This is a genomic window from Kitasatospora sp. NBC_00315 (genome assembly GCF_041435095.1).
Lineage (GTDB): Bacteria > Actinomycetota > Actinomycetes > Streptomycetales > Streptomycetaceae > Kitasatospora.
Genome location: NZ_CP108025.1, coordinates 7,399,089 through 7,456,759 on the forward strand (window position 1 = coordinate 7,399,089; position 57,671 = coordinate 7,456,759).

At 74.2% G+C, this 57,671-nt stretch carries 37 protein-coding genes and 2 pseudogenes (2 of these 39 cut by a window edge); 27 read left to right on the forward strand and 12 right to left on the reverse strand.

The genetic code is table 11. The annotated features are described in order from the left end of the window. Window positions 1–256 carry the start of a 2,3-dihydro-2,3-dihydroxybenzoate dehydrogenase gene (locus tag OG823_RS31025; RefSeq protein WP_371483479.1) on the reverse strand. Its footprint begins 494 nt before the window's first position, so the window shows 256 of its 750 coding nt (coding positions 1–256); it begins with the start codon at window positions 254–256; the stop codon falls past the left edge of the window. Between the two features lie 331 nt (window positions 257–587). On the opposite strand from OG823_RS31025, the gene OG823_RS31030 reads away from it, so the two are divergent. The 7 genes from OG823_RS31030 to OG823_RS31060 all read left to right on the forward strand — a co-directional run bounded on the left by OG823_RS31030 (window position 588) and on the right by OG823_RS31060 (window position 9,530). Next, a complete protein-coding gene (locus tag OG823_RS31030) occupies window positions 588–1,586 on the forward strand; it encodes a formylglycine-generating enzyme family protein (RefSeq protein ID WP_371483480.1) in 999 nt (332 codons plus the stop codon). 109 nt (window positions 1,587–1,695) lie between these two features. After that, window positions 1,696–3,009 (forward strand): ROK family protein, encoded by a 1,314-nt coding sequence (locus tag OG823_RS31035; protein WP_371483482.1) that lies wholly within the window; start codon window positions 1,696–1,698, stop codon window positions 3,007–3,009. Beyond that, complete coding sequence (locus OG823_RS31040) at window positions 3,006–3,836, forward strand: ABC transporter permease (RefSeq protein WP_371483483.1); 831 nt, start codon at window positions 3,006–3,008, stop codon at window positions 3,834–3,836. The genes OG823_RS31035 and OG823_RS31040 overlap by 4 nt, the downstream gene beginning before the upstream one ends. Beyond that, window positions 3,833–4,612, forward strand: coding sequence for an ABC transporter ATP-binding protein (locus OG823_RS31045; protein WP_371483485.1), 780 nt, complete (start codon window positions 3,833–3,835; stop codon window positions 4,610–4,612). Before OG823_RS31040 ends, OG823_RS31045 begins: the two co-directional genes overlap by 4 nt. A gap of 93 nt (window positions 4,613–4,705) precedes the next feature. Then, window positions 4,706–5,686, forward strand: coding sequence for an aliphatic sulfonate ABC transporter substrate-binding protein (locus tag OG823_RS31050; RefSeq protein WP_371483486.1), 981 nt, complete (start codon window positions 4,706–4,708; stop codon window positions 5,684–5,686). Next, the gene (locus OG823_RS31055) at window positions 5,683–7,173 is read left to right on the forward strand and encodes a sulfatase-like hydrolase/transferase (protein ID WP_371483487.1); all 1,491 of its coding nucleotides are present in this window, start codon (window positions 5,683–5,685) and stop codon (window positions 7,171–7,173) included. The genes OG823_RS31050 and OG823_RS31055 overlap by 4 nt, the downstream gene beginning before the upstream one ends. Further along, the gene (locus OG823_RS31060) at window positions 7,170–9,530 is read left to right on the forward strand and encodes a family 43 glycosylhydrolase (RefSeq protein WP_371483489.1); all 2,361 of its coding nucleotides are present in this window, start codon (window positions 7,170–7,172) and stop codon (window positions 9,528–9,530) included. The genes OG823_RS31055 and OG823_RS31060 overlap by 4 nt, the downstream gene beginning before the upstream one ends. A gap of 77 nt (window positions 9,531–9,607) precedes the next feature. On the opposite strand, the gene OG823_RS31065 is transcribed toward OG823_RS31060, so the two are convergent. Both OG823_RS31065 and OG823_RS31070 read right to left on the reverse strand, forming a co-directional pair. Then, window positions 9,608–10,759: a serine hydrolase domain-containing protein gene (locus tag OG823_RS31065; RefSeq protein WP_371484721.1), complete on the reverse strand. Its 1,152-nt coding sequence runs from the start codon at window positions 10,757–10,759 to the stop codon at window positions 9,608–9,610. Window positions 10,760–11,097: 338 nt separating this feature from the next. Then, entirely contained in the window at window positions 11,098–11,829 is a 732-nt protein-coding gene (locus OG823_RS31070) for an SDR family oxidoreductase (protein ID WP_371483490.1), read from the reverse strand. Window positions 11,830–11,923: 94 nt separating this feature from the next. Here OG823_RS31070 and OG823_RS31075 point away from each other — a divergent pair, with 94 nt between their 5' ends. The 9 genes from OG823_RS31075 (at window position 11,924) to galK (ending at window position 24,438) form a co-directional block, all read left to right on the forward strand. Further along, window positions 11,924–12,772 (forward strand): LysR family transcriptional regulator, encoded by an 849-nt coding sequence (locus tag OG823_RS31075; protein ID WP_371483491.1) that lies wholly within the window; start codon window positions 11,924–11,926, stop codon window positions 12,770–12,772. Window positions 12,773–12,995: 223 nt separating this feature from the next. Next, window positions 12,996–14,684: an acyclic terpene utilization AtuA family protein gene (locus OG823_RS31080; protein WP_371484723.1), complete on the forward strand. Its 1,689-nt coding sequence runs from the start codon at window positions 12,996–12,998 to the stop codon at window positions 14,682–14,684. Next, a complete protein-coding gene (locus OG823_RS31085) occupies window positions 14,681–16,279 on the forward strand; it encodes an acyl-CoA carboxylase subunit beta (RefSeq protein WP_371483492.1) in 1,599 nt (532 codons plus the stop codon). Before OG823_RS31080 ends, OG823_RS31085 begins: the two co-directional genes overlap by 4 nt. A 13-nt stretch (window positions 16,280–16,292) precedes the next feature. Continuing rightward, entirely contained in the window at window positions 16,293–18,227 is a 1,935-nt protein-coding gene (locus OG823_RS31090; RefSeq protein ID WP_371483494.1) for a biotin carboxylase N-terminal domain-containing protein, read from the forward strand. 28 nt (window positions 18,228–18,255) lie between these two features. After that, a complete protein-coding gene (locus OG823_RS31095; protein ID WP_371483495.1) occupies window positions 18,256–19,446 on the forward strand; it encodes an acyl-CoA dehydrogenase family protein in 1,191 nt (396 codons plus the stop codon). An 87-nt stretch (window positions 19,447–19,533) separates the two neighbouring features. Continuing rightward, window positions 19,534–21,126 (forward strand): AMP-binding protein, encoded by a 1,593-nt coding sequence (locus OG823_RS31100; protein ID WP_371483496.1) that lies wholly within the window; start codon window positions 19,534–19,536, stop codon window positions 21,124–21,126. A 91-nt stretch (window positions 21,127–21,217) separates the two neighbouring features. Further along, window positions 21,218–21,835, forward strand: a complete 618-nt coding sequence (locus tag OG823_RS31105; protein WP_371483498.1) for a TetR/AcrR family transcriptional regulator — start codon at window positions 21,218–21,220, stop codon at window positions 21,833–21,835. A gap of 288 nt (window positions 21,836–22,123) precedes the next feature. Further along, the gene (gene galT, locus OG823_RS31110; RefSeq protein ID WP_371483499.1) at window positions 22,124–23,281 is read left to right on the forward strand and encodes a galactose-1-phosphate uridylyltransferase; all 1,158 of its coding nucleotides are present in this window, start codon (window positions 22,124–22,126) and stop codon (window positions 23,279–23,281) included. 5 nt (window positions 23,282–23,286) lie between these two features. Continuing rightward, a complete protein-coding gene (gene galK, locus OG823_RS31115; protein WP_371484724.1) occupies window positions 23,287–24,438 on the forward strand; it encodes a galactokinase in 1,152 nt (383 codons plus the stop codon). Between the two features lie 184 nt (window positions 24,439–24,622). Here the strand turns inward: galK and pgm are convergent, their stop codons facing one another. Then, a complete protein-coding gene (gene pgm / locus OG823_RS31120) occupies window positions 24,623–26,266 on the reverse strand; it encodes a phosphoglucomutase (alpha-D-glucose-1,6-bisphosphate-dependent) (protein WP_371483501.1) in 1,644 nt (547 codons plus the stop codon). A gap of 136 nt (window positions 26,267–26,402) precedes the next feature. Here pgm and OG823_RS31125 point away from each other — a divergent pair, with 136 nt between their 5' ends. Both OG823_RS31125 and OG823_RS31130 read left to right on the forward strand, forming a co-directional pair. Beyond that, a complete protein-coding gene (locus tag OG823_RS31125) occupies window positions 26,403–26,606 on the forward strand; it encodes a DUF6011 domain-containing protein (RefSeq protein ID WP_371483503.1) in 204 nt (67 codons plus the stop codon). A 189-nt stretch (window positions 26,607–26,795) separates the two neighbouring features. After that, the gene (locus OG823_RS31130; protein ID WP_371483505.1) at window positions 26,796–29,180 is read left to right on the forward strand and encodes a SpoIIE family protein phosphatase; all 2,385 of its coding nucleotides are present in this window, start codon (window positions 26,796–26,798) and stop codon (window positions 29,178–29,180) included. 90 nt (window positions 29,181–29,270) lie between these two features. On the opposite strand, the gene OG823_RS31135 is transcribed toward OG823_RS31130, so the two are convergent. The 6 genes from OG823_RS31135 to OG823_RS31160 form a co-directional block, all read right to left on the reverse strand. Further along, window positions 29,271–30,860, reverse strand: coding sequence for an MFS transporter (locus OG823_RS31135; protein ID WP_371483506.1), 1,590 nt, complete (start codon window positions 30,858–30,860; stop codon window positions 29,271–29,273). Then, on the reverse strand, window positions 30,857–31,411 hold the full coding sequence (locus OG823_RS31140) for a TetR/AcrR family transcriptional regulator (protein WP_371483507.1): 555 nt from the start codon (window positions 31,409–31,411) through the stop codon (window positions 30,857–30,859). Before OG823_RS31140 ends, OG823_RS31135 begins: the two co-directional genes overlap by 4 nt. Before the next feature lie 153 nt (window positions 31,412–31,564). Further along, window positions 31,565–31,957: a cell division protein SepF gene (locus OG823_RS31145; RefSeq protein ID WP_371483509.1), complete on the reverse strand. Its 393-nt coding sequence runs from the start codon at window positions 31,955–31,957 to the stop codon at window positions 31,565–31,567. A 270-nt stretch (window positions 31,958–32,227) separates the two neighbouring features. Further along, window positions 32,228–32,752: a DinB family protein gene (locus OG823_RS31150; protein WP_371483511.1), complete on the reverse strand. Its 525-nt coding sequence runs from the start codon at window positions 32,750–32,752 to the stop codon at window positions 32,228–32,230. Between the two features lie 240 nt (window positions 32,753–32,992). Then, entirely contained in the window at window positions 32,993–33,715 is a 723-nt protein-coding gene (locus tag OG823_RS31155) for a TVP38/TMEM64 family protein (protein ID WP_371483513.1), read from the reverse strand. Window positions 33,716–34,026: 311 nt separating this feature from the next. Next, window positions 34,027–35,229 carry an MFS transporter gene (locus tag OG823_RS31160; protein ID WP_371483514.1) on the reverse strand — a complete coding sequence of 401 codons (1,203 nt, stop codon included), beginning with the start codon at window positions 35,227–35,229 and terminating at the stop codon, window positions 34,027–34,029. A gap of 145 nt (window positions 35,230–35,374) precedes the next feature. On the opposite strand from OG823_RS31160, the gene OG823_RS31165 reads away from it, so the two are divergent. After that, complete coding sequence (locus OG823_RS31165; protein WP_371483515.1) at window positions 35,375–36,685, forward strand: ROK family transcriptional regulator; 1,311 nt, start codon at window positions 35,375–35,377, stop codon at window positions 36,683–36,685. A gap of 39 nt (window positions 36,686–36,724) precedes the next feature. Here OG823_RS31165 and OG823_RS31170 read toward each other — a convergent pair whose 3' ends face one another. Further along, a complete protein-coding gene (locus tag OG823_RS31170; RefSeq protein ID WP_371483516.1) occupies window positions 36,725–37,009 on the reverse strand; it encodes a hypothetical protein in 285 nt (94 codons plus the stop codon). Window positions 37,010–37,378: 369 nt separating this feature from the next. Between OG823_RS31170 and OG823_RS31175 the strand changes: the two genes are divergently transcribed. The 7 genes and pseudogenes from OG823_RS31175 (at window position 37,379) to OG823_RS31205 (ending at window position 44,473) form a co-directional block, all read left to right on the forward strand. Then, the gene (locus tag OG823_RS31175; protein ID WP_371483517.1) at window positions 37,379–37,789 is read left to right on the forward strand and encodes a molybdopterin-binding protein; all 411 of its coding nucleotides are present in this window, start codon (window positions 37,379–37,381) and stop codon (window positions 37,787–37,789) included. Between the two features lie 164 nt (window positions 37,790–37,953). Then, complete coding sequence (locus tag OG823_RS31180; RefSeq protein WP_371483519.1) at window positions 37,954–38,781, forward strand: glycerophosphodiester phosphodiesterase; 828 nt, start codon at window positions 37,954–37,956, stop codon at window positions 38,779–38,781. Window positions 38,782–38,954: 173 nt separating this feature from the next. Further along, window positions 38,955–40,064, forward strand: coding sequence for a winged helix DNA-binding domain-containing protein (locus tag OG823_RS31185; RefSeq protein ID WP_371483520.1), 1,110 nt, complete (start codon window positions 38,955–38,957; stop codon window positions 40,062–40,064). A gap of 173 nt (window positions 40,065–40,237) precedes the next feature. Further along, a complete protein-coding gene (locus tag OG823_RS31190) occupies window positions 40,238–41,395 on the forward strand; it encodes an AI-2E family transporter (protein WP_371483522.1) in 1,158 nt (385 codons plus the stop codon). Between the two features lie 237 nt (window positions 41,396–41,632). Continuing rightward, window positions 41,633–41,878: pseudogene (locus OG823_RS31195) on the forward strand (flavodoxin family protein); the annotation flags it as partial. A gap of 754 nt (window positions 41,879–42,632) precedes the next feature. Beyond that, entirely contained in the window at window positions 42,633–43,349 is a 717-nt protein-coding gene (locus OG823_RS31200; RefSeq protein ID WP_371483523.1) for a flavodoxin family protein, read from the forward strand. A 632-nt stretch (window positions 43,350–43,981) separates the two neighbouring features. Continuing rightward, complete coding sequence (locus tag OG823_RS31205) at window positions 43,982–44,473, forward strand: hypothetical protein (RefSeq protein ID WP_371483524.1); 492 nt, start codon at window positions 43,982–43,984, stop codon at window positions 44,471–44,473. A 174-nt stretch (window positions 44,474–44,647) separates the two neighbouring features. Here OG823_RS31205 and OG823_RS31210 read toward each other — a convergent pair. Further along, window positions 44,648–45,469 (reverse strand): annotated as a pseudogene (locus OG823_RS31210) (SDR family NAD(P)-dependent oxidoreductase); the annotation flags it as partial. A 153-nt stretch (window positions 45,470–45,622) separates the two neighbouring features. Here OG823_RS31210 and OG823_RS31215 point away from each other — a divergent pair. Beyond that, a protein-coding gene (locus OG823_RS31215; RefSeq protein ID WP_371483525.1) for a type I polyketide synthase crosses the window boundary here: on the forward strand, window positions 45,623–57,671 show its 5' portion. It continues 3,353 nt past the right edge of the window; 12,049 of the gene's 15,402 nt are visible here — the first part of the coding sequence; the start codon lies at window positions 45,623–45,625; its stop codon lies off the right edge, out of view.

A 57,671-nucleotide genomic window follows, 5' to 3' on the forward strand; every position in this document is an offset into this window, starting at 1 on the left:
TCCGCAGGATCCCGGCGACGTTGACCAGGATCCCGATCGGGCCGCGTTCCCGCTCGACCTCGGCGACCAGGGAGTCGACCGCCGCGCCGTCCGTGACGTCCAGTGCCGTGGTGGCCGGTCCGCCCGGTTCGCGGTCGGTGGCCACCACCTGGGCGCCGCGCTCGGCGAGCAGGCGGGCCACCGCGGCGCCGATGCCCCGGGCCGCGCCCGTCACCAGGGCGATCCTGCCCCCGAATTCGAGATCGGTGTCGGTCACCCTCACACCGCCGCCGACGTGGCCGGGCGTGCGGTGGAGCGGGCGGCCGGGGGACGCGCGGGAGACGGCATCGGGATCCTTCGGGAGAGAGCGGTCGAGGGCATGGCGGTACGACCGGGCGGGCCCGTCCGCAGGGTTAGGTTAGGCTAACCATAGCCTGATCGACCGCCGGGGTCCATGTCGCGCTCCCGCTGATCCGCCGCCGGGCCGACCCCTCGTCAGCCCGGCGGTCGGGCGGCCCCGCCTCCCCTCCGACCGCCGCGCCCGCCGGGCCGGACGGCCGGCTCATATGATCAAGGAACGGTCCCAAACCAACGCCGGGAGAGCCGACATGAAGGAAGCCGCGCCCAGCGCGAACAGCTGCTGCCCGCCCTCGCGCGCGAGCGGCGCCCGCCCGGCCGATCCCGGGCCGGTGGTCCCGGTGGGCGCCGCCCAGGGGTCCGGCCCCGGGCCGGAGCCCCGATCGGGCGCCGCGGCCGGGCGCGCCGGCACGGTGCTGCTGCCCGGCGGGCCGTTCCTGATGGGCACCGAGGACCCGGAGGGCTTTCCGGCCGACGGCGAGGGCCCGGTCCGGGAGGTCACGGTCCGGCCCTTCCTGATCGACGTGCACGCCGTCTCCAACCGCCGGTTCGGCGCATTCGTCGACGCCACCGACCATGTGACCGAGGCGGAGCGGTTCGGCTGGTCCTACGTGTTCGCCGGCTTCCTGCCCGGGGCGCTACGCCGGGGCGCGCCGCGACCGGCCGAGACGCCCTGGTGGTGCGGGGTGGAGGGCGCCCGGTGGCGGGAGCCGGAGGGACCGGGCAGCGGGCTCGACGGCCGCGCCGACCATCCGGTGGTGCACGTCGCCTGGAGCGACGCGGCCGCCTACTGCCGCTGGGCCGGGAAGCGACTGCCGACGGAGGCCGAGTGGGAGTACGCGGCCCGGGGCGGGTTGGAGCAGCGCCGCTACCCCTGGGGCGACGAGTTGGACCAGGACGGGCGGTACCGCTGCAACATCTGGCGCGGGAGGTTCCCGACCAGGAACACCGCCGAGGACGGCTACCGGGGCACCGCGCCGGTCGACGCCTTCGCGCCCAACGGGTACGGCCTGTACAACGTGGCGGGCAACGTCTGGGAGTGGTGCGCCGACCGGTGGGGCACCGACCACCCGGCCGGGCCGCTCACCGCGCCCACCGGCCCCGCGAGCGGCGGGGCGAGGGTGATGCGCGGCGGCTCGTACCTGTGCCACCACTCCTACTGCAACCGCTACCGGGTGGCCGCGCGGACCGGCAACACCCCGGACAGCACCTCCGGGAACGTCGGCTTCCGCTGCGCCGGGGACGTCTGAGCCCCCGTCGGTCGGCGCCGTACGGGCGGCACCGGGCGGCCCGGGAGTCCGCCATTGCAACCGCATGAACATTTTTCCGGGGTGTTGACGAAAAAATACGGGCGTCAGCATGCTGGGCGGCATGCACAATCACGGTGGCCCGCTGGCGCAGCTGAGACGCGGGCACGAGCAGCTCGTCCTCGGCCTGCTGCGCAGGCACGGCCCGCTCAGCCGGGGAGAGCTGGGCCGGCACGCCGGGCTCTCCCGGACGACCCTGTACGACATCGTCGGCGGCCTGATCGCCGCCGGAGCGGTGGTGGCCGCGGCGAAGGACCCGGGCCCGCGCCGACGCGGCCGTCCGGTCGAACTGCTGACCCTCGATCCGGCGGCCGGTCAGGCGATCGGGATCGACTTCGCCCGGCGCGCCGTGCACGTGGCGGCCGTCAACGTCGCGCACGAGCTGATCGGCTCCGCGACCGAGGCACACCCCGCCGACCTGCCGTGGGCGGACCGGATCGACCTCGCCGAGCGGCTGGTCGCCACCCTGGCCGGCGGCGCGCTGCGGCTGGGACCGGTCGGCGCGGTCGGCGCGATCGGGGTCGGAGTGGTCGGACCGGTCGGCCGCACCGGACCGCCTCCCGCGCTCCCCGCCCCGCCGCCCCCGCCGCCCGCACCGTCGTCCGCTGCCGCTGCCGCTGCCGGTGCCGGTGCCGGTGCCGGTGCAGGAGCCGGAACGGCCGGCGCCGGGGGCGGCCCGGCGCAGGGGCTTGCGGCGCTGCTCGGCGAGCGCTTCGGGGCGCCCGTGCTGCTCGACAACAACACCCGCCTGGCGGCCCTCGCCGAGGCCACCTGGGGTGCCGCGGCCGGTTGTGAGGACGTGGTCTACCTGCGGCTGTCGCACGGCGTCGGGGGTGGACTGGTGGTCGGCGGCTCGCTGCACCGCGGAGTGGACGGCCTGTCCGGCGAGTTCGGGCACATCACCGTCGACCCGGCCGGCGCCCCCTGCGAGTGCGGCGGCGCCGGCTGCCTGGAGACGGTGGCCTCGGTCGGCGCGGTGCTCGGCGCACACCGCGCGGCCGGCGGCGCCGCCGAGGACCTGCCCGCCCTGCTCGCGGCGGTCGACGCCGGCGACCCGGCGGCGCTCGCCCTGCTGGCCACGGTCGGCGACCGGGTGGGCTCGGTGCTCGCCGCCGTCTGCAACGCGCTCGGCCCGGGCGTGATCGTGCTCGGAGGCGAACTCGCCGAGGCCGGCCCGGCCCTCGTCGGCGCCGTCGAGCGGGCGCTCGACGCCCACGCGCTGCCGGTCTCCCGAGGCCGGGTGACGATCGGCCGGGCCTCCCTGGGCGAGGCCGGCGGCGCCCTCGGCGGGATCGCCCTGGTCCTGCGCGAGTCACCGCTGCTCGCCCGCTACCCGGCGCAGCCGGAACCGAAGGAGGACGTATGAGCAGGGCCGACACCGCCACGGACGTGCCGGCCGCCGCGACACGCGGGCGGCCCGCCCCGGCGGCGGAGCGCGCCCCCCGGCGCCGTCCGCGGCCACTGTGGCTCAACCTCGCCGCGCTCGGCGTCGGCCTGGCCGGCTGGGCGCTGCTGGCGGCGACCGGGGTGCAGGGCCTGCCCGGGCCGGTCGCGGTGGCCCAGCGGGCCGGCGAGCTGATCGCGGACGGCACCCTCCCGGACGACGTCCTGGCCAGCCTGCGCCGGGTGCTCATCGGCTTCGCGCTCGGCACCCTGGCCGCGGTGCCGGTCGGCTTCCTGATGGGCTGGTACCCCGTGGCACGCGGGCTGCTGGAGCCCTACGTCCAGTTCTTCCGGACCATCCCGCCCCTGGCGCTGATCCCGCTGGCGGTGGTCCTGCTGGGCATCGGCGAGGTGCCGAAGGTCTTCGTGATCTTCCTGGCTGCCTTCCTGTCCAGCGTGGTGGCGGCCTTCCAGGGGGTGATCGGCGTGGACCGGACGCTGATCGACGCCGCCCGGGTGCTCGGAGCCAGGGACGGCACCATCTTCCTCAAGGTCGTGGTGCCGGCCTCCGCGCCGTTCATCCTGGTCGGCATGCGGATCGGCCTCGGTTCGGCCTGGGGCACCCTGGTGGCAGCCGAACTGATCGCGGCCCAGGAGGGTCTGGGCTTCCGGATGCAGCAGGCCGAGCTCTACTACGACCTCCCCACGATCTTCGTGGGCCTGATCGCGATCGGCCTGCTCGGTCTGCTCATGGACCGGCTGCTGCTGCTCGCCGAACGACGCCTCACCGGCTGGCAGGAGCGACGATGAACGCCAAGATCTCCTTCCGGGACGTCTCGCGGACCTACCGGGTCAACGACGCGGACTTCACCGCGGTCGACCACGTCTCGCTGGACGTCGCCGACCGGGAGTTCGTCACCGTGGTCGGCCCGTCCGGCTGCGGCAAGAGCACGCTGCTCGGCATGGCCGCCGGCCTGGTCGCACCGACCGGGGGAGAGGTGCTCGTGGACGGCCGGGCGGTCACCGGCCCCGGGCCCGACCGGGGTGTCATCTTCCAGCAGTACGCGCTCTTTCCGTGGCTGACCGTGCGGGGCAACGTCGAGTTCGGCCTGAAGGTGGCCGCGGTGCCGGCCGCCGAACGCCGCCGGCGCGCCGACCGGGCGATCGAGCTGGTCGGCCTCGGCGACTTCGCCGACGCGCTGCCCAAGACGCTCTCCGGCGGCATGAAGCAGCGCTGCGCCATCGCCCGGGCGTACGCCGTCGACCCCGAAGTCCTGCTGATGGACGAGCCGTTCGGCGCGCTCGACGCGCTCACCCGGGTCCAGCTGCAGGACCAGCTGCTGGAGACCTGGAGCCGGCAGCGCCGGACCGTCCTGTTCATCACCCACGACGTGGACGAGGCCGTCTACCTGGCCGGCCGGGTGATCGTGATGGCCGCCAGGCCGGGCCGGATCCACAGCGTGATCGACGTGGATCTGCCCTACCCCCGGACGGAGGAGATCCGGCTCTCGCCCGGGTTCGCCCGCCTGCGCAACCAGGTCTGGCACGCCGTCTACCACCAGCCGGCGGTCGCCGCCGCACGCTGACCCGCCCACCCGCCCCGCCTCTCGCCCCGTCTCTCGTGCCGCGCCGCTGCACACGCTCCGCACACCCGCACACTCCCGAAGGACTCCCACGCCATGCGTATACTCCAGCGCGCCCTCGCGGCGGCCTCCGTGGCGACCCTGCTGTCGCTCTCCGTGACGGCCTGCTCCGACGGCGCCGCCGCCGGGGCCCAGAAGGTCCGCTTCGGCTACATCAGCGACTTCAACGGCGCGAGCCTGCTGGCCATCGCCGACAAGCAGGGCCTCTGGAAGGAGCAGGGACTCAGCCCCGAGGCCAAGGTGTTCACCAACGGGCCGCTGCAGATCACCGCGCTGGGCGCGGGCGACCTCGACTTCGGCTACATCGGCCCCGGCGCGATCTGGCTGCCCGCCTCCGGCAAGGCGAAGATCGTCGCGATCGACACCCTCACGTACGCCGACCGGGTGATCGCCCAGCCCGGCATCGCCTCGGTGAAGGATCTCAAGGGCAAGAAGGTCGGGGTGCCGGCCGGCACCTCCGGCGAGATGGTGCTCAACCTCGCGCTCCAGCAGGCCGGCATGAGCCCCAAGGACGTCCAGAAGGTGCCGATGGACGCCGCCACCATCGTCTCGGCCTTCGCCGCCGGCCAGATCGACGCGGCGGGCATCTGGTACCCCCTGATCGACACCATCAAGGCCAGGAAGCCCGGTCTGACCGAGGTCGCCAGCACCCGCGACCTCGACGGACGGGCCTTCCCGACCGCCTTCGTCTCGGGGACGAAGACCGACCCGAAGCTCACCGAGAAGGTCGTCAAGGTGCTGCAGAAGGCCAACGACTGGCGCGCCGCGCACCCCGACGAGGCGATCACCGAGGCCGCCGCCCTGCTGAGACTGGACCCGGCCAAGGTGAAGGCCGACGCCGCCAACGTGCAGACCATGACCACCGCCGAGCTGGTCGCCAGGACCGAGGACGGCACGGTGGGGACCTGGCTCAAGGGCCTCGGCGACTTCTTCGTCGCCACCGGCCAGTTGCCCTCCTCGCCGGACCCGTCGGCCTACTACTCCGGCGACCTCTACACGAAGGCGTACGGGAAGTGAACCTGCTCTTCCTGATGACCGACCAGCACCGGGTCGACACCCTCGGCTGCTACGGCAACCCGCACGTCGCCACCCCCCACCTGGACCGGCTGGCGGCCACCGGCACCCGCTTCGAACGGTTCTACACCCCCACCGCCATCTGCACCCCGGCCCGCGCCAGTCTGCTGACCGGCCAGGCGCCCTTCCGGCACCGGCTGCTGGCCAACCAGGAGCGCAACGTCGGGTACCTGGAGGACCTGCGCGCGGACGTCTTCACCTTCGCCGGAGCGCTGCGCGAGCACGGGTACCGGCTCGGCCTGATCGGCAAGTGGCACGGCGGCACCGAGCGCAACGCGGCCTCGTACGGCTTCGAGGGGCCGGACCTGCCGGGCTGGCACAACCCGGTCGACCATCCCGACTACCTGGCCCACCTCGCCGAGCGGGGCCTGCCGCCCTACCGGATCTCCGAGCCGATCCGCGGCACCACACCCAACGGCAACCCCAGCAACCTGCTCGCGGCCCGGCTGCACCAGCCGGTGGAGGCGACCTTCGAGTACTACCTCGCCACCCGGGCCATCGAGCAGTTGGAGCGGTACGCCGCCGATCCGGACGGCCGTCCGTTCTACCTGGCCACCCACTTCTTCGGACCGCACCTGCCCTACCTGCTGCCCGACGAGTACTTCGACCTGTACGACCCGGAGCTGGTCGAGCTGCCGCCGTCGATCGCCGAGACCTTCGAGGGCAAGCCGCCGGTCCAGCGCAACTACAGCGAGCACTGGGCCTTCGACACCATCCCGATCGAGGTCAGCCGCAAGCTGATCGCGGTGTACTGGGGCTACGTCACGCTCATCGACGAACAGATCGGGCGCATCCTCACCCGGCTGGACGAACTCGGCCTCGCCGAAAACACCTCGGTGTTCTTCACGGCCGACCACGGCGAGTTCACCGGTGCGCACCGCCTGCACGACAAGGGCCCGGCGATGTACGAGGACATCTACCGCATCCCCGGCATCCTCCGGGTGCCCGGCGCCGCTCCGCAGGTGCGCGGGGAACTCGTCTCGCTCACCGACTGCACCGCGACCATCCTGGACCTCGCCGGCCTGGACACCGCACCCGCCGTCGACAGCCGCAGCCTGCTGCCGCTGGTCCGCGGCGAGCGGCCGCCCTGGGCGGCCGAACTGGTCGCCGAGTACCACGGCCACCATTTCCCGTACCCGCAGCGGATGATCCGCGACGACCGCTACAAGCTGGTCGTCAACCCCGAGTCGGTCAACGAGCTGTACGACCTGGAGCAGGATCCGCACGAACTGGCCAACCGCTACCGCCACCCCGAACTGCACGCCGTGCGAGGCCGGTTGATGCGGCGGTTGTACGACCTGCTGCGGGAGCGGGGCGACAACTTCTACCACTGGATGACGCCGATGTACGACATCGGTGCCGCCGACCACGACCCGAGCCTGAGTGCCTTCGAGCCGGGCCGGGCACCCACCACCGAGGAGAGGTCATGACCCCCACACCCCGGTCGAGGCGGACCGGCTGGGCCCGGGCCGCCGGAGCCGTCGCGTTGTTGCTCGGGTTCACCGCCGGGCCGCTGCCGGCCGCCCACGGAGCCGGCGTGCCGACCGTCAGTACGGTGTCCACCTACACCAACCCGGTGACGGCCGGCACGGTGGACACCTTCCCCGACCCGTCGATGATCCGCGGCAAGGACGGCCTCTGGTACGCCTACGGCACCCAGAACCCGGTCTTCCAGAGCAAGGGCGAGGACGGCGAGCGCATCCTGCCGATCCTGCGCTCGGCCGACCTGGTGCACTGGACGTACGCCGGGGAGGTCTTCACCCCGGCGACCCAGCCGGCCTGGGAGGGCGGATCCCGCCTGTGGGCGCCGGACATCCGGTACTTCGACGGCCACTACAGCCTGTACTACTCGGTGCCCGGCGCCGGCACGGTGGCGATCGCCACCGCCCCGACCCCGACCGGCCCCTGGACGGACGGCGGCTCGGTGCTCCCCTCGCCCAGCGGCTGCCCGTCCGGCAACATCGACCAGGCGCAGTTCACCGACACCGACGGCCGGCCCTACCTGTACTGGGGCAGCTACGACACCATCTGCGTCGCCGAGCTGACCGGTGACCGGACCCGCACCCAGGGCGCCGTCACCCAGGTCGCCCGGGGCCGACGGGTCGAGGGCGGCTTCGTCGTCCACCGGGACGGCTACTACTACCTGTTCTACTCCGACGCGGGCTGCTGCTCCGGCGCCTTCAGCGGCTACCAGGTGAAGGTCGGCCGGGCCACCGGTCCGCTCGGTCCCTTCCTCGACGACCAGGGCGTCGACCTGACCGCGCTCACCAGCAAGGCCGGCTTCGTGGCCGGCGCCAACGGCGACCGCTGGATCGGCCCCGGCCACAACGCGATCCAGACCGACCTGGCCGGCCAGGACTGGCTGGTCTACCACGCCATACCGTCCGAGGCGCCCGACCTCGCCCCGGCCTCCGGCGGCACGCTGAAACTGACCCGGCGTCCGATGCTGATCGACCGGCTCGACTGGATCGACGGCTGGCCCGTGCTGCGGGCCGGTGCGGGCCCCTCGGACACCGCCACCGCCGCGCCGGTGACCAACTGGACGGCCGGCGGGACGTTCAACGACGCCACCCTGAACGGCTGGCGCGCCGAGGGCGCCGGCACCGGTGGCTGGTCGACGCCGACCGAGCAGGACTCCGGCGGCCACGCCGAGCACGCCGACTCCGGCGCCGCCCCGGCGTACCTGGTCAGCACCACGGGTGCGGCGGCGAACGTCCGGGCCGAGGCGGATCTGCGGGTCACCGCGGCAGGTGGCGCCGCCGGCCTCACGCTCGGCTACGCCGGGCCCGGCGACCGGATCACGGCCTGGCTGGACCGCGGCCGGGGCGCCCTGGTCACGGAGGTCACCGTGGGCGGGGTCGCGGCCGGTGAGCAGGTCACCGCGCTGCCGGCCGGCTTCACCTGGAACACCTGGCACAACGTCAGCGCCGAACTGCGGGGGACGGCGCTCAGCGTCGAGGTCAGCCACGACCGGCTGCACGATCCGGTGGCCGTCCAGCAGCGCACCGTACCGGCGGGCGCCGCCCGTGGCGGGGCGGTCGGCCTGGCCGCCCGCGGGCCGGGCGCGGCCGGCGACAACGTCGGCGCGGCCACCCTCCACACACCGGTGACCAGCAGGGTGGCCACCCCGGTGCCGGGGGCCCTGCTCCCCGCCTACAGCGACGAGTTCGACGCGGGCGGCGTGCCGGGCACCACCGCGGGCTCGCCCTGGAGCTGGGTGCGCGGACCGGCCGCCGGCGCCACGGCGGGCGGCGGTCAGCTCGCCTGGCCGACCCAGGACGCCGAGCTCTACCTGGGCACCAACACCGCCTCGGTCCTGCTGCGGGACGCGCCCCAGGGCGACTACACGGTCGAGACGGAGATCCACTTCGCGCCCGGCCAGGCGTCCCAGCAGGCGGGCCTGGTGCTCTACGAGAACGACGACCGCTGGTTCAAGCTGGTCCACTCGGTCCTGCCGCTCAACAACGGAGGCGGAGCGCTGCTGAACGTCAGCGAGTTCGGCAAGGAGGGCGAAGCTCCGACCACCACGCCGCCGACGGCGGTGGCGAACGCCCCGATGTTCGGCGGCCCGACCGCGGACACCCTGTGGCTGCGGCTGGCCCGCCACCTGGACACCGCGCACCAGGAGAACGAGGTCCGGGCGGCGACCAGCCGCGACGGCGTGCACTGGGTGTACGGCGGTGTGTGGACCCTGCCGGTCAGGGGCGCCCTGAAAATCGGCCTGGTCTCGATGAACAGGTCGGGTGCCACGGCCCGCTTCGACTACCTTCGCACCTACCAGGGGTAGCGGACCGGACCGGACCCCGGACCCCGGGCGCCACACCGAGGCCGGGGGCCGGGGCCCGGACGTGCCGGGTCCGGCCGTCACGCACCGGCCGCCCGGAGCACCGCCGCCACCAGCCGGTCGTTCTCCGCGGCCGGGCCCGGGGCGAGGGCGAACCGCCGCCTGGTGTAGCCGTACGCGACGCCGCTGCGGGGGTCGCCGAAGGCCTGGGAGCCGGCCGCGCCGCCGTGACCGAAGGCGTCCGGGCCCAGGGAGGGGTAGCGCGTGTGCTGGGCCTCGAAGCCGAGGCCGAAGTGGTCCGGCTCGCCGGTGACCAGGTCGGTGCCGGGCGTCCGCAGGAGGCCGAACTCGGCCACGGTGTCGGGCTTCAGCAGGGGCGCCCGGCCGTCCGGGCCGCCGAGGGCCGCCGCGTACATCCCGGCCAGCCCGCGCGCGTTGCCGACCCCGCCCGCGGAGGTGGGGCCGAGCGCCCGGACCGCCCGGCTGTTGGCGTACTCCACCAGGTCGGTCGGTACCGCGCCGTTCTGGTTGAGGGCGACGATCAGCAGCGGGTTCGGGGCCGCTGCGGCGACCGCGGCCTCGGCGGGCCGGCCCTCGGTGGGCCGGGGCGGGCGGATCGGGACGTACCGCGCCTCCAGCGCCTCGGGCAGCCCGAGGTACAGGTCCAGCCCGTACGGCTGCCTGACCCGCTCCTCGAACAGCTCCTGGATCGAGCGCCCGGTGGCGCGGCGGACCACCTCGCCGGTCAGGGCGCCGATCACCAGCGCGTGGTAGCCGTACCCCTCGCCGGGTGTCCAGTACGGGCGCTGACCGGCCAGCCGGGCGGCGGCCAGTCGGTCGTCGGCCAGCTCGGCGGGGCTGAGGCCGCCCTCCGCACCGATCACCCCGGAGCGGTGCTCCAGCAGCTGCCGCAGAGTCAGGGCGCCCTTGCCCTCAGCGGCGAACTCCGGCCAGTGGAAGGACACTTCGCGATCCAGCCGCAGTACGCCGTCCTGCACCAGCAGCGCGACGACCAGGTGCGCGGCGCCCTTGGCGGAGGAGTAGACGGCGGTCAGCGAATCACCCGTCAGCCCCTCGCCGGCCCACAGGTCGACCACTCGCCGCCCGTGCAGGTGGACCGCGAGCTGGGAGCCCGGCTCGTCCGGCTCCTCCGCGAGTACGGCGGCGAACTCCTCCCGGACACCCTCGAACCCCTCCGCGACCGTTCCTCGCACGCTGACCTCGTCCGGCATGGCTACCCCCTGGTGATCATCGACGTTCAGAGGCCACAGCACGCCCGGTGGCGGCTGTGACCGGCAGTACTGGTTGGTGGGACAGCGCTGGTCGGTGGGACAGCGCTGGTTGGCGAGGCGGCGCTGGATCTCGTGCCGGTGGCCGGTGGCCCATCGCGTCCGGCCGTGCAGCGGGTCGGTCATCCGGGCTCCCGACACGGTCCGGGGGCTCCCGACACGGTCCGGGCGAAGTCCCTCTCCGACGGACCACGTGCCTCGAAGGGACCGTCGCTGCCCGGACGCCGCTCGCGGGGCGGCCGACCCGCCCTCGGCCCGGCGGCTGACGACCGCCGGGCACATCACCAGGGCAGCACGCCTGCGTCGTCGAAGAACGTGCCGGTCGGGCCGTCGTCGGGCAGGGTCGCGAGTTCGATGGCGATCGCCGCGCCCTGTTCGGGGGTGCGCACGCCGCGGAAGCCGGTGAGGTCGGTCGCGACGTAGCCGGGGCACGCGGCGTTGATCAGGATGTTCGTGCCGCTCAACTCCCTGGCGTACTGGAGGGTGACAGCGTTCAGGAACGTCTTCGACGGCGGGTACGCCGCGGCCACCGGACCGGCCGTCTGCTCAGCAGCGGGCCCCGACTGCCGGGCGAGGGAGCCGACACTGCTCGACATGTTCACGATCCGTGGTGAGGCGGAGCGGCGCAGCATCGGCAGCATCGCGTTGGTGACACGGATGACGCCGATCACGTTGGTCTCCACGACCGTCCGGATGGTGGCGGGATCGACCAGGGTGGGCTCCTGCGGCATGCCGCCGGTGATGCCGGCGTTGTTGACGAGCACGTCGAGGCGCCCGGCCTGTTCCTCGATCAGCCGTGCGGCGGTGGTCGCGCTCGCGTCGTCGGTCACGTCCAGTGGTACGCCGAACGCGTCGACGCCGGCCGCACGCAGTCTCTCCACCGCGGCCTCGCGGCGCTGATCGTCGCGGGCGCCGACGCCGACGCGCCAGCCGAGGGCTCCCAGGCCCGCGGCGATCTCGTAGCCAATTCCCTTGTTCGCGCCGGTGACCAGCGCAATCGTCCGTTCGCTCATAGGGACGATGCTGCCGCGGCGCCCGGCGGGGGTCCAACACCGATCGGGTGGCCAACGATACCGTCCAGGTATTGATCCGGAGTAACGTGGCGGTATGGAGACCCGGGAACTGCGTTATTTCGTCGCCGTCGCCGAGGAGTTGCACTTCGGGCGCGCCGCGCAACGGCTCGGGATGGCGCAGCCGCCGCTGTCACGGGCCATCCAGCTGCTCGAACGCCGGCTCGGGGCGGCGCTGTTGGACCGGACCAGCCGCACTGTCACGCTGACCGACGCCGGCTCGGTGCTGCTGGTCGAGGGCCGGGCGGCGCTCGACGCGGTCGACGCGGCCGAGCGCCGGACCCGCCGCGCCGCCCTCTCCGCGACCGGCCGTCCCGGCCTGGCGCTGGTCACCAAAGCGAGCGCGTCCCGCGAACTGCTGGCGAAACTGCTCGACGCGTACGCCGCCGAACCCGGCGCGGTCCCCGTGGAGGTCATCCTGTGCGGCCCGGCCGAGCAGCAACGACTCCTGCGCGAGGGCCGGGCCGATGTGGCGCTGCTGCACCGGCCGTTCGACTCGACGGCCGGGTTCCACACCGAGGAGCTCGGCACGGAGGGCCAGGTCGTGGTCCTGCCGGCCGGGCATCCGCTCACCACCCGGGCCCATGTGCACATGGCCGACATCTCCGGCCTGCCGGGCCTGCCCCTGCCCCGCTGGCCCGCCTCCGACGGCACCTACCCGCCCGGACCCGGTCCGCAGGTCCGTGACCACGCGCAGTTGTTGCAGCTCGTCGCGCTGGGCCGTGCCTGCGCGGTCTCACCGGAGTCCTGCCGGGCCCAGCTGCACGGTGACCTCGCCGCCGTGCCCGTGCTGGACGCGCCGACCGTCACCACGGTGATCGCCTGGCCACCGCACAGCCGCTCCAGAGCCGTCGCCGACCTCGTCCGGACGGCGACACGTCTCTAGCGGGTCCGACACGCCCGGCCAGGTTCCACCCGTCGTGCCCCGACCGAGGCCGTCGGCTGCGGTCGGTCAGGGTGCATCGACGTCCGTCGCCGACGGTCAGGGTGGCGCCCGTACCCGTCCAGGAGCACCAAGGGCACAAAACAAGCAGGCATGCTTGCTTTTTCTCCGGGCCGGTGCCACGCTGCTGCGCGACGGCAGACGGCAGAGCAGGGGAGGCGTCTCGGTGCTGCGGATCGGCAATGCTTCGGGCTTCTACGGTGACCGCTTCACGGCCGTCCGGGAGATGCTCACCGATGGCCCGCTGGACGTCCTCACCGGCGACTACCTCGCCGAACTCACCATGCTGATCCTCGCCAGGGACCGCCTGAAGGATCCGGGCCTCGGCTACGCCAGGACCTTCCTGCGCCAGATGGACGACTGCCTCGGCCTGGCCCTGGACCGGCGGGTGCGGATCGTGGTGAACGCCGGCGGCCTCAACCCCGCCCGGCTCGCCGACGCGCTGCGCGAACTCGCCGCCGACCAGGGCCGCACGCTGCGGGTCGGCCACGTCGAGGGAGACGATCTGCTGCCCCGCGCCGCCGAGTTCGGCCTGCCGGAGGGCCTGCTGGCGGCCAACGCCTACCTCGGCGCCTTCGGCATCGCCGAGTGCCTGCGCGGCGGCGCCGACCTCGTCGTCACCGGCCGGGTCACCGACGCCGCCCTGGTGGCCGGACCGGCCGCCGCCCACTTCGGCTGGGGCCCGGCCGACCTCGACGCCCTCGCCGGCGCCGTGGTGGCCGGCCACGTCCTCGAATGCGGAGCCCAGGCCACCGGAGGCAACTACGCCTTCTTCCGGGAGCACGACGTCACCCGGCCAGGCTTCCCGATCGCCGAACTGCACGCCGACGGCAGCAGCGTCATCACCAAGCACCCGGGCACCGGCGGCGCGGTGACCACCGGCACCGTCACCGCCCAACTCCTCTACGAGACCGCAGGCGCGCGCTACGCCGGCCCCGACGTCACCGCCAGGCTCGACACCGTCCGCCTCACCGCCGAGGGCCCGGACCGGGTACGGATCAGCGGTGTGCGCGGCGAGGCCCCGCCACCCACCCTCAAGACCGGGCTGAACCGGATCGGCGGCTGGCGCAGCGAGGTGGTGTTCGTCCTCACGGGACTGGACGTCGAGGCCAAGGCCGCGCTGGTCCGCGCCCAGCTCGACCGGGCGCTGGGCGAGGACCGCCCGGCCGAGCTGCGGTGGACCCTGGCCCGGACCGACCACGCGGACGCCGCCGTCGAGGAGGAGGCGAGCGCCCTGCTCCGGCTCACCGCCCGCGACCGCGACCAGCGCCGGGTCGGCCGCGCCCTGAGCGCCGCCGCCGTCGAACTCGGCCTGGCCAGCTACCCGGGCTTCCACCTCACCGCCCCGCCGGGCCCGGGCACGCCCTACGGGGTCTTCGAGGCGGTGCACGTCCCCGCGAAGAGCGTCGAGCACACCGCGGTACTCCCCGACGGCGCCCGCACCGCCGTACCGCCGGCCCCCGTCACCCGCCCGCTCGCCGACGCCCCCGCCCCGGCGCTGCCCCGGCCGCTCGCCCCCGGCCCGACCCGACGCGTCCCGCTGGGCCTGGTCCTCGGCGCCCGCAGTGGGGACAAGGGCGGCGACGCCAACCTCGGCGTCTGGGCCCGTGACGAGGACGGCTGGCGCTGGCTCGCGCACACCCTCACCACCGGTCTGCTGCGCGAACTGCTGCCGGAGACGGCCGAATCGGTCCTCACCCGGCACCTGCTGCCGAACCTGCGGGCGGTCAACTTCACCGTCCAGGGCCTGCTCGGCGAGGGCGTCGGGGCCCAGGCCCGCTTCGACCCGCAGGCGAAGGCCCTGGGGGAGTGGCTGCGCTCCCGCCACCTCGACATTCCGGAGGTCCTGCTGTGACCGCGCTGCCCACCCGACTCGACCCGGCCGGGGCCGAGTTCGCCGGCCACCGCGCCGCGATGCTCGACCGGCTCACCGCCCTGGACGCCGAACACGCCAAGGCGCTGGCGGGCGGCGGCCCCCGGTACGTCGAGCGCCACCGCGCTCGCGGCAAGCTGCTGCCCCGCGAGCGCATCGAGCTGCTGGTCGACCCCGACTCCCCGTTCCTCGAACTCTCCCCGCTCGCCGCCTGGGGCAGCGACCACCCGGTCGGCGCGGCCCTGGTCACCGGCATCGGCGTGATCGAGGGCGTCGAGTGCGTGATCACCGCCAACGACCCGACCGTACGCGGCGGCGCCAGCAACCCCTGGACCCTGCGCAAGGCCCTGCGGGCCAACGAGATCGCGCTGGCGAACCGGCTGCCGCTGGTCAACCTGGTCGAGTCGGGCGGCGCCGACCTGCCCAGCCAGAAGGAGATCTTCATCCCCGGCGGCGCACTGTTCCGCGATCTCACCCGGCTCTCCGCCGCCGGGATCCCCACCGTGGCCGTGGTGTTCGGCAACTCCACGGCCGGAGGCGCCTACGTCCCCGGCATGTCCGACCACACCGTGATGGTGAAGGACCGGGCCAAGGTCTTCCTGGGCGGCCCGCCGCTGGTCAAGATGGCCACCGGTGAGGAGTCCGACGACGAGTCGCTGGGCGGCGCCGCGATGCACGCCCGCACCTCCGGCCTGGCCGACCACTTCGCGCTGGACGAACCCGACGCGCTGCGCCTGACCCGCCGGATCGTGGCCCGGCTCAACCACCGCAAGCCCGGCCCCGCCCCGGACGCCTGCGCGCCCCCGCCCGTGTACGACCAGGAGGAGCTGCTCGGCATCGTCCCGGGCGACCTCAAGGTGCCCTTCGACCCGCGCGAGGTGATCGCCCGGGTGGTCGACGGCTCCGACTTCGACGAGTTCAAGCCGCTCTACGGGGCGAGCCTGGCCACCGGTTGGGCGCGGGTGCACGGGTATCCGGTCGGCATCCTCGCCAACGCCCAGGGTGTGCTGTTCAGCCCGGAGTCGCAGAAGGCCGCCCAGTTCATCCAACTCGCCAACCAGCGCGACATCCCGCTGCTCTTCCTGCACAACACCACCGGCTACATGGTGGGCAGGGACTACGAGCAGGGCGGCATCATCAAGCACGGCGCGATGATGATCAACGCCGTCGCCAACTCCACCGTCCCGCACATCTCCGTGCTGATGGGAGCCTCCTACGGCGCCGGGCACTACGGCATGTGCGGCCGGGCCTACGATCCGCGCTTCCTGTTCGCCTGGCCCAGCGCGAAATCCGCCGTGATGGGCCCTCAGCAACTGGCCGGTGTGCTGTCGATCGTCGCCCGGCAGTCCGCGGCCGCCAAGGGACAGCCCTACGACGAGGACGCGGACGCGGCGATCAGGGCGATGGTCGAGCAGCAGATCGAGGCCGAGTCGCTGCCGGTGTTCCTCTCCGGCCGGCTCTACGACGACGGCGTCATCGACCCGCGCGACACCCGTACCGTGCTCGGCCTCTGCCTCTCCGCGATCCACAACGCCCCCGTCGAGGGCGCGCGCGGCTACGGCGTCTTCCGGATGTGAGGGTCCCACCGACATGATCACTTCTCTGCTGGTCGCCAACCGCGGCGAGATCGCCCGCCGGGTCTTCCGCACCTGCCGCGACCTGGGCATCTCCACCGTCGCCGTGTACGCCGACCCCGACGCCGACGCCCCGCACACCCGGGAGGCCGACAGCGCCGTGCGGCTGCCCGGCGCGGCGGCCGCCGACACCTATCTGCGCGCCGACCGTCTCGTCCGGGCCGCCCTCGACGCGGGCGCCGACGCCGTCCACCCGGGCTACGGATTCCTCTCCGAGAGCGCGGAGTTCGCCCGGGCCGTGCTCGACGCCGGACTGACCTGGATCGGGCCGCCGCCCGCCGCCATCGCCGCGATGGGCTCCAAGACCGAGGCCAAACGGCTGATGGCGGCCGCCGGCGTACCCGTCCTCACGGTCGCCGACGAACCGTCGCAGGCCGACCTCCCCCTGCTGGTCAAGGCGGCGGCCGGCGGCGGCGGCCGCGGCATGCGGGTGGTGCGCTCACTCGACGAACTGCCGGCCGGCCTCGCCGCCGCCCGCGCCGAGGCCGCGAAGGCCTTCGGGTCGGACGAGGTCTTCTGCGAGCCCTACCTGCCCACCGGCCGGCACATCGAGGTGCAGTTGCTGGCCGACACCCACGGGACGGTCTGGGCGGTCGGGATCCGGGACTGCTCGCTCCAGCGCCGGCACCAGAAGGTCATCGAGGAGGCCCCCGCGCCCGGCCTGGACGCCGGGCTGTGCCAGGCGCTGTGCGCCGCGGCGACCGCCGCCGCCCGCGCGATCGGCTACACCGGCGCCGGCACCGCCGAGTTCCTGCTCGCCCCCGACGGGCGGTTCTTCTTCCTGGAGATGAACACCCGCCTGCAGGTCGAGCACCCGGTCACCGAGTGCGTCACCGGCCTGGACCTCGTCGAGCTCCAACTGCGGGTCGCCGAGGGCGAGGCACTGCCGGCCGAGCCGCCCGCCGGCCGGGGCCACGCCATCGAGGCCCGGCTCTACGCGGAGGACCCGGCGGCCGACTGGCAGCCGCAGACCGGCACCCTGCACCGGCTCGAACTGCCGGGCGTCCAGGCCAGGTTCGCCACCGGCAGCACGGAAACGGGGCTTCGGCTGGACTCCGGGGCCGAGGCCGGCAGCGTGATCGGCATCCACTACGACCCGATGCTCGCCAAGGTGATCGCCTGGGCACCCACCCGCGCCGCCGCCGCCCGCCGGCTGGCCGACGCGCTGGCCCGGGCCAGGATCCACGGACTCACCACCAACCGGGAGTTGCTGGTCGCCGCGCTGCGCCACCCCGCCTTCCTGGACGGCCGGGTGCACACCGCCTTCCTCGCCGAGCACGCCGAGAGCCTGCTGCCCCCGTCGGCCGGGGCCGACCCGCTGCCGGCCCTGGCCGCCGCCCTCGCGGACGCCGCCGCCCGCCGCGGCGCGCTGCCCTCCGGCTGGCGCAACCTGCCCTCCGCGCCCCAGATCAAGCGCTACCGGGCCGCCGACGACACCGAGTCGGAGGTCCGCTACCGCCTCACCAGGGACGGCCGTCTGGACGCCGAGCACCACCCGGACACCGAGCTGGTCGCCGCCACCGCCGACCGGGTGGTGCTCGCCGTCGCCGGCCTGCGCCACACCTACGAGGTCGCCGCGTACGGCTCGCTGGTCCAGGTGGACGGGCCCGGCGGCGCCACCGTCCTGACCGCACTCGACCGCTTTCCCGACCCGGCCGTTCAGGTCGAACCGGGCGCCCTGCTCGCCCCCATGCCCGGCATCGTGATCCGCACCGCCGCCGGGGCGGGGGACACCGTCAAGGCCGGCCAGCCGCTGCTCTGGCTGGAGGCGATGAAGATGGAGCACCGCGTCACCGCCCCGGCCGACGGGATCCTCACCGAACTGCGCGTCGCTCCCGGCCAACAGGTCGAACTCGGCGCCCTGCTCGCCGTCGTCCACCCCGCAGACTGACCCCGACCCCGCCCGGAAGGACCCCCTCATGTCCGCACCGCGCACCACGAGCAGCACCGCCGGCGCCCTGATCGAGACTCCCGAACGGCAGGCCCTGCGCCGCGCCGTCGGCGACCTCGGGCGCCGCTACGGCTCCGCCTACTACCTCGACAAGGCCCGCAAGGGCGTCCAGGCCGAGGAACTGTGGTCCGAGGCCGGCAAGTCGGGCTACCTCGGCGTCAACCTCCCGGCCGAGTACGGCGGCGGAGGCGGCGGGATCACCGACCTCGCCATCGTGCTGGAGGAACTCGGCGCCGCCGGATGCCCGTTGCTCCTGCTGATCGTCTCGCCCGCGATCTGCGGCACGGTCATCGCCCGCTACGGCACCGAGGAGCAGAAACGGCGCTGGCTGCCCGGCCTCGCCGACGGCACCCGCCGGATGGCCTTCGGCATCACCGAGCCCGACGCCGGCTCCAACTCCCACCGGATCTCCACCGTCGCCCGCCGGGACGGCGGCGACTGGCTGCTCACCGGCCGCAAGGTGTTCGTCTCCGGCATCGACCACGCCGACGCCGTGCTGTTCGTCGGCCGCACGGAGGACGCCCGCACCGGCAGGCTCAGGCCCGCCCTGTTCGTCGTCCCGCGCGACACCCCCGGCTTCGAGTACCGGCCGATCCCGATGGAACTGGTCGCCCCCGAGAAGCAGTTCCAGGTCTTCCTGGACGACGTCCGGCTGCCCGCCGACGCCCTGGTCGGCGACGAGAACGCCGGGCTGCTCCAGCTCTTCGCCGGGCTCAACCCCGAGCGGATCATGACCGCCGCCTTCTCGCTCGGCCTCGCCCGCCAGGCCCTCGACAAGGCCGTCGACTACGCCAGGGTCCGCACGGTCTGGGACACCCCGATCGGCGCCCACCAGGGCCTGGCCCACCCCCTCGCCCGGTGCGCGATCGAGATCGAACTCGCCCGGCTGATGACCCAGAAGGCGGGGCTGCTCTACGACGCGGGTGACGACGCGGCCGCCGGGGAGGCCGCCAACATGGCCAAGTACGCGGCCGGCGAGGCCGCCGCCCGCACGGTGGACCAGGCCGTCCAGACCCTGGGCGGCAACGGCCTCACCCAGGAGTACGGGCTCGGCGCGCTGCTCACCGCGACCCGGGTCGGCCGGGTGGCACCGGTCAGCCGGGAGATGATCCTCAACTACGTCGCCCAGCACACCCTGGGCCTGCCCCGGTCGTACTGACCGGACCCGTCGCACCCCTGGTCCCCGGCCGCCGCACCCGGCAGGCTGGGGGCAGCCGTCACCATCGATCCGGTCCGGAGGCAGTGCATGGTGTTCCGCAGCGAGTACCCCGACGTCGAGCCCGTCGACCTGCCCGTCCACTCGGCCGTGCTCGGCACGGCCGGCGAACACCCGGACGCGATCGCGCTGATCGACGGCATCACCGGCGAGTCGGTCAGCTACGGCCGGCTCGCCGCCTCGGTCGGCCGGGCCGCCGCCGGACTCGCGGAGGCGGGGGTGCGCCCGGGCGACGTGCTGGCCCTCTACAGCCCGAACACCATCGCCTACCCGGTGGCCTACTACGGCGCCACCGCCGCCGGGGCGACCGTCACCACGGTCAGCTCCCTGACCACCGCGGGCGAGCTCGCCACCCAGCTGCGCGACAGCGGGGCCCGCTGGATCATCACCGTCTCGCCGTTCCTGCCGGTGGCCCGCGCCGCCGCCGAGGCGCTCGCCGACGAGGGCAGGCCGATCCGGGAGATCATCGTCTGCGACGGCGCCGCGGGCCACCGCTCGCTAGCCGACCTGCTGGCCTCCACCGCCCCCGAGCCCGCCCCGGCGATCGACCCCGCCACCGACGTCGCCGTGCTGCCGTACTCCAGCGGCACCACCGGCCTGCCCAAGGGCGTGATGCTCACCCACCGCTCGCTGGCCACCAACCTCGCCCAGACCGACGCGCTGTACCGCCCGGCCGTCGGCGAGCGGGTGCTCGCCGTTCTCCCGTTCTTCCACATCTACGGCCTCGCCGCCCTGCTCAGCCAGCCGCTTCGGTGCGGTTCCACCGTGGTGGTGCTGCCCCGCTTCGACCTGGAGCAGTTCTGTCGCACCATCCAGGAGCAGCGGGTGGAGGCGCTGATCGTGGCCCCGCCGATCGTGCTCGCGCTGGCCAAGCACCCCCTGGTCGACCGGTACGACCTCTCCTCCCTGAAGTACGTGCTCTGCGCCGCCGCGCCGCTGGACGCCGACCTCGCCGACGCCTGCGCCCGCCGGCTCGGCCTGCCGCGGATCCTCCAGGGCTACGGCATGACCGAACTCTCCCCGGTGACCCACGTGGTGGCGCCCTCCGACCCCGACCCGGCGCGCGGCTCGGTCGGCCGGCTGGTGCCGTCCACCGAGCTGCGGGTGACCGCGCTGGACGACCCCGGGACCGACTGCGGGGTGGGCGAGAGCGGCGAGCTGCTGATCCGGGGGCCGCAGGTGATGAAGGGCTACTTCGCCCGTCCTTCCGACACCGCCGCCACCGTCGACGAGGACGGCTGGCTGCACACCGGTGACGTCGGGTACGTGGACGAGCGCGGCTACCTCTTCGTGGTCGACCGGGTGAAGGAGCTGATCAAGTACAAGGGCTACCAGGTCGCGCCGGCCGAGCTGGAGGCGCTCCTGCTCACCCACCCGCAGATCGCCGACGCCGCCGTGATCGGCGTCCAGGGCGCCGACGGGGTGGAGCGCCCGAAGGCATTCGTGGTGCGCGCGCCCGGCAGCGGCCTGACCGAGGAGCAGGTCGCCGAGTTCGTGGCCGGCCAGGTGGCGCCCTACAAGAAGATCCGGGCCGTGGAGTTCCTGGACGCCGTCCCGAAGTCGGCCAGCGGCAAGATCCTGCGCCGCGAACTGCGGGACCGCGAGCGGGCGGCGGCGGGGTGATCTGCGAGGATCGAGGCCGCCGGCGCGCCCCCGGGGCCCGGCGGCCCGACCACCTCAGATCACCCCGCACCCACAGGGACGCCGACCGCCGATGACCGCCCACGCCGCCTCCCGCACGCCCCAGCAGGACCGCAGCCGCGCCACCCGGCGGAGGCTGCTGGAGGCGGCCGTGGACTGCCTCGCCGAGCTGGGCTGGAACGGCAGCACCGTCTCCGTGGTCGCCGAGCGCGCCGGTGTCTCCCGGGGTGCGGCGCAGCACCACTTCCCCACCCGCGAGGACCTCTTCACCGCCGCGGTCGAGCACGTCACGGCCGAGCGGCTGGCGGCGGTGCGCGCCCACGCGGACGAGCTGCCGGAGCCCGGCCCGCTGCGCACCGAGGCCGTGGTGGATCTGATCGTGCGCCTCTACACGGGCCAGCTGTTCCGCGCGGCGCTGCACCTGTGGGTGGCCGCCGCGACCGAGGAGCCGCTGCGGGCGCGGATCGTCGCCCTGGAGAACCACGTCGGACGGGAGTCCCACCGCGCGGCGGTCGAGTTCCTCGGCGCGGACGAGAGCGCCCCGGGCGTGCGGGAGACCGTCCGGGCGACGCTGGACATGGCCCGGGGCCTGGGGCTGGCCAACCTGCTGACCGACGACGGCGCCCGCCGGGCCGGCGTGGTGCGCCAGTGGGCACGGATCCTGGACGCCACGCTGGCCGCCGGCCTCTGACCGGGCGCGGTCGCGGACGGCTTCTCGCGGCGGGGTGACTCTCCCCCGGCGCCGCTCCCGCGCGTCCACGCCCCGGCGCCCCGGGGGCTTCGGACCGGTGGGCCCCGGCGCCTGCGGACCGCCGCGCCGGTGCGGCTGAGAGCCGCGCAGGCGGGCAGACGCACCCGAGCACGTTCCGAAGCGGTCCAATCCGACCGAAGATGTTGACTAATGTCGCATCGCGTTTGATTATGTTGGCATGCTCGGCTCTGCGACGCCGGGCCGGAGCGCAGCCAGAGAGCGGAAACCGTGAACAAGACCTTGACCAAACTGGCCGACGGCCGCGAGCTGATCTACTACGACGAGCATCCCCGCGCCGTGCGGGACGCCGTGGACGCCCGGGAGCTGGAGCCCGTCGCCTGCCTCTCGGAGATCCGCCGCGACGCGGTGACCGGGGACTGGGTGACCGTGGCGGCCCACCGGCAGGGCCGCACCTACCACCCGCCGGCCGACGAGTGCCCGCTCTGCCCGTCCCGGGACGGGCGGCTCAGCGAGATTCCCGACGCCGACTACGACGTCGCCGTCTTCGAGAACCGCTTCCCCTCCCTGGGCGCCGACGCGGCCGAGGTCGCGTCGGGAGATCCGGCCGGCGCCGACCCGCTGCGCACCGCCGCCCCCGGGACGGGCCGCTGCGAGGTGGTCTGCTTCACGCCCGACCACGACGCCTCCTTCGCCGACCTCAGCCCCGAGCGCGCGGCCCTGGTCCTGGCGGCCTGGACGGACCGTACGGCCGAGCTGGCCCAGCTGCCGGGTGTGCGGCAGGTCTACTGCTTCGAGAACCGGGGCGCCGAGATCGGCGTCACGCTGGCCCACTCGCACGGCCAGATCTACGCCCTGCCCTTCGTCACTCCGCGCACCGCCCGGATGGCCCGGCAGGCGGCGGCCCACCGCGAGCGCACCGGCCGCAACCTCGCCGAGGACCTGCTGGCCGCCGAGCGCGCGGCGCACGCCGAAGCCGTGGCGGCGGGCGACCGCAGCGCCGACCGGGTGGTGCTGGCCGGCGAGCACTGGACGGCGTTCGTGCCCTTCGCGGCGCGCTGGCCGTACGAGGTGCACCTCTACCCCAACCGCCGGGTGGCCGACCTCACCGCGCTGGACGAGGCCGAGCGCGCCGAGTTCCCGCGCCTCTACCTCGACCTGCTCGGCCGCTTCGACCGGCTGTTCGTCGAACCGGGGCAGAGCGCCCAGGCGTCCCCCACCCCGTACATCTCGGCCTGGCACCAGGCGCCGTCCGACGACGGCACCCCGGGGCTGGACGAGCTGGCCCTGCACCTGGAACTGTTCACCGTCCGCCGGACGGCGGGCAAGCTGAAGTACCTGGCCGGCGTGGAGTCGGGCATGGACGCGTTCGTCAATGATGTCTCGCCCGAGGCCGCGGCCCGGCGCCTGCGTGAGGTGGCCCTGTGAACCAGCTGAGTACCGACCGTCTGACCGAGGCGTTCACCGCCGTCCACCGCGGCCGGCCCGAGGGCGTCTGGGCGGCTCCCGGGCGGGTCAACCTGATCGGCGAGCACACCGACTACAACGACGGTTTCGTGCTCCCCATCGCCCTTCCGCACACCGCCCGCGCCGCCGTGCGCCGCCGCGAGGACGACGTCCTGCGGCTGCACAGCGCACAGGCGGAGGGCGGCGTGGTCGAACTGACGCCGGACCAGCTGGTGCCCGGCACCGTCGAGAGCTGGGCCAAGTACCCGGCCGGGGTGGTCTGGGCCCTGCGGGAGGCGGGCCACGCGGTCGGTGGCGCCGACATCCACCTGGACAGCGACGTGCCGACCGGCGCCGGCCTCTCCTCCTCGGCCGCACTGGAGTGCGTGGTCGCCACCGCCTTCAACGACCTCTGGGACCTCGGCCTCGGGCCGGTCGAGCTCGGCCTGCTCGCCCAGCGCGCCGAGAACGGATTCGTCGGCGTGCCCTGCGGAGCCATGGACCAGCTCGCCTCCACCTGCTGCGAGGCCGAGCGGGCGATGTTCCTGGACACCCGGTCGCTCTCCGCCCGCCAGCTGCCGGTCGACCTCGCGGCGGCCGGGCTGCGGCTCCTGGTGATCGACACCCGTGTCAAGCACGACCTGGCGGACGGCGCGTACGCCGAGCGCCGCTCGGGCTGTGAGAAGGCCGCCGCCCTGCTCGGCCTGACCGCCCTGCGCGACCTCGCGCCCGACGGCCTGGACGCCGCTCTCGCCACCCTGCCCGACGACGGGCTGCGGTCCCTGACCCGGCACGTGGTGACCGAGAACGCCCGGGTCGAGGCCGCCGTCGAGGCCCTGGTGAAGGGTGACCCGGCCGCGCTCGGTCCGATTCTCACCGCCGGGCACGCCTCGCTGCGGGACGACTTCCTGGTCTCCTGCGCGGAGACCGACCTGGTGGTCGAGGTCGCGCTGGCGGCCGGGGCGCTGGGCGCCCGGATGACCGGTGGCGGCTTCGGCGGCTCGGTGATCGCCCTGGTCACCGAGGACGGCGCCGACGGCGTCGCCGACGCGGTCACGGCGGCCTTCGCGGAGGCCGGCCTCACGGCCCCCAGGATCTTCACGGCCCTCGCCGCCCAGGGCGCCCACCGCCTGTCCTGACCCGCCGCCGCGACCCGCCGCCTGCCCCCGACCCGTCGGGGGCAGGCGGCGGCACACCGGCACCGCACCACCGCAGGACGGCACGGCACGGCACGGCACGGCACAGGACAGCACAGGACAGCACAGCACCGCCGCCCGGAGACGATCCCGGGCGGCGGTGCTGTGCTGCGCCGGTGGTGCGGCGTCAGGCGTGCAGGACGTCCGTGACGAGGGTGCGGGCTTCGTCCTGGACCAGGGCGAGGTGGTCCGGTCCCTGGAAGCTCTCGGCGTAGATCTTGTAGACGTCCTCGGTGCCGGAGGGGCGGGCGGCGAACCAGGCGTTGTCGGTGCAGACCTTGAGCCCGCCGATGGGCTGTCCGTTGCCGGGGGCCTCGGTGAGGATCGCGGTGATGGGTTCGCCGGCGAGCTGGTCGGCCTTGACCCGGTCGGGCGTGAGGGAGGCGAGCAGGGCCTTCTGCTCGCGGGTGGCCGGGGCGTCGATACGGGCGTACGCGGGGTCGCCGAAGCGGGCGGTGAGGTCGTCGTAGCGCTCGGAGGGGCTGCGGCCGGTGACGGCCGTGATCTCGGCGGCGAGCAGGGCCAGCAGGATCCCGTCCTTGTCGGTGGTCCACACGCCGCCGTCGCGGCGCAGGAAGGACGCGCCGGCGGACTCCTCGCCGCCGAAGGCGACGGAGCCCTCCAGCAGGCCGTCGACGAACCACTTGAAGCCGACCGGGACCTCCACCAGGGTGCGCTCCAGCTCCCGGGCGACGCGGTCGATCATGGAGGAGGAGACGAGGGTCTTGCCGATGCCGGCGGTCAGGGACCAGTCGAGGCGGTGGCGGTAGAGGTAGTCGATGGCGACGGCGAGGTAGTGGTTGGGGTTCATCAGGCCGCCGTCCGGCGTGACGATGCCGTGCCGGTCGGCGTCCGCGTCGTTGCCGGTGGCGACCGTGTAGTCGTCCTTGCGGTCGATGAGGGAGGCCATCGCATAGGGGGAGGAGCAGTCCATGCGGATCTTGCCGTCCCAGTCGAGGGTCATGAAGCGCCAGGTCGGGTCGGCGAGGGGGTTGACCACGGTGAGGTCCAGGTGGTGGGTCTCGGCGATGCGGCCCCAGTAGTCGACGGACGCGCCGCCCAGCGGGTCCGCGCCGATGCGCACGCCGGCCGCGCGGATCGCGTCCAGGTTCAGCACCGAGGGCAGGTCCTCGACGTAGGCGGTGAGGAAGTCGTGCCGCCCGGTGGTGTCGGCGCTCAGCGCGCGGCCGTAGGGGATGCGGCGTACGCCGGACAGACCGGCGGCGATGAGTTCGTTGGCGCGGTCCTGGATCCATCCGGTGGCCCGGGAGTCGGCCGGTCCGCCGTGCGGCGGGTTGTACTTGAAGCCGCCGTCGCGCGGCGGGTTGTGCGAGGGGGTCACCACGATGCCGTCCGCCGCCGCCGCGCCGGAGTGCTCCCGGTTGTGGGTGAGGATCGCGTGCGAGACCGCCGGGGTGGGGGTGTAACCGTCCGCACTGTCCACCAGTACCCGGACGCCGTTGCCCGCGAGCACCTCCAGGGCGGTGGCCAGGGCGGGCTGGGACAGGGCGTGGGTGTCCGCGCCCAGGAACAGCGGCCCGGCGGTGCCCTGGGCGGCCCGGTACTCGCAGATGGCCTGCGTGGTGGCCGCGATGTGGTCCTCGTTGAACGCGGTGTCCAGCGAGGACCCCCGGTGCCCCGAGGTCCCGAACGCGACCCGTTGGCCCACCTCCCGCACATCCGGACGCAGGGTGTAGTACGCCGTCACCAACCGCGCCACATCCACCAGATCCCCCGCCTGCGCCGTCAGCCCGGCCCGCACATCCACCATCACGTTCTCCTTCGACGATCATCCGAGTCCTGCCCGCAGGCTAGGCCCTCCCGCTGCCCCCGGCCCGCACCAGCGCCTACCCAGGCAGACCGTGCCCCACGCGCCACCGGCCGACCGGCCGGGGCAGACTGTACGGGTGCCGGAGCCCACCACCCCAGAACCGCCGCTGCCGATCGGACCGATCCCGGCCCGGCTGCCGCAGACCGTCCGCTGCCGCCGCTGCGGGCGACCGCTGCACGACCCGCAGGCGCGGATACTGCGCCTGGGGCGCGAGTGCCGGGGCCCCGAGGACGCGGTCCGGGTGGTCGCGGGCGACCAGGAGGCGCTGCCCGGCCTGTAGCGCGGTCGCCGGGTCGCCGATGACCGTGCAATCTGGAGAGGAACCCGGCCGGGCCGGAAGGCGGCCCGCCCGGGGACGTGCCGACGGGTTGGTTTCCTGATCATGCGCGGATTCGAGTGGGACAGGCCTGACGACGCCCGCCGGGAGAGGCCGGGTCCGGATCCGTCACGCCCGGACGGTCACCGGCTGGTGCCGCTCGCCACCGCGCTGCTGGAGGGCAACGGCCGGATCCTGCACTGGAGCGAGGACGCCGAGGCACTGCTCGGCTACACCGCCGAGGAGGCCGTGGGAAGCTACGCGGCCAGGTTGCTGGTCAGCGAGGCGGAGCTGCCCAACGTCACCGAGCTGTTCGGGCGGATCCTGAACGGCCACGGCTGGTCCGGCGTCTTCCCACTGCGCCACCGCGACGGCCGCGTGGTCGAGCTGGAGTTCCGCACCTATCCGATCCGGGGGCCCGGCGGCGTCCCGCTGCTGCTGGCCACCGCCTCCGACGTGAGTGCCCTGCGGGAGGTCGAGGGCGGTCTGGCGATCCTGAACGGTTTCTTCAGCCAGTCCCCGATCGGCCTGGCCGTCTACGACCCCGACCTCCGCTTCGTCCGGATCAACGAGGCGCTGGCCCGGATCAACGGGCTTCCGGTCGACGCGCACCTCGGCCGCCGGATCAGCAACCTGCTGCCGGGGCTCAACAGCGCCGAGATCGAGCAGGCGATGCGACGGGTGCTGGTCACCGGACGCCCGGTGATCGACGCCCGCTCGCACGGCCGCACCCCCGGCGACCCGCGCCGGGACCGCGCGTGGTCGGCGTCCTACTTCCGCCTGGAGGACACCACCGGCCAGGTGCTCGGCGTCAGCTCGTCCATCATCGACGTGACCGAGCGTTTCCAGGCCGAGGCCCGTGCCGCCCGGGCCCAGGAGCGCCTGGCCATGATCGCCGAGGCCACCGCCCGGATCGGCACCACACTGGATCTCCAGCGCACCGCCGAGGAGCTGGTGGAGGCGGTCGTCCCGCGCTTCGCCGACTTCGCCACGGTCGATCTGCTGGAGCCGGTGCTGCGCGGTGAGGAGCCCGTCCACCTCGCCGCCGACAGCGCGGTGCGGCTGAAGGCGGTCGCGGTCGGCGAGGCGTACGAGTCCGGCATGGTGCAGACCGCCGACACGGTCGGCGAGACCTCCGCGTACGACGCCGAGCGGCCCTACACGCAGTGCCTGCGCAGCGCGCGCCCGCTGCTGCGCTCGCACGTGACCGAGGAGATCCTCGCGAGTCTGGTCTCCTCGCCCGACCGGGTGGCGCCGGGGATGGCGGCGGGCGTCCACTCCTACCTGATGGTGCCGCTGCTCGCCCGGGGCATGGTGATCGGGGGCTCGGAGTTCGTGCGGATGCGCAACTCGGAACCTTTCACGCCGGCGGACGTGGCGCTCGCGGAGGAGCTGGTGGCCCGGGCGGCGATCGCCATCGACAACGCCCGGCTGTACCGGCGCGAGCGGGAGACCGCGCTGACCCTCCAGCGCAGCCTGTTGCCGCAGGAGATCCACCGCACCCTCGGGTTGGAGATCGCCTACCGGTACCTGCCCAGCAGCGTGGTGAGCGAGGTGGGCGGGGACTGGTTCGACGTGGTGCCGCTCTCCTGCGGCCGGGTCGCGCTGGTGGTCGGCGACGTGATGGGCCACGGCATCCGGGCCGCCGCCACGATGGGGCAGCTGAGGACGGTGGCGCGCACGCTGGCCACCCTGGACCTGCCGCCGGAGCAGGTCCTCACCCGCTTGGACGAGACCGCGACCGGAATCGGGGACAGCCAGTTCGCCACCTGCATCTGCGCGGTCTACGACCCGGTCGAGCGCTCCGTCCGGGTCGCCTCGGCGGGCCACCTCCCGCCGGTCTGGGTCGCCCCGGACGGCACCGCGCGCCGGGTGGACCTGCCGCCGGGCGTGCCCCTGGGGGTGGGTGGCGTGGCCTTCGAGAGCACCGGGTTCACCGTCCCCGAGGGCGGCGTGATGGCGTTCTACACCGACGGGCTGGTCGAGCGGCGGGGCGAGGACCTCGACGTCGGAATCGACCGGCTGGCCCGCACGCTCTCCCGGTCGGGTCTGACGCTGGAGGAGAGCTGTGACGCGGTGCTCGCCGCGCTGGTCACCGACGGCACCGAGGACGACATCGCGATGATCATGGGCCGGGTCCTGCCCGTGCCGGCCGACCGGATCGCCACCCTCTCGCTCAACGGCAGCGGTCGGCTGACCGGTCTGGCCCGCCGGTTCACCCGCGACACGCTGGACCGCTGGGGCCTGGCGGCGGTGTCCGACTTCGCCGAGCTGCTGGTCAGCGAGCTGGTCACGAACGCCCTGGTGCACGCGGACGCGCCGCGCAGGCTGCGGCTCTTCCGGGACCGGGTGCTGACCGTCGAGGTGGCCGACGCGGGAGGCCAGTCGCCGCAGCTGCGCGAGACCGGCGAGCAGGACGAGGGCGGGCGGGGGATGTTCCTGGTCGGCGAGCTGGCCCACCGCTGGGGGAGCAGGCTCACCAAGGAGGGCAAGGTGGTGTGGGCCGAGCTGGAGCTGCCGCTCGGCAGCTCCGGCTGAGCCCACGCCACCCGATCAGGTCCTCGGGCGCTCATCGGGCGCTCATGGGGCGCTCCTCGGGCGCTCGGGTCGCCGGCCGACGCCACCCGGTCAGGCCGCCACCCGCTCGGCGGCCGGCTCCGCGTGCTCCGCCCGATCGTCCGCCGAGGCGCCGCGACCGGCCTCGCCCCGCTGCCGGAGCAGGAACCACGCCATGCCGGAGGCCGCCAGCAGCAGCCCGCAGGCGAGCACCGCGGCCAGGTTCATGCCGCTCACGAAGGACCCGCGCGCCGAGGCCAGCAGTGGCCCGGCGAGCTGCGCGGGCAGCGTCCCGGCGGCCTCCACCGCGCCGCCGATCGACTCGCCCGCCAGTGCGGCCGTCGCCCCGTCCGTGCCCGCCGGGACGGTCAGCGAGCCGGCGTAGGCCGCGCCGACCACCGAGCCGACCAGGGCGATGCCCAGTGCGGTACCCAACTCGTACGCCGTCTCGGAGACCGCGGAGGCGGCGCCGGACTTCTCGGCCGGAGCGGAGCCCAGCACCACGTCGGCGGCGAGCGTGTAGACCACGCCCTCGGCGGTGCCGACGATCAGGAAGGCGACTGCCAGCAGCAGGTACGTGCTGTCCTCCCGCAGCAGGCCGAGCAGGCCCAGGCCGACGCCCATGGCCAGCAGCCCGGCGGTCAGCGCCACCCGGACCCCGGCCCGGCGGGCCAGGCGCGCCGTCAGCAGACCGCCGACCACGGCGCCGGCGAAGGCGGGCAGTTCGGCGAGGCCGGCCCGCAGCGGCGGGTAGCCGCGGACCAGCTGGAGGTACTGCGACATCACGAACACCACACCGGACAGACCGATCAGCGCGGTCAGCGAGGCGAGCACGGCGGCCGTGAACCGCCGGTCGGCGAACAGCCGGACGTCGAGCAGCGGAGTGGCCAGCCGCAGCTGGCGGCGGACGAACACGGTCAGTGCCGTCGCGCCGAGCACGGCGGTCAGCGCGACGTCCCAGCGCGCCGGCCCGTGCGCGGCGGCCTCCTTGACGGCGTAGACCACGCCGATCACACCGGCCAGCGACAGCACCACACTGAGCACGTCCCAGCGGCCCGGCCGCGGGTCCCTCGACTCGGGCAGCAGCCAGGCGCCCAGCACCAGCAGCAGGAGGACGACGGGGATGTTCAGCAGGAAGACCGAGCCCCACCAGAAGTGCTCCAGCAGGATCCCGCCGACCACCGGGCCGAGCGCCGCGCCCGCGGTGGCCGCGGCGCCCCAGACGCCTATCGCGGTGGCCCGCTCGCGGGAGTCGGGGAAGAGCGTGCGGATCAACGACAGCGTGGCGGGCATGATGGTCGCGCCCGCCACGCCGAGCAGCGCGCGGGCCAGGATCAGCCAGCCGGCGCCGGGCGCGTACGCGGCGAGCAGCGAGGCGACCCCGAACGCGGCGGAGCCGCTCAGCAGCAGCCTCTTGCGGCCGATCCGGTCACTGAGCGCGCCCATGCTGACCAGCAGGCCGGCCAGTACGAAGGAGTAGGCGTCGCCGATCCAGAGCAGCTGGGTGCCGCTGGGCCGCAGCGTCTCACTGATGGAGGGGATGGCGAGGGAGAGGACGGTCGCGTCGACGGCGACCAGGGTGACGGCCACGACGAGGACGCCGAGGCCGGTCCAGCGCCGGCGGGTGGTCGTGGGGGTGGGGCGGAGCATGGTGGTGCTCATGGTTTCGGGGTTCTCCTGAGTGCGCCGCCGAGGAAGAGCTCGGCGAGCGAGAATGCGCTGTCGCGCGGGGCCAGGCGTCCGTCCTGGACGGCCCAGCCGACGCCGGCGACCAGATCGAAGAAGGCTTCGCTGAGCCAGCCGGCCGAGAGCTCGATCCGGATCACGCCCTCCTGCTGTCCGCGCAGGAACAGCGCGCGGATCCGGGCGTCCTGGACCTCCCAGAGCTCGTTGATCTCGGGGTCGTCGTAGAGCTGGTTCTCGCCGGCCAGGAAGGCGCAGAGCGCCGCGTCCGGCACGACGGCCTCGATCAGGCGGCGCAGCGCCGCCTCGGCGTCGCCCTCCTCGATCGCCGCGGTGTCCAGCGCGCCGGCCACCTTGCGCAGGCTGAGCGCGCCGACCTCGCGGATCAGCGCCTCCCGGCCCGGGAAGATCCGGTGCAGGGTGGCGCGACTGATGCCCGCGGCCCGCGCGATCTCGTCGAGGTGGGCGGTCGGGCGGCGGGAGAGCATGCCGACGGCGGCTTCGAGGACGGAGTCACGATCGGTGGCCATGGGGCAAGTGTAGATCGGATGAGACATCCATGTCTCATTTTTCGGATGGAAGCCTCAGTTGAGGCGCGGCCGACCGGCCACGAGCGCCGAAAAACCGGGGACGGCGTCGACCGTCCCCGGTGGGGCCCTGCGTACCGCTGCTCCCGGCGGGGATCAGCTCTGGTTGTAGAAGCCGGTGTCGTCCAGCGGCCGGTCGATCACCATGACCTCGACCTCGGCCGGCGTGAGCAGGAAGACCCGGCGGGCGATCCGCTCGATCCCGCCGCAGGTGCCGAAGATGAGGCCGGAGGCGAAGTCGACCATGCGCTTGGCCTCGGCGTCGTCCATCTCGGTCAGGTCCATCACCACGGGAGTGCTGGCGCGGATGTGCTCGCCCACCACCCGGGCGGCCTCGAAACCGGTGGGCCGCACCGAGACGATCTTGGCCGGGGCCGGTGCGGCGGCCACCGTCTCCTGGTCGGCCCACGGATCGTCGTAGACCGCGGCGGGGTAGTTTCCGGAGGGCATCAGCCACCCGTTGTGGTGCTCGTCGCGAAGTGCTCCCATGCCGCGCCTCCCTGTCTCGTCCCGAACCCGTCCCCCGGGGGCGCGTGCCCTTTTGACACGTCATCCACTCGTCGGAACTGTCCGAGTATCGCACTGATCACCGGTTCGGTGCCCGCTCGCGGCCGCCGTACGGGTTGTGGCGCGCCGCGTGCCCGGGCGTTCCCGGGTACCTGAAGCGACGCCGCAGCTCGACGTACGGTTGCGCGCGTATACGACTCCGGTTCGCGTCAGCCCTGAGTTGACCGACCGTCAATCCGGTGGGGGAAAGGTTCATTCCCCCGTGGAGCCGTCCACAAGCTCCCTGAGCAGATCCGCGTGCCCGTTGTGGCGCGCGTACTCCTCGATCATGTGCACCTGGATCCAGCGCAGCGTGACGTCCGAGCCCTTGCGCTTGCGCCGGGCGACCGTCTCCAGCGGCAGGCCCTCGCAGGCCCGGCGGGAGAGTTCGGTCTGGGTGCGCCAGGTCGCGAAGGCCTCGGCGACGTCGGCGTCGTCGACCCCGGTGAACTCGCCGTCCTCGTCCTGCGGCGTCCAGTAGAGCCCGCCCTCACCGGGCTCCGCGCCGAGCAGGTGGATCTGGTACCAGGCGCGCTCCACCTCGGACATGTGCCGGACGAGGCCGAGCAGGGACAGTCCGGACGGCGGTACGGCGCGCAGCCGCAGCTGGTCGTCCGTCAGGCCCTCGCACTTCATCGCGAGAGTGGCCCGCTGGAAGTCCAGGAATGCGGCCAGCATGGCGAATTCGTCGGCGGCGTAGGGGGCGTCGGTCCGGGTGAGGCCGGGGGTGCGGTTCATGGCGGCCATCCTGGCGCAGGGCACCGACAGTCGCGACCGAATAGTCGGGTGGGCGCGCCGGACGGACCCCTTTCGGCGCCGCGGACGTCCTGCCGCGCGCGCTCTCCGGAGCCTGGTGCTGGTGCTGGTGCTGGTGCTGGTGCTGGCTGCCTGCCGCCCGGTGCCGGTGCGGGTGTCCGCCGTCGGGGAGCCGTCGCCGGGACCGGACCGTCGCCGTCGCCGGAGATCCGGCAGACGGGCTCAGGCGCCCGCGCCCGCGCTCCGGCGCCTGGCGGCCCGCACCGCCGCCGCCAGACCGAACAGCGTCATCAGCGCGATCGCGCCCGCCGAGACCAGGAAGGCCGCCGAGCCCGGCTGCTTCGCGCTCGCGGCCGCGATCACGTACGCGGCCGTGGCCGGCAGCACGCCCAGCGCGGTGGCGCCCAGGAACGGCGCGAAGCGCACACCGGAGAAGGCGGCGGCGTAGTTGCCGGCCTGGAACGGCAGCCCGGGGAACAGGCGCAGCAGCAGGACGCTGCGAAAGCCCTGTTCGGTGAACCGGCGGTCGAGCGCGGTCAGCACCTTGCCGCGCAGGAACGGCCGCAGGGCGTCCCGGCCGAGCCGGCGGCCGAGCGCGAAGGCGAGGGCGGCGCCGAGGGCGCTGCCGAGGACGGCGAGCAGCAGGCCCTCCCCGATGCCCAGCATCAGCCCGGCGGCGGCGTTCAGCGCCGGGCGCGGGACGAAGGCCAGCGTGCCGAGCGTGTACACCGCGAGGAAGAGCGGGGCCCGCCAGACCGCCGGCACATCTGTCGCCAGGCCACCGGAGAGCAGCGCCGAGGGATCCCAGAGCAGCAGGGAGGCGGCCGCCGCGCCCAGGATCGTCACCAGGAGGGCCAGTCTGCTCCAGGGCGAGCGCGCCGCGCGGCGCAGCCGGTCGCCGGTCGTTGATGCGCCGGTCGTTGATGCGCCGGCGGTCGGGGCCACGGCCGGTGGCGCCGGTGTCGCAGCGTGGGCCGGCGCGGGGGCGGGGGCCGGCCCGGGTGCGGGCGCGGGGGTGGGCGGGGCCGGCGGCGCGGGTGCGGGCGGTGGGGGAGCGGGAGGCACCGGCCGAGCATAGACCGGTACGCGCCCCGACCGGCCACGGGAGGGTCCGTACCCGGCCCGGCCCCGGCCGCCGCAGCCCACCGCACCCCGCCACCGCACCCCACCGGCCGCCCGCGGCGGGGAGGGCGGGGGCGGCCGGTGGGGTGCGGGCCCTCGGCGCTCGTGCGGGCCGGTGGTGCGTGCGGAGTCGGTCAGCCGGCCGGCGCGTCGCTGGGCACGGGGACGGGCACCGGCACGGTCTGCGTCCGGGCCGGGCGGCGCAGTGCGCCCGCGCCCAGCACCATGGCGGCGGTCAGCGCGGTGACCAGGGTGAACGAGACGGTGAGCGAGGTGGCCTGGGCCAGGACGCCGATCACGGCGGGGGCGATCAGCCCGGAGGTGTAGGTGACGGTCGCGACGCCGGCTATGGCCTGGCTCGGGTTGCCGCCGGTGCGCCCGGCCGCCGCGAAGGCGAGCGGTACGACGACCGCGATCCCGATCCCGATCAGCGCGAAGCCGGGGATGGCCAGGTACGGGGTGTCCGAGACGATCACCAGCAGGCCGCCGGCGGTGGCGACCGTCCCGCTGATCCGGGCGGCGGGCACCGGTCCGAGCCGGCTGATCAGGGCGTCCCCGGCGAGCCGGCTGACGGTCATGGTGAGGGCGAACGCGGTGTACGCGGCTGCCGCCACACTGGCCGAGGCACCGGTGATGTCCCGCAGGTAGACGCCGCTCCAGTCCATCGAGGCGCCCTCGGCGAAGACCGCGCAGAAGCCCACCAGGCCGATCGCCAGGGCGCTGCGCGGCGGCAGGGCGAAGCGCGGCGGCGCCTCCTCCTCCGCTCCGGGACGCAGGGCCGGCAGTCGGCGGGCGACCAGCTGCGCGGCGAGGACCAGGATCAGCGCGGTGACGGCCAGCTGGGGGCGGGGGTCGATCGCCTGGTGGGCGGCCAGTACGCCGAAGCCGGAGGCGACCAGGCCACCGGCACTCCACATGCCGTGCAGGCCGGACATGATGGACCGGCCTGCCCGCCGCTCGATCTCCACGCCCTGGGCGTTCATGGCGACGTCGGCCGTCCCGGCGGTGGCGCCGAAGACGAGCAGGGCCAGGCAGAGCAGGGGCAGGGAGGGCGCCAGCGCGGGCAGCGTCAGTGCGAGGCACCAGAGCGTCAGCAGCGCGCGGACGGCGGCCCGGCCGCCGTACCGGTGGACCAGGCGGCCGGCCAGCGGCATCGCCAGCGAGGACCCGAGGGCCGGCATCACCAGCGCCAGGCCCAGCTGCCCGGCGCTGAGGTGCAGGTGATGCTGGATCCAGGGGATGCGGGTGGCGAAGGTGCCGGCGACCGCGCCGTGCACGGCGAAGACCAGAGCGATGGTCACTCTGGCCCTGCGGGGGTCCTTGAGGGTCTCTTGCATCCGACGCTTCCTCCGAGCCGCGCCACGGGCGCGACAGTGCCGTCCGGTGGACGGAGTGCCCGCACGGGCCCTCGGTTCGATAAATTATCAGGAAGGGACCCTGATAGAAACAGTCAGGCCGAATTCTCTGGAAGGATGCAGCCTCATGACGACCGCGCGTACGGCCACGCCGAGCACCGCCCGGGCCATCAACGACCGGCTGGCTCTCAACCTGCTGCTCGAACAGGGCCCGCTCACCGCGACCGAGCTGCGCGAGCTCACCGGGCTCTCCCGCCCCACCGTCTCCGACCTGCTGGAGCGGCTCCAGCGCGGCGGCCTGGTCGCCCAGGCCGGTGAACGCGGTGAGCAGCGCCGGGGGCCGAACGCCCGGCTGTACGCGCTGGTCGCCTCCCGCGCCCACATCGCCGCGGTCGACGTGCGGTCGGTCGGCGTCAGCCTGGTCGTCGCGGACCTCGCCGGGCGGACCCTCGCCACCGCCGAGATCCCCGTCGGCCCGTGGCCGGACGAGGCCGCCGCCCCGGCCGCCGGCTCCGCCGCCCCGGTTGCTGGCTCCGCTGCCCCGGGCCCGGCCGCCGCTGCTGCTCCGGATCCGGCCTTCGCCGCCCCGGGGCCGGCCGCCCTTGCCGGCCCTCCCGGACTGGCCGCGCAGACTGTACGCACCCTGCTCGCCGTCGCCCGCGAAGCCGGCGTCGAGCAACTGCACACTGTCGCCGTCGGTGTGCCCGGCCTGGTCGACCCGGCCACCGGGCGGCTCAACAACATCGGCGGCCTGCCCGCCTGGCACGCCGAGCTGCTCGCCGCGCTGCGCGACCTGCCCGACACCGCACTGATCCTGGAGAACGAGGTCAACCTCGCCGGCATCAGCGAGCACCGGATCGGCGCCGCCCGTGACCGGGACACCTTCGTGCTGCTCTGGCTCGGTCACGGTGTCGGCGCCTGCGTGGTGCTGGACGGCAGACTGCGGCGCGGCGCCTCCGGCGGCACCGGGGAGATCGGCTTCCTCCCGGTGCCCGGCACCGGCGGGCTCCCCAGCTCCTCGGGTTGTGAGGGCGGCTTCCACGCCCTGGTGGGCAGCCGGGCCGTCTGCGCGCTCGCCCGCGACCACGGACTACCGGCCGACCCCGCGGACGACGCGCCCGCCGCCGAGGCGGTCGTCCAGGCCGCGATCGCGGCCGGCCGGGCCGGCGAGGCCTTCCTCGACGAGTTCGCCGGGCGGGTGGCCGTGGGCGTGGCGGCCCTCTGCGTGGTGCTGGATCCCGGCTGCGTGGTGCTCGGCGGAGAGGTCGGCCGGGCGGGCGGCGCCGAACTCGCCGGGCGGGTCGGCCGGCGGCTGGCCGAGATCTCCCCGCTGCGCACCGAGGTACGGGCCGGCCTGGTCGGCGGCGGCGCGGTGCTCGGCGGAGCCGTCCTCACCGCCGGTGACGCCGCCCGCCGGGAGCTCTTCGGCGGCCCCTGAGCGACCGGAAGGGTCTGTGACCGGAACGGCCGCCGGCGCTCAGGGCCGGCCGCTCACCAGGGCGGGCCGGGCGTCCGGTGCGGTGCCGGTCCCGGACGGCGCGGACAGTGCGGGCGTGCCGAGGACCACCGCCGCGACCAGTCCGGCCAGCAGGACCAGGCCGACCGCGGCCCGTCCGCACGCCGTCCGCAGCGGGACCCGCTCGCGGCCGGGCGGTGCGATGTTGCTCGTGTAGCCGTCGCTTCGCACGGACGGCGCGCGTCCCTGCCGCCGTCCGGCCTCGGCGACGAACGCGAACGGGACGGGCTCCGCCGTCTGGGCCATGGTGCCGGGTCCTCTCGATGTCGTCCGCGTCGCCTGCGTTGTCCGCGCCGTGCGTCCGGGTGTCCGCGCCGTGCGGTCGGGGTGTCCGGGGCGTTCGCGCCGTACGGTCGGGGCGTGCGTCCGGGGCGTGCGTCCGGGGTTGCCGCGCACCCTGCGGTGTGCGGTGTGCGGTCGGTGCGCCGGTCCACGACGCGTCCGAACACGGCCGCTGTCCGTTTTCCATAGTTTACGTGGGAAAAGCGCGTGAACATCCCTCGGTGGATCCCTTCGCGCGGCGGGCGAACCCGGCGCTCCACTTGGCCGACGGCCCGTCGCGTACGGCAGGATGGCGGCGACAACGAATCGCCGACACACCGCCAGGAGTCGCTCATGGGCCTGCCCGCGCCGGTCAACCCGTACCGCATCGGCGAGGCCGCGGCGATGCTCGGGGTCAGTGCCGACACGATGCGCAGGTGGGTGGACGCCGGGCGGGTCGCGGCCGAGCGCGACGAGCACGGGCACCGGATCATCCCCGGTGCGCAGCTCGCCGCCTTCGCCCGGGAGCTGGCCCGCAGCGAGAACCCGGAGACGGGTCGGCCGTCCTCGGCCCGCAACCGCTTCCCCGGCATCGTGACGGACGTGGTGCTCGGCGACGTCGCGGCACAGGTCGAGATCCAGGCCGGCCCCTTCCGGGTGGTCTCGCTGATCAGCCGGGAGTCGGCCGAGGAACTCGGGCTGGTGGCCGGGGCCGCCGCGACCGCCGTGATCAAGTCGACCAACGTGATGGTCGAGCTCGCCTGAGAGCCGGACCGGCTCCCGGACGTCTCCGACGGTCCGACCCGTCGGGTCCCGGGCCCGCTCGGTCGCCCCGGGGGACTTCGTTCCGCTCCGCCCCACTCTGCTCGGACTCCGCTCGGACTCTCACTCGGACCCCCGACCGCCATCAGGAAGAGGTCGCCGCACCCATGGCCCGTCCGCCTCTGCCCGCCGCCTCGCGCAAGGCGTCCCCTCTCCCGGCCCCGGCCTCCGCGTCCGGCTCCGCGCCCGGAGCCGGGCCCGGGCCCGCGCCCGGCTCCGGGCCTGTCCCGGCCCCCCGCGTGCTGGCGGTGGCCCATCGCGGCGACCCGTACCGGTACCGCGAGAACACCCTTCCCTCGATCGGCTCCGCCCTGGCGGCGGGCGCCGACGCCGTCGAGGTCGACGTCCGTCTGACCCGGGACGGTGTGCCGGTGCTGCTGCACGACGCCACCCTGGAGCGACTCTGGGGCGATCCGCGCGCCGTTCGCTCGGTGACCCTGGAGCAGCTGGAGCACGTCGGTGGGGAGGTCGGCTCCGGCCTGCGCGTGCCGACCCTCGCCGACGCGGTCAAGACGCTCACCGAGACCCCGGCCGCCCAGCTGCTGATCGACCTCGACGACGCCGGACCGGCCGCCGCCGCCTGGGCGACGGTCACCGGTCTCGGGGCCGAACGCCGGGTCGCGTTCTGCGGGCCGGTCGCCGCCATGCTCGCCGTCCGGGACATCGCGCCGGAGGCCGACATCGCGCTCACCTGGAAGCAGCCCCGGCTGCCGGACCAGGCCCTGTTGGCCGATCTGCGTCCGCACTACCTGAACCCGCCGTTCGGCCTGGCCACCCCGGAGTTCGTCGCGGCCGCCCACGAGGCCGGACTCTCCGTCAGTACCTGGACGGCCGACCTCCGGCGCACGATGCGCAGGCTTCGTCGGACCGGCGTCGACTCGATCACCAGCAACCGCGTCGGCTTGCTTCGGGCCGTGCTGGACGGTGCCCGGTGACCCGGAGACCCGCTACCGGGCCGCCCGGGCCCGGCGCTCCGACGTCCGATGCTCCGACGTCCGATGTATCGACCTCGGATGCCCCGACCGCCGATGTGTCGGCGTCCGATGTATCGACGTCCGATTTCTCCGTGACCGCGCGGGCGGGGGCCCGGCGAGGTGTCGGTGCCCCGGTGCTGACCACCCGGGAGCTGGGGCGCGCCCTGCTGGCCCGCCAGCACCTGCTGGAGCGGTCACCCATGGCGCCCGCCGCGATGGTCGCCCACCTGCTCGGCCTACAGGCCCAGGCCGCGCCCCAGCCGCCCTACCTCGGTCTCTGGTCGCGCCTGGACGACTTCGTCCCGGAGCTGCTCACCGAGCTGATCGAGCGGCGCGAGGTGGTCCGGATCGCGCTCCAGCGCGGGACCATCCATCTGGTCACCGCCGAGGACTGCCTGACCCTGCGCCCGCTCCTGCAGCCGGTGCTGGACCAGGCGCTGCGCAGCAGCTACGGCAAACGTCTGACGGGCGTCGACCTGGACGCCGTCGCCTCGGCCGGCCGGGCCCTGGTCGAGGCGCAGCCGCGCACCTTCCAGCAGCTCGGGGAGCTGCTGGCCGAGGACCGGCCGGGCGCCGACCCGGTGGCGCTCGCGCAGGCCGTCCGCTGTCGGCTGCCGCTCGTCCAGGTGCCGCCGCGCGGGATCTGGGGGCAGGGCGGCCCGGCCGCGCACACCACGGCCGAGCACTGGCTGGGGCGCGGCCCGGAGCCGGATCCGTCGCCGGCGCGGATGGTGCTGCGCTATCTCGCCGCCTTCGGCCCCGCCACGGTGGCCGACGTGCAGAAATGGTGCGGGCTGACCCGGCTCGGACGGGTTCTCGCCGAACTCGCCCCGCACCTGACGACCTTCCAGGACGAGCGGGGCCGACTGCTGTACGACCTGCCGGACGCACCCCGGCCCGAGGAGGCCACCCCGGCGCCGGTCCGGCTGGTCGCGCCGTTCGACAACCTGCTGCTCTCGCACGCCGACCGCAGTCGGATCCTGCCGGAGGAGCACCGGTCGCGGGTGATGACCGTGAACGGGCTCATCCCCGGGACGCTGCTGGTCGACGGCTTCGTGGCCGGGAGCTGGGAGCTGACGGAGGGCCGAGGCGGCCGCGCCGGTGCTGAGAAGCGGGTGGTCCGGGTGCGTCCGTACGTCCCGCTGGGCCGGCGGGACGCGGCAGCGGCCGAGGCGGAGGCCGGGAGGTTGCTGGACTTCGCAGGCGGCGGGGACGTCCGGATCGAGGCCCCGGCGGGGGCGTGACCCCCTTAGACCGTCCGGTCGTCCGGTCGTCCGGTCGCGCGGTCCGGCGGTCCCAGCGGTCCCGGCCACGCCCGGGACCCGTGGTGCCGGTATTCCGTCAGATGATGTGCTGATATGTCCTGGTCTGCGGCCATCGGAGCGGACGGGGCACATCGAACGGCGTCGGAGGCGGGATGTCAGCAGCGGACCCACCGGATCGACGACCCTCGCCCGACCAGCCGCCGGCGCGCGCCCCCGGAGGAGACCGCCCGCCGTACGGCGGTCTGCCGCCGGCCGTCCGCACGGCCGCCGCCTGGTCGATCGCGGTGATCCTCTTCGTCACCGTCGGCGCGCTTGTCGTCTACGCCTTCGTCGCCCTGCGGGCGGCCACCATTCCGCTGATCATGGCGCTGCTCGGCACCGCGCTGCTGCACCCGGTGATGCCCTGGCTGCTCCGGCGCGGATTCGGTCGAGGGGCGGCGGCGGCCCTGACCTGCGTCGTCCTGGTGGTGGCGGTCGGCGGGGTGATCGCGCTGCTGGTCAACTCCCTCGCGCACAGTGCCCCGCAGATCGCCTCCTCGCTCCGGGACGCCGGAAACCAGCTCGCCGACTGGCTCGGCCCGACCGGCGCGAGGATCCAGGACTCGCTGAAGAACGCCGCCGGCGAGGGCACCTCCCTGGTGAGCTCGCTGGCCGGGGGCGTGCTCTCCGGCCTCGGCGTGGCGGTGCAGCTCATCACGAGCGGCGTGCTGGCCCTCGCCCTGGTCTTCTTCTTCCTCCGGGACGGCCATCGCACCGGCGACACCGTCCGTGCCTACCTGGCCGGGCACCATGCGGAGACGGTGATCGACTGCGGGCAGGAGGCGTTCTTCGCCATGTCCGGCTTCATGCGCGGCACCACGATCATCGCCCTGATCGACGCTCTCTTCATCACCATCGGCCTGCTCGTCCTCGGCGTGCCCGGCGCGCCCGGTCTCGGCGCCCTGGTCTTCATCGGCGCCTACATCCCGTTCATCGGCGCCTTCCTGTCCGGGACGGTGGCCGTCCTGGTCGCGCTCGCCGACGGCGGCCTGGCCACCGCGCTGTGGGCCCTCGGCATCGTGCTGGCCGTCCAGGCGATCGAGGGCAACGTCCTCCAGCCGCTCATCCAGAGCCGGACCGTCCAGCTGCACCCGGCCACCATCATGTTCGCCGTGGTGGCCGGCGCGGGCGTGGCCGGGGCGATCGGAGCCCTGCTCGCGGTTCCGCTCAGCGCCGCCGGCGTCGGCATCATCTCAGTCCTGCGCGGGACGGCCGAGCCCGGCACCCGCCGCCGGCGCGGCGCGCCGAAGCCGGACGGCGACGGCGCCTGACCCGCCCGCCCGGGCATGGGCCGTCCGTCACGGCGCCTGCCGTGGGGCGTGCACCTCGCCGTCAGCCGACCGGGCCGGTCCGAGCAGCGGCGCGCCCGGCACGCTGGGGGAGTGGGAACGTCGTCCGCGCAGACCGTCGCCGGGCTCACCACGGGCGGGCTCGCCGCCGCCGGACGACGGGGTACCCACCGGGGACGCCCCGCCGGACCTGACCTGACGAAAACGGGAAACGCCCCCATGACGACCACACCGGTGGCCCACGACGACCTGCGTGCCCTCGTGATCAACTGCACCCTCAAGCGCTCGCCCGAGCGCAGCCACACCGAGGGTCTGATCGATGTCAGCCGAGGCGTCATGGAGCGTCAGGGCGTCCAGGTCGAGGTGCTCCGGGCGGTGGACATCGACATTGCCACGGGCGTCTGGCCGGACATGACGGAGCACGGCTGGGAGACCGACGAGTGGCCGGTCATCTACAACAAGGTGGAGCAGTACGTCACCGAAGCCTGGTTCTCCAGGATGAACTCGGCCCAGCCTGACGATCCATTCCTCCTCATCGCCGCCGAACGCCGGACCGGATAACCGGAAGCTGAGGTGTTGCCCAGCGACCGCCGGAGTTCCACATGCGCACGTGCACCTCGCCCGCAGTACCCGCCAACGATGCGCTCGCCCCGTGCCCGCTCCCTCGGCCAAGTCGCCGCTGCGGCGTGGTCGGCCGGATCGATCTCGGGTTTCCCGCGCTCGGAGAAGCGGCAGGCGAACCGTGTTGGCACATAGTCTTGCGGGAACCGCCTGCGGCTGCCCACCGACGCTGACTGCTCGCAGGGCGGCCGCGCTGCGTGGGCTGGGGCCGAAGCCGGACAGCGAGCTGGTCTTCCTCCTCCGTGCCGCTCCGGAACTCGGGTTGTTCTGTCTGACCACCTCGTCCCGGGACTTTGCTGGAGACAGTCTCAGGGCACTGGAGGTGCTGCGTCAGGTGCCGTCCCCAGTCCTTTGCCGGCTGGGGATCGAAGTAGTCGAGTTCAGCACTCCCGACGGCGTCGAAGTGAGCTATCGAAGGCCGACGGTCATGGTTGCCGGCTCCGCGGTGCCACCAGGGGAGGAGTGATTGGGGCAGGTGGCCCAGCGGGAAGGGCGTCTCGGGGCCGGGACTGGTGGAGTGAATCCGTGGCCCCGGTCGAGGGCCGGCTGTCGCGGCGGCCGGGTGCCGTCCGTCCGTGTTGCTTGAAGGAGATGTGCGATGGCTGACGCCGGAACGTCCTACGGGGATCTGCGCGCCCTGGTGATCAACTGCACCCTGAAGCGGTCGCCGGAGCGCAGCCATACCCAGGGGCTGATCGACGTGAGCCGGGGCATCATGGAGCGCCAGGGCGTCCAGGTCGAGGTCCTGCGCGCGGTGGACATCGACATCGCCACGGGCGTCTGGCCGGACATGACGGAACACGGCTGGGACACGGACGAGTGGCCGGTCATCTACAACAAGGTGATGTCGGCCGACATCCTGACGCTAGCTGGGCCTGTGTGGCTGGGAGACAATTCCTCGGTGATGAAGAGGGTGATCGAGCGGCTGTACGCCTGCTCTTCGATCCTCAACGGGCAGGGTCAGTACGCGTACTACGGTCGGGTCGGCGGGTGCCTGATCACGGGTAACGAGGACGGTGCGAAGCACTGCGCGATGAACGTCCTCTACAGCCTGCAGCACCTGGGGTACGTGGTCCCGCCGCAGGCGGACGCGGGGTGGGTGGGGGAGGCGGGGCCGGGGCCGTCGTACCTGGACGAGGGGTCGGGCGGTCCGGAGAACGACTTCACCAACCGGAACACCACCTTCATGACCTGGAACCTGCTGCACATGGCGCGGATGCTGAAGGACGCCGGCGGCATCCCGGCGCACGGCAACCAGCGCTCGGAGTGGGACGCGGGCTGCCGCTTCGACTTCGAGAACCCCGAGCACCGCTGAGCTGTGGCGCACAGAACGGCGCCCGTTCCCCGGCGGTCCGGGCGGGCGCCCGCCGGGTCCGTCCTCGCGCGTTCGGCGCCCCGGCCGAAGCCCTGTCGCCCACCGACGCCGATGAGAAGGAGCCTGCCATGACCTACACCGTGGTCGTCACCGTCTCGACCGTCGGTCTGGAGCCGTCGCCCGTCGCGGACGCGCTCGCCGGTCTGCCGCACCCGTCGCCTTGAGACGCTTAGCGAGCGTCAACGCATCCGGGCAAATCGACTGGCAGGTACGGCTGCGCCCGCGCGGCGGCCGGACCGGCAGGCGCCGAGGAGGCCCGCGCGGGACGCCGGCCATTCTGCCCCACCTCGGCCGCACTGACCCTGTACACACTGATCGCGGATCCGGAGGACTGAGTCCCGTCAGGCGTTCCGGTCGGCCGTCATGGGAAGTAAGCACTACCGTCTGATCAATCCCCACGCGGCCGGGGCGGCTGGGACTTCGGGACTGCGGCATTAGGCCGACCAGTCGATTCCGCGCGGCGCCACGGCTGCGGACTGGACGTGCCGTGATTCGAGAGTATACAAACGGGTTCGGGTTGGCGCGCAGCCGTCAACTCGCCCTCCCGTATTCGAATCCGTAGGAGATGTGTGATGCGATCCCTCAAGGCTGTCGGTCTCGGAACGGCCGTCGCGCTGTCCGCCCTGATCGTCTGTGCGTCCGGCGCCGACGCGGCCGACAGGCCCAGCACCCGCAGCGAGACGAAGTTCTCGCTGACCGGCAAGGCGACCGGGCAGACCATCGTCGACGTGGCTCAGGACGGGCACGTCGGCCCCGGCGACTACGTCGTCTTCACCGAGGACCTCCTCGACAGCAACGGCAACAAGGTCGGTTCGGACTCCGCCGTCTGCACGATCATCACCGAGGCGGCCGGCGGCGAGGCGCAGTGCACCTTCACCTTCAGCTCGAACGCGGGTGACATCACGGCGCAGTCGGCCTCGTCCGGCATTCTGACGAACGAGCCGAAGACCTTCGACGCCGCCGTCACCGGTGGCACCAAGGACTTCGTCGGAGTCCGCGGCAGCATCCACGGCTCCACGGACAGCCCCACGCAGGTCAAGCTGGACTTCGACCTCTTCTACTGATCCGAGTAGCACCGGCGGCTCCGCCGGACGGTCCTGATCGTGGGGGCGCACACCGCCAGGTGTGCGCCCCCACGTGCGTCCGTTCGCTCCGCGTTGGCCGCCGCCGGCGTGAACTTCCGGTCCGTTCCGACTCGGAGCCGACGCGCGCCCCGACAGAGCCGGTTCGGCGGCGGCCTATGGCTCCATGCGGGCCACGACGGCGCGCAGCCCGGGGCTGAAGCGGCCGAGCAGGCGCACGGCACGGGCGTCGGGGGTGACGGTGACCACCGCGTTGTTGCGAACGACCGCGCGCAGCACGGCCTCGGCGATCCGCTCCGGGGTGCAGCCGCGGTTCCCGAAGCGGATCGCCGAGGCCGTGCGCAGCACGCCCTGCTCGTCGGGGGACGCGCCGGCGAAGTGCATCGCGCCGGCGAAGGGCGTCCGGACCAGGCCGGGGCAGATCGCGCTCACGCCGATGCCGAACTCCGTCAGCTCCGCGCGCAGGCACTCGCTCAGCATCAGCGCCGCGGCCTTGCTGGTCGCGTACGCCGGGACCACCCGGGTCGGCTGGAACGCGGCGGCCGAGGCCACCGTCACGATGTGGCCGCCCTGCCCGCGCTCGGCCATGCCCCGGCCCAGCAGGCGGCAACCGTGGATGACGCCCCACAGGTTGACGCCAAGAGTGCGCTGCCAGTCCTCGACCGAAGTGTCCAGGAACCGCCCTGACATGCCGACACCGGCGTTGTTCACCAGCACGTCCACCACTCCGTACGTACGCGCGACGCGCTCCGCGAGCCCCTCCATCGCCAACTCGTCCGACACGTCGACGACTTCGGCCCAGGCTGCCCGCGCGCCCAGCCCGCGCGCCAGGCCGGCGCTCTCCTCGGCCCCGGGGCCGTCCCGGTCCACACACACCACACGGGCACCGGCGGCGGCGAACCGGCAGGCCGTGGCCCGCCCGATGCCGCTGCCGGCACCCGTGACCAGCACCAGCCGGTCGCTGAAGCGCTTCGAGTAACGATCCATGGGTGCCGCTATTCCCCCTATTTGAATGGATATTCACCCTGTGTCGCCAGTCTGGGGTCTCTAGGGGTATTGGGGATGACTTGTCCGCCCTAGGCTGTGAGGGTTTCGTGCCACCTCCAACGCAGCGGCGAGGACACCCCGGTTATGGCCAACGAGGAAATGCTCCGCGAGTACCTCAAGCGGACGACCGCCGATCTGCTGCGCGTCCGGCGCCGGTTGGAACTGGTCGAGGCCGGCCGGCAGGAGCCGGTGGCGATCGTGGGGATGGGCTGCCGCTTCCCTGGAGGTGTCGGGTCGCCGGAGGAGCTGTGGGAGCTGGTGGCCTCGGGCGGGGACGCCGTGGGGGAGTTCCCGGCGGACCGGGACTGGGACGTGGACGCGCTGTTCGATCCGGAGCCGGGCCGGGCGGGGCGCTCGTACACGCGACGTGGTGGATTCCTCGACAGGGCAACGGAGTTCGACGCCGCCTTCTTCGGGATCTCGCCGCGTGAGGCGTTGGCGATGGACCCGCAGCAGCGGTTGATGCTGGAGGTGTCCTGGGAGGCGCTGGAGCGGGCCGGGATCGACCCCGCCGTGCTGCGCGGCAGCCGCACCGGCGTCTTCGCCGGGATGATGTCGTACGACTACGCCGCCCGCCTGTTCTCCGTCCCGGACGAACTGCAGGGCTACCTCGGCAACGGGAACGCGGCGAGCGTGCTGTCCGGGCGGCTCGCCTACACCTTCGGGTTCGAGGGCCCGGCGCTGACCGTCGACACCGCCTGCTCCTCCTCCCTGGTGGCGCTGCACTTGGCTTGCCAGTCCGTCCGGTCGGGCGAGTCCACGCTGGCGCTCGCCGGCGGTGTCACCGTGATGTCCACGCCCGCCATGTTCGTGGAGTTCTCGCGCCAGCGCGGCCTCTCGCCGGACGGGCGCTGCAAGCCGTACGCGGGGGCGGCCGACGGCACGGGCATGTCCGAGGGCGTCGGCGTGCTGCTGGTGGAGCGGTTGTCGGACGCGGAGCGCAACGGTCACCGGGTACTGGCGGTGGTGCGGGGGAGCGCGGTCAACCAGGACGGTGCGTCGAACGGGCTGACGGCGCCGAACGGGCCGTCGCAGGAGCGGGTGATCCGGCAGGCGCTCGCCGGCGCGGGGCTGTCGCCGGCGGACGTCGACGCGGTGGAGGGCCACGGCACCGGAACGACGCTGGGCGACCCGATCGAGGCCCAGGCCGTCCTCGCCGCGTACGGTCAGGAGCGTTCGAGGGAAAGGCCGTTGTGGCTGGGGTCGGTGAAGTCGAACATCGGGCACGCGCAGGCGGCGGCCGGGGTCGGCGGAGTCATCAAAATGGTCATGGCGCTACGCAACGACGAACTGCCGCGGACCCTTCACGTCGACGAGCCGTCACCACATGTCGACTGGGACAGCGGCGCCGTCCGGCTGCTGACGCAGGCGCAGCCGTGGCCCCGGGCCGAGGCGCGGATCCGGCGGGCCGGGGTGTCGTCGTTCGGGGTCAGCGGCACCAACGCGCACGTGATCCTGGAGGAGCCACCGCGCGAGGACCCGCCCGCGAAGGAGGCCCCCGGGCCGTCCCCCGTCCCGTGGCTCCTCTCGGCGAAGTCGGAGCCCGCGCTGCGCGCGCAGGCGCGACGCCTGAGCGACTACGCTCGTCGCGGGGAGGCGGGCCCGGTGGAGATCGGCCGTGCCCTGGCGGTCGAGCGCGCGGCGTTCGAGCACCGCGCAGTCGTCCTCGCCGACGGCCTCGACGGCCTGCGGCACGGCCTCGACGCCCTCGCCGCGGGCCGGCCCGCGCCGCAGCTCGTCAGCGGCGCCGCCACCGGTCACGGCAGGCTGGCGTTCCTGTTCCCGGGCCAGGGCACGCAGCGGGCGGGCATGGGCCGTGAACTGCACCAGAGGTTCCCCGCCTTCGCGGACGCCTTCGACGAGGTGTCCGCGGGGTTCGGCCCGCTCGGCGCCGCCGGCCACGCCCTGCGCGAGGTCGTGTTCGCAGCCCCCGGCTCGCCCGCGAGCGAGCTGCTCGGCCGGACGGAGTACGCCCAGCCCGCCCTGTTCGCACTCGGAGTCGCGCTCCACCGGCTGGTCGAGAGCTGGGGGGTGACGCCCGACTTCGTCCTGGGGCACTCCGTCGGCGAGCTGGCCGCCGCGCACGTCGCGGGGATGCTCTCCCTCCCCGACGCGGCAGCCCTGGTGACCGCCAGGGGCCGGCTGATGCAGGCCCTGCCGGGCACCGGGGCGATGGTGGCCGTCGAGGCCTCGGAGGAGGAAGTCCGGCCTCTGCTGGCGGAGTTCGAGGGGCGCGCCGACCTCGCCGCGGTCAACGGCCCGCGTGGGGTCGTCCTCTCCGGCGACGAGCAGGCCGTGCTGGACCTGGCCGGCCGCTGGACGGCCCGGGGCCGCCGCACCAGGCGGCTGCGCACCGGCCACGCCTTCCACTCGCCGCACCTGGACACCGTCCTGGACGAGCTCCGCAGCGCCGCCGCGGGGATCACCTTCAGTCCGCCGCGCGTCCCCGTCGTCTCCAACCTCACGGGCACCCCGCTGCCGGTCGAGACGATGGGCACTGCGGACTACTGGGTTCGGCACGCCCGCCACACCGTCCGCTTCGGCGACGGCCTCGCCTGGCTCCAGGAGCAGGGCGTCACCGCCTACCTCGAACTCGGCCCCGACGGCACGCTCTGCGCGCTCGGCGAGGACGCCCTCACCCGGCCCGCCGCCCTGCTCCCCGCCCTGCGCCCCGACCGGTCCGACGGCGGGTCGGTGCTCGCCGCCGTGGCCGGGCTCTCCGTCCGCGGGGCTCGGGTGGACTGGACGGCCGTGCTGAGCGGCGGCCCCGGCGGGGCCGGGCGCCGCGTGGATCTTCCGACGTACGCCTTCGAGCGCGAGCGGTACTGGCTGGACGCGGGCGAGCCGCCCACCGCCGTCTCCACGGCCGGAGACGGCCCGCTGTGGGAGGCGGTGGAGAGCGCGGATCCGTCCGCGGTCGCGGCGCTGCTGGAGGTCGGCGAGGACGCGCCGCTGGGGTCCGTGGTGGCGGCCCTGGGCGAGTGGCGCCGGGCCGCCCGGGAACGCGCGGCCGTCGACGTTTGGTCCTACCGCGAGGAGTGGCGCCCGCTGTCCCGGTCCGGCGGGCCGGCGGCGACCGGCGGGACCTGGCTGCTGGCCGTGTCCGGGCGCGCCGAGGAAGCCGCCGCCGTGGCCGCAGGACTGGAGCGGTCCGGCGCACGCGTCCGCACGGTGCCGGTGGACGGCGTGGACCGGGACGCGCTGGCCGCACGCCTGCACGACGCGCTCGACGGCGAGGTGCCGACCGGGGTGCTGGCGCTGTGCGACGGCGCCGTCGGACAGGTGCTGGTGCTGCTCCAGGCTTTGGCCGGGGTGGGGGTGCCGGTGTGGTGTGTGACGCGGGGTGCGGTGTCGGTGGGGGAGGGGGATCTGCTGGCGGTGCCGGAGGTGGCTGGGGTGTGGGGGTTGGGTCGGGTGGCGGGGTTGGAGGTGCCGGATCGGTGGGGTGGTCTGGTGGATCTGCCGTCGGTGGTGGATGGGCGGGTGGTGGAGCGGTTGTTGGGTGTGGTGGTGGAGTCGGGTGGGGAGGGGGAGTTCGCGGTCCGGTCGTCGGGGGTGTTCGTCCGGCGGTTGGTGCGGGCGGGTCTGGGGGAGGCGGTCGAGGGGTGGCGGCCGCGCGGCACCGTCCTCATCACCGGAGGCACGGGGGAACTCGGCGGACACGTCGCCCGCTGGCTGGCCCGGCGCGGCGCCGAACACCTGCTGCTGGTCAGCCGCAGTGGCCGGGAGGCCAAGGGCGCGGCCGAGCTCCGGGAGGAACTCGCCGCCGCGGGCGCCCGGGTGACCATCGAGGCCTGTGACGTCGCCGACCGGGCGGCGCTCGCCGAACTGCTCGCCACCGCCGTCCCGGAGGACTGCCCGCTCGGCGTGGTCGTCCACGCCGCGGGCATCGTCGAGGACGGCCTCCTGGAGAAGCTCACCCCGGAGCGCCTGGCGCACGTGCTGGCCGCGAAGGCGGACGGCGCGCGGCACCTGCACGAGCTCACCCGGGGCGCCGACCTCGCCACCTTCCTGGTCTTCTCCTCCGCCGCCGCCACCTTCGGCTCCGCCGGCCAGGGCGCCTACGCGGCGGCCAACGCCTACGTCGAAGCGCTCGTCCGGCACCGGCGTGGTCTCGGGCTCCCCGGCACGGCGGTGGCCTGGGGGGCCTGGGCTGGGGGCGGGATGGCCGGGCAGGCGGAGGCGGCCGAGCAGCTCGGCCGCCGCGGGATCCGGCCCATGGACGTCGAGACGGCACTGACGGCCCTCGGCCGGGTGCTGGACCGGGACGCCACCTGCCTGACCATCGCGGACATCGACTGGGAGCGCCTCGCCGCCACAGCCGTCGGCGCTCCCGCCCGGCTGATCGGCGACATCCCCGAAGCCCGCCGGGCGCTGCCGGCCACCGCCCCTGAGCCGTCCGGGTCGCTGCGCGCGCGACTCGCCGGGCTGGACCGGGTCGAGCGCGAGCGGACCCTGCTCGACCTGGTCCGCACCCATGCGGCCGCGGTGCTCGGACACCGCGACGCCGGCGCCGTCCGCCCCGACAGGGCCTTCCGTGAGCTGGGGTTCGGCTCGCTCAGTGCCGTCGAGTTGCGGAACCGGTTGAACGGGGTGACGGGGTTGCGGTTGCCGACGACGTTGGTGTTCGACCATCCGAGTCCGGCTGTGTTGGCGGGGTTTCTGGGTGGTGAGTTGTGCGGGTCGGTGGTGCCGGTGCCGGTGGCGGTTGTGTCCGGGGTGAGCGAGGGGCCGATCGCGATCGTGGGGATGGGGTGCCGTTTTCCGGGGGGTGTGGGGTCGCCGGAGGAGTTGTGGGAGTTGGTGGCGTCGGGTGGGGACGTGATCGGGGGGTTCCCGGTGGACCGGGGTTGGGATGTGGACGTGCTGTTCGATCCGGAGCCGGGTCGGGCGGGGCGGTCGTACACGCGGCGGGGTGGATTCCTGGACGGTGCGGCGGAGTTCGACGCCGCCTTCTTCGGGATCTCGCCGCGTGAGGCGTTGGCGATGGATCCGCAGCAGCGGTTGATGCTGGAGGTGTCCTGGGAGGCGTTGGAGCGGGCCGGGATCGACCCCGCGGTGCTGCGGGGCAGTCGCACCGGCGTCTTCGCCGGGATGTGCAGCCAGGACTACGCCGACCTCGTCCGGCGCGGCACCGCCGACCTGGAGGGGTATGCGCTCACCGGCCTGTCCAACAGTGTCACCTCCGGTCGGCTCTCCTACACGTTCGGGCTGGAGGGGCCGGCGGTGACGGTGGATACGGCGTGTTCGTCGTCGTTGGTGGCGTTGCATCTGGCGTGTCAGTCGTTGCGGTCGGGGGAGTCGACGTTGGCGCTGGCGGGTGGGGTGACGGTGATGTCGACGCCGGGGGCGTTCGTGGAGTTCTCGCGGCAGCGTGGTCTGTCGCCTGATGGTCGGTGCAAGGCGTATGCGGCGGCTGCGGACGGGGTGGGCTGGTCCGAGGGTGTGGGGGTGCTGTTGTTGGAGCGGTTGTCGGATGCGGAGCGCAACGGGCACCGGGTGTTGGCGGTGGTGCGGGGTAGTGCGGTGAATCAGGACGGTGCGTCGAACGGTCTGACGGCGCCGAACGGGCCGTCGCAGCAGCGGGTGATCCGGCAGGCGCTGGCGAACGCGGGGTTGGTGGCGGCGGATGTGGATGTGGTGGAGGGGCACGGGACGGGGACGACGTTGGGTGACCCGATCGAGGCCCAGGCGGTGTTGGCCACGTATGGTCAAGAGCGTTCGGGGGAGCGGCCGTTGTGGTTGGGGTCGGTGAAGTCGAATCTCGGTCATGCGCAGGCTGCTGCGGGTGTGGCCGGGGTGATCAAGACGGTGATGGCGTTGCGGCACGGGTCGTTGCCGCGGACGTTGCACGTGGACGAGCCGTCGCCGCACGTGGACTGGTCCGCGGGTGCGGTGCGGTTGTTGACGGAGTCGGTGCCGTGGCAGCGCGGGGAGCGCATCCGCCGGGCGGGTGTCTCGGCCTTCGGCGTCAGCGGCACCAACGCCCACCTCATCCTGGAGGAGGCCCCACGACGGGAGGAACCGCCGCCGGCGGACCCCGGTCCGGCCGTCGTGCCGTGGGTGGTCTCCGCCCGGACGGAGTCGGCCCTGCGCGCGCAGGCACGGCAACTGAGCGGCCATGCCCGCGACTCGGAGGCGGGTCCGGTGGAGATCGGCCGTGCCCTGGCGGTCGAGCGCGCGGCGTTCGAGCACCGCGCAGTCGTCCTCGCCGACGGCCTCGACGGCCTGCGGCGCGGCCTCGACGCGCTCGCCGGAGACCGGCCGACGCCCGGCCTGGTGACCGGCCGGACCAGCCCGGCGGCCGACGGCAGGATCGCCATGCTGTTCGGCGGCCAGGGCACCCAGTGGGACGGCATGGCCGCCGAACTCCTCGACTCCTCACCGGTGTTCGCCGCACGGATGACCGACTGCGCCGACGCCCTGCGACCCCACCTCGACTGGGAACTGCTCGGCGTGCTGCGCGGCGAGCCGGGCGCCCCGCCACTGGACCGGGTCGACGTCGTCCAACCCGTGCTCTTCGCGGTGATGGTCTCCCTGGCGGCGCTCTGGCACTCCTGCGGGGTCCGCCCCGACGCCGTCGTCGGGCACTCCCAGGGCGAGATCGCCGCGGCCTGCGTTGCCGGCGCCCTCACCCTGGAGGACGCGGCCCGGGTCACCGCCCTGCGCAGCCGCGCCCTCGCCGCCCTCGCCGGGCAGGGCGCCATGGCCTCGATCGGCCTGCCGGCGGAGGACCTCGAACCCCGTCTCGCCGCCCTGCACCCCGGCCTGGTCGTGGCCGCCGACAACGGCGCCCGGTCGGCCGTGGTGTCGGGGCCACCGGAGGCCGTCGCCGCCCTGGTCGAGGAACTGACCCGGGAGGACGTCCCGGCCCGCCGCCTCAAGGTCGACTGGGCCTCGCACTCCCCGCAGGTCGAGGCCATCCGCGAGCGGCTGCTCGACCTCCTCGCCCCGGTCACCCCGCGCCCCGCCGACATCCCGCTGTACTCGACCGTCACCGGCGAGCCCGTCGACGGCACCGAACTCGACGCCGCCTACTGGTACCGCAACCTGCGCGAGCCCGTACGCTTCCGGGACGCCACCCGGGCGCTCGCCCGTGACGGGCACACCGTGTTCGTCGAGGCGAGCCCGCACCCGGCGGTCGCCGTCGCCGTCCAGGAGACGCTCGACGACCTCGGGGCGGCCGACAGCCTGGTGGTGGGCTCGTTGCGCCGGGGCGAGGGCGGCCTGCGTCGCTTCCTGGAGTCCGCCGCCGAGCTGTTCGTGTCCGGGGTGCGGGTGGACTGGACGGCCGTGCTGGGCGGGGCGGCCAGGGCCGCCGGGCACCGGGCCGACCTGCCGACGTACCCCTTCGAGGGGCAGCGGTTCTGGCTCGACGTGACCGAGCCGGCACCGGTGGCGGGCACCGGAGCCGACGGCCCGCTCTGGGAGGCGATCGAGAGCGCGGACCCTGCGGCCGTGGCCGGGCTGCTGGCCGTCGACGAGCACGCGCCGCTGGGGTCGGTGGTGTCCGCCCTGGGCGAGTGGCGCCGGGCCGCCCGGCAGCGCGCCGTGGTCGAGGGATGGCGCTACCGGCCGGTGTGGAAGCCGCTCGCCCGAACTGGACGTGCGAGCGCCCCGGACGGGACGTGGCTGGTGATCACCACCGGGGAGGAGGCCTGGCACGAGCCGGTCCTCGCCGGGCTGGCACGCGACGCGGCGCGGGTCGTCCACGTCGACGGCGCGGACCGGGACGCCCTCGCCGCGGCGGTGGCGGAGGGCGCACCGCGCGGAGTCCTCGCTCTGTGCGGGGGGTGGTCCGCCGTCGGACAGGTGCTGGTGCTGCTCCAGGCTTTGGCCGGGGTGGGGGTGCCGGTGTGGTGTGTGACGCGGGGTGCGGTGTCGGTGGGGGAGGGGGATCTGCTGGCGGTGCCGGAGGTGGCTGGGGTGTGGGGGTTGGGTCGGGTGGCGGGGTTGGAGGTGCCGGATCGGTGGGGTGGTCTGGTGGATCTGCCGTCGGTGGTGGATGGGCGGGTGGTGGAGCGGTTGTTGGGTGTGGTGGTGGAGTCGGGTGGGGAGGGGGAGTTCGCGGTCCGGTCGTCGGGGGTGTTCGTCCGGCGGTTGGTGCGGGCGGGTCTGGGGGAGGCGGTGGAGGGGTGGCGGCCGCGCGGCACCGTCCTCATCACCGGCGAGGACGCCGACGCCGACCAGCCGGCAGCACACCTCGCCCGCTGGCTGGCCCACCGAGGCGCCGAGCACCTGCTGCTCGTCTCCACCTCGGGTGACGGTTTCGGACTCCCCGAAGGACCGGCCGCCCCGGGCACCAGGATCACCCGGGCGGCCTGTGACGTTGCCGACCGGGCGGCGCTCGCCGAGCTGCTCGCCACCGCCGTCCCGGAGGACTGCCCGCTCGGGGTGGTCGTCCACGCCGCCGGCCTCGTCGAGGACGGGACGCTCGACGCCCTGACCCCGGAGCGCCTGGAGCGGGCACTGGCGACCAGGGCCCTCGGCGCGCGGCACCTGCACGAGCTCACCCGGGGCGCCGACCTCGCCACCTTCCTGGTCTTCTCCTCCGCCGCCGCCACCTTCGGCTCGGCCGGCCAGGGCACCCACACCGCGGCCAACGCCTACCTGGAGGCCCTCGCCGCCCACCGGCGCGGTCTCGGACTGCCGGGCACCGCGGTGGCCTGGGGGCCCTGGAGCGGCCACGGCGCCGCCACCCGGCCGGACGCGGCGGCCCGGCTGCGCCGCCGGGGCCTCGCGGAGCTGCCACCCGAGCGTGCGCTCGCGGCCCTCGCCCAGGTACTGGACCGCGGCGAGAGCGGCCTGACCCTCGCCGACATCGACTGGGAGCGCTTCGCCGCCGACGGCGACACCACCGGCAGCCGCACCCCGCTGATCGGCGACCTCCCGGAGGTCCGCGCACTCGCCCGTCCCGCCGCCCCCGGCCCGGCCGGGGCCGGAGCCCTCCGCGACCGCCTCGCCGCCCTGACACCGCCGGCCCGGACGGAACTCCTGCTGGACCTGGTCCGCGGCTCCGCGGCCGCGGTGCTCGGGCACCGCGACGCCGACGGCGTCCCGGCGGACCGGGCCTTCCGTGAGTTGGGGTTCGACTCCCTCACCGCGGTGGAGTTGCGGAACCGGTTGAGCGGGGTGACGGGGTTGCGGTTGCCGACGACGTTGGTGTTCGACCATCCGAGTCCGGCTGTGTTGGCGGGGTTTCTGGGTGGTGAGTTGTGCGGGTCGGTGGCGGCGGTGCCGGTGGCGGTTGTGTCCGGGGTGAGCGAGGGGCCGATCGCGATCGTGGGGATGGGGTGCCGTTTTCCGGGGGGTGTGGGGTCGCCGGAGGAGTTGTGGGAGTTGGTGGCGTCGGGTGGGGACGTGATCGGGGGGTTCCCGGTGGACCGGGGTTGGGATGTGGACGTGCTGTTCGATCCGGAGCCGGGTCGGGCGGGGCGGTCGTACACGCGGCGGGGTGGATTCCTGGACGGTGCGGCGGAGTTCGACGCCGCTTTCTTCGGGATCTCGCCGCGTGAGGCGTTGGCGATGGATCCGCAGCAGCGGTTGATGCTGGAGGTGTCCTGGGAGGCGTTGGAGCGGGCCGGGATCGACCCCGGGGTGCTGCGGGGCAGCCGCACCGGCGTCTTCGCCGGAGTGGCGAACCAGGACTACGCGGACTTGGTGCGCCGCGGCGGCGAGGACCTGGAGGGCTACGCGCTCACCGGCGTCTCCGGGAGCGTGCTCTCCGGTCGGCTCTCCTACACGTTCGGTCTGGAGGGGCCGGCGGTGACGGTGGATACGGCGTGTTCGTCGTCGTTGGTGGCGTTGCATCTGGCGTGTCAGTCGTTGCGGTCGGGGGAGTCGACGTTGGCGCTGGCGGGTGGGGTGACGGTGATGTCGACGCCGGGGGCGTTCGTGGAGTTCTCGCGGCAGCGTGGTCTGTCGCCTGATGGTCGGTGCAAGGCGTATGCGGCGGCTGCGGACGGGGTGGGCTGGTCCGAGGGTGTGGGGGTGCTGTTGTTGGAGCGGTTGTCGGATGCGGAGTGCAACGGTCACCGGGTGTTGGCGGTGGTGCGGGGTAGTGCGGTGAATCAGGACGGTGCGTCGAACGGGCTGACGGCGCCGAACGGGCCGTCGCAGCAGCGGGTGATCCGGCAGGCGCTGGCGAATGCGGGGTTGTCGGTGTCGGATGTGGATGTGGTGGAGGGGCACGGGACGGGGACGACGTTGGGTGACCCGATCGAGGCCCAGGCGGTGTTGGCCACGTATGGTCAAGAGCGTTCGGGGGAGCGGCCGTTGTGGTTGGGGTCGGTGAAGTCGAATCTCGGTCATGCGCAGGCTGCCGCGGGTGTGGCCGGGGTGATCAAGACGGTGATGGCGTTGCGACACGGGTCGTTGCCGCGGACGTTGCACGTGGACGAGCCGTCGCCGCACGTGGACTGGTCCGCGGGTGCGGTGCGGTTGTTGACGGAGTCGGTGCCGTGGCAGCGCGGGGAGCGCATCCGCCGGGCGGGTGTCTCGGCCTTCGGCGTCAGCGGCACCAACGCCCACCTCATCCTGGAGGAGACACCGCACGAGGACCGACCGGAGGACGCCGGCCTTGAAACCGACGCCGACGCCCACGCCGGTACCGGTACCGGTACCGGACCGGCCACCCCGCTGCCCTGGCTCCTCTCGGCGAAGACCGACCCCGCGCTCCGCGCACAGGCCCGGCGGCTGCGCAGCTACCTCGCCTCCCACCCGGACGTCAGACTCCGCGACGTGGCGCACGTCCTGGCCGGCCGACCGGCCCTCGACCGGCGGGCCGCGCTGGTCACCGGGGACGGCGACGAGCTCGCACGGCTGCTGGAGGCGCTCGCCGACGGCGCACCCGCGGCCGGCCTCATCGAACCCCCGACCCACCCGGCGCGCGGCGGTACCGCCTTTCTGTTCTCCGGCCAGGGAACCCAACGCCCGGGTATGGGAGGCGAGTTGTATCGGGTCTACCCGGTCTTCGCCACGGCGTTGGACGAAGTCCTGGCCGAGCTGGAACCCCTGCTCGCCCGGCCGCTGCGCCCGCTGCTCCTCGACGCGCACGCGGCCGCGGCCGCGCCGCTCGACCGCACCGGCGACGCCCAGCCCGCCCTGTTCGCCTTGCAGGTCGCGCTGTTCCGGCTGCTGGAGCACGCCGGGATCCGCCCGGACCACGTCGCCGGCCACTCGGTCGGCGAAATCGCCGCCGCGCACGTCGCCGGAGTGCTCACGCTCCCCGACGCGGCACGCCTGGTCGCCGCCCGGGCCCGCCTCATGCAGGACCGGATGCCCCCCGGCGCCATGGTGGCCGTCCGCGCGAGCGAGGCCGAAATCGCCGAGGCGCTGGCCGGCCGGGCCGCCCGGCCGGCGGTCGCCGCCGTCAACGGACCGCGCTCGGTCGTGCTCTCCGGAGCTGAACCGGAGGTACAGGCCGCCGAAACGGTCCTCGCCGCCCGCGGCATCCGGACCAAGCGCCTGCCCGTCGACCGCGCCTTCCACTCCCCGCTGACCGAACCCGCCCTGGCCGAGCTCCGGCAGACCGCGACCGCCGTCGCCCACGCCGAACCGGCGATCCCCCTGGTCTCCACCCTCACCGGCGACCACACCCCCGCCGGAACCCTCGACCCCGAGTACTGGGTCCGCCAGGCACGCCACACCGTCCGCTTCGGCGACGCCGTCCGCCGCCTGCACGAACAGGGCGTCCGCACCTTCCTGGAGCTCGGCCCGGACGGCACCCTGTCCGCCCTCGCCGAGGAGTGCCTGGCCGACGCCACGGACACCCTCCTCGTCCCGGTGCTGCGCGCCGACCGCCCCGAGCCGCAGGCCCTGCTCACCGCACTCGCCCGCCTCCACGTCCAGCGCGCCCCGGCCGGCGGCACGGCGGTCGACTGGACTGCTGTCCTCGGCGCGGCACCCCGCTCGGCCCGCGGCCTCGACCTGCCCACCTACGCCTTCGACCACCGCCGCTACTGGCTCGATACCGCGGCCACGGCGATTCGGGACGTCTCGGCCGCCGGACTCTCCGCGGCCGCCCACCCCATGCTCGGCTCCGCGGTGGCCCTGGCCGGCTCCCCGCAGTCCCAGGAACTCCTGCTCACCGGCCGGATCTCGCTGCGCACCCACCCCTGGCTCGCCGACCACA

Excerpts from the sequence above, each read along its gene's own strand:
- OG823_RS31030 (WP_371483480.1), top strand. The coding sequence starts at position 588 with ATGAAGGAAGCCGCGCCCAGCGCGAACAGCTGCTGCCCGCCCTCGCGC.
- OG823_RS31035 (WP_371483482.1), top strand. The coding sequence starts at position 1,696 with ATGCTGGGCGGCATGCACAATCACGGTGGCCCGCTGGCGCAGCTGAGA.
- OG823_RS31040 (WP_371483483.1), top strand. The coding sequence starts at position 3,006 with ATGAGCAGGGCCGACACCGCCACGGACGTGCCGGCCGCCGCGACACGC.
- OG823_RS31045 (WP_371483485.1), top strand. The coding sequence starts at position 3,833 with ATGAACGCCAAGATCTCCTTCCGGGACGTCTCGCGGACCTACCGGGTC.
- OG823_RS31050 (WP_371483486.1), top strand. The coding sequence starts at position 4,706 with ATGCGTATACTCCAGCGCGCCCTCGCGGCGGCCTCCGTGGCGACCCTG.
- OG823_RS31060 (WP_371483489.1), top strand. The coding sequence starts at position 7,170 with ATGACCCCCACACCCCGGTCGAGGCGGACCGGCTGGGCCCGGGCCGCC.
- OG823_RS31065 (WP_371484721.1), bottom strand. The coding sequence starts at position 10,759 with ATGCCGGACGAGGTCAGCGTGCGAGGAACGGTCGCGGAGGGGTTCGAG.
- OG823_RS31070 (WP_371483490.1), bottom strand. The coding sequence starts at position 11,829 with ATGAGCGAACGGACGATTGCGCTGGTCACCGGCGCGAACAAGGGAATT.
- OG823_RS31075 (WP_371483491.1), top strand. The coding sequence starts at position 11,924 with ATGGAGACCCGGGAACTGCGTTATTTCGTCGCCGTCGCCGAGGAGTTG.
- OG823_RS31090 (WP_371483494.1), top strand. The coding sequence starts at position 16,293 with ATGATCACTTCTCTGCTGGTCGCCAACCGCGGCGAGATCGCCCGCCGG.
- OG823_RS31095 (WP_371483495.1), top strand. The coding sequence starts at position 18,256 with ATGTCCGCACCGCGCACCACGAGCAGCACCGCCGGCGCCCTGATCGAG.
- OG823_RS31100 (WP_371483496.1), top strand. The coding sequence starts at position 19,534 with ATGGTGTTCCGCAGCGAGTACCCCGACGTCGAGCCCGTCGACCTGCCC.
- OG823_RS31105 (WP_371483498.1), top strand. The coding sequence starts at position 21,218 with ATGACCGCCCACGCCGCCTCCCGCACGCCCCAGCAGGACCGCAGCCGC.
- pgm (WP_371483501.1), bottom strand. The coding sequence starts at position 26,266 with ATGGTGGATGTGCGGGCCGGGCTGACGGCGCAGGCGGGGGATCTGGTG.
- OG823_RS31135 (WP_371483506.1), bottom strand. The coding sequence starts at position 30,860 with ATGAGCACCACCATGCTCCGCCCCACCCCCACGACCACCCGCCGGCGC.
- OG823_RS31140 (WP_371483507.1), bottom strand. The coding sequence starts at position 31,411 with ATGGCCACCGATCGTGACTCCGTCCTCGAAGCCGCCGTCGGCATGCTC.
- OG823_RS31145 (WP_371483509.1), bottom strand. The coding sequence starts at position 31,957 with ATGGGAGCACTTCGCGACGAGCACCACAACGGGTGGCTGATGCCCTCC.
- OG823_RS31150 (WP_371483511.1), bottom strand. The coding sequence starts at position 32,752 with ATGAACCGCACCCCCGGCCTCACCCGGACCGACGCCCCCTACGCCGCC.
- OG823_RS31160 (WP_371483514.1), bottom strand. The coding sequence starts at position 35,229 with ATGCAAGAGACCCTCAAGGACCCCCGCAGGGCCAGAGTGACCATCGCT.
- OG823_RS31165 (WP_371483515.1), top strand. The coding sequence starts at position 35,375 with ATGACGACCGCGCGTACGGCCACGCCGAGCACCGCCCGGGCCATCAAC.
- OG823_RS31170 (WP_371483516.1), bottom strand. The coding sequence starts at position 37,009 with ATGGCCCAGACGGCGGAGCCCGTCCCGTTCGCGTTCGTCGCCGAGGCC.
- OG823_RS31175 (WP_371483517.1), top strand. The coding sequence starts at position 37,379 with ATGGGCCTGCCCGCGCCGGTCAACCCGTACCGCATCGGCGAGGCCGCG.
- OG823_RS31180 (WP_371483519.1), top strand. The coding sequence starts at position 37,954 with ATGGCCCGTCCGCCTCTGCCCGCCGCCTCGCGCAAGGCGTCCCCTCTC.
- OG823_RS31190 (WP_371483522.1), top strand. The coding sequence starts at position 40,238 with ATGTCAGCAGCGGACCCACCGGATCGACGACCCTCGCCCGACCAGCCG.
- OG823_RS31200 (WP_371483523.1), top strand. The coding sequence starts at position 42,633 with ATGGCTGACGCCGGAACGTCCTACGGGGATCTGCGCGCCCTGGTGATC.
- OG823_RS31205 (WP_371483524.1), top strand. The coding sequence starts at position 43,982 with ATGCGATCCCTCAAGGCTGTCGGTCTCGGAACGGCCGTCGCGCTGTCC.